Raw genomic sequence first — 56,359 nt, 5'->3', positions numbered from 1 at the left:
TCGAGCTGACGCTCGACGGGCAGGCCTTCCTGCCGCACGCGCGGAACATCGTCGCGAACGTCGACCGCGCCGTCACCGCGATCCGACGAGGCTCGCGGGCGCTGCGGATCGACGTCCTGGGCCTGCGGTCCGCGCAGGCCGTCGTCCTGCACGACTACTGGCGCTCCCATCCCGGAACCGCACTCGACGTGGTGACGCTCAAGGTCGACGACCCGCGTCTGGCGGTGGCCGCCGTACAGGCGGGCGACGTCGACGCCTCCTTCCGCTCGGTCACCGACCCGGCCGCGCTGCCGCCCGAGGTGCGGATGATCCACGCGTTCCACTCCCCGCTGGAACTCGTCGTCGGCCCGAGGCACCCGCTCGCCTCCGCGCGCACCGTGACACCGGCACGGCTGCGCGGGCACCGGATCTGGGTGCCCGGTATCGCGCCGGGCAGCGAATGGGCGGACTTCTACGCGCAGCTCACCACGGAGTTCGGACTCCGTGTGGACGCCGCGGGCCCGAACTTCGGCAACGAGGTACTCCTCGACGTCCTGGCCGACTCCGAGGACGTGGCCACCCTCGTGGGCTCGCGCGACCGGTACGTCTGGCCGACCGGCCACGATCTGCGCCGCATCCCGATCGCGGGTCCGACACTCGCCTACCCGCTCTCGCTGCTCCTCCCCCGGGAGAATCCGCATCCGGGACTCCGGGCGGTCGTCAACCACTTCGCGAACCTGGCCCCGCTGCCCGAGGACACCTGGCTGCCCTCCTGGGCGACGGGCCGGCCGGAGTAGGCCCGCCGGCCGGAAGCCCGCGGCACCGACGAGATCCGGCTGGGCCCCGTGCTACTGGTCCACGATCGCCTCGACGATGCGCATCAACCGCTCCCCCGCCCGGTCGATGCTTCCGTTCTGCGTGCTGACCTGCGCCCCTTCGAGGACGAAAGTGATCTGGGCGGCGACCTGTTCGGGGTCGGGCATTCCCGCCTCGGCACACAGGGCGACCAGCCTGCGGGTCTGGCGGGCCTTGTGCTCCTCGATCACCTGTCGCGCGGGGTGGGAGCGGTCGGGCAGCTCGGCGAGGGAGTTGATGAACGGGCAGCCCCGGTGCGAGAGCCCCGGCAGCCCGTCGGCGATGAAGCGGGCGAGGCCCAGGATCTGCTCCCGGGGCCGGCCGGGGTGTTCGGCCTCGACGCGGTCGAAGGCCGCCTGGTACTCGGCGGCCAGGATCCGCAGCCATTCGGCGACGAGTGCGTCCTTGGTCTCGAAGTGCCGGTAGATCGCCATCTTGGTGGTCTCGGCCCGCTCGGCGATCGCCTGGACTCCCACGCGCCGGATGCCCTCGCTCTGGAAGAGCTCCTCGGCCGCGTCGAGGATGCGCTCGCGGGGCGGCAGCTTCGCCACTCTGCCCGGCCTGGCGGCGGTCGATGTCATGCCTGCTACGGTACCAGCCCGTCCCGATCGATACCGTTCGGTATCGAGCAGGACTCATGGGTATCGTCCGATGTACCGATCCGATGTACCGATCCGATGTACCGATCCGATGTACCGAGGAGTGACAGTGAGAGTGTCCGAGTACGTGCGCCACGACGCGGTGGGGCTCGCGGAACTGGTGGCCGAGGGCGAGGTGACCCCCGCCGAGGTGGAGGCCGCCGCACGCGAGGCCGTGGGGAGGGTCAATCCGCGGATCAACGCGGTCGTGGAGACCTGGCCGGCCGACGACCGGCCCGCCCCGGGCAGCACGCCGCTGGCCGGCGCGCCCTTCCTGATCAAGGACTTCGGGGTCGCCATGGCGGGCCGGCGCACGGAGTTGGGCAGCCGTCTCGCGGCCGGGCACGTGGCCCGCTCCGACTCCTTCCTGATGCGCCGCTTCCGCCGCGCGGGCCTCGTGACCCTCGGGCGTACCGCGACGCCGGAGCTGGCCTACAGCATCACCACGGAGCCGGTGCTGTACGGCCCGACCCGCAATCCCTGGGACCCCCGGCGCGGCGCCGGAGGATCCAGCGGCGGCGCGGCCGCGGCCGTCGCGGCCGGAGCGGTCCCCCTCGCCCACGCGACCGACGCCGCCGGCTCGCTGCGCATCCCCGCCGCGTACAACGGCCTCTTCGGGCTGAAACCCACCCGCGGCCGGGTCTCCATGGGCCCCGCCCTCGACGAGGGATTCAACGGCCTGGCCGTCCAGGGCAGCGTCAGCCGCACCGTACGGGACAGCGCCGCCCTGCTCGACCTGATAAGCGGCCCGGAGCCGGGCGACCCCTACTTCGCCGAGCAGCCGTCCCGCCCCTACGCGGAGGAAGTCACGCGCCCGCCGGGCTCGCTGCGGATCGGGGTCCTCGCCCGGGCCTGGGGCGGGCGAGCCACCGCCGCCCCGGTGGCCGAGGCCCTGGCGCGCACCGTACGTCTGCTCGAATCCCTCGGGCACCGCACGGAGGAGGTCGTGGTCGGCCTCGGCGCCGACTGGGAGGAGTTCGTGCTGGCCAACGCCCGTCTGTCGACCGCCAATCTCGCGGCCTCGGTCGACGACCTGTCGGCGGCCCTCGGCCGACCCGTCGACTCCTCGTGTCTCGAACCGGCCACGCTGGCCGCTCACCACTACGGGCAACGGGTCAGCGGCCCCCAGTTCGTCACCGCCCTCGCGATCCGCAATCGCGTCGCCCGCGGCCTGGCGCGGTACTTCGGCACCTACGACCTGCTGCTCACCCCCACCCTGCCGGAGCTGCCCCCGCCGCTGGGCGCCTACGGCGAGGGCGCGGAGGCGCTCGATGGCCTCGGCTGGATCGAACGGCTCAACGACCACTCCCCGTTCACCATGGCGTTCAACGTGGCGGGCACACCGGCCATGTCCGTGCCGGTGACGGCCGACACCGGCACGGGACTCCCGATCGGCATGCAGTTCGCCGCCGGTTACGGACTCGAAGGGCTCCTCTTCCGCCTCGCCGGCCAGCTCGAACAGGCACAGCCGTGGTCGGGCCGCATCCCTGCCGTGTGGGCGGGAGACCCGCCCGTTCCGCGAGGCCGGACGGGCTCCGCCGCGTCCCGGTAGTTGCCCGGGAAGCGCGGTGCGCCGTGCTCGACGCGGTAGGGGCAGAGACCTGCCGCACGTCCGGACTCCCCGGTGTCCGGGGCGAAGGCGGCGTCGTGGGCCTCCAGGGCGAAGGCGACGGCGGACCCGGGCGCGGGCGCGGCGCGGCGTCGCCCTCCGAGGGCAGCTCGCTGCGCCGGACGACGGCGGCGAACTGGGACTCGGGCAGTGGCCGTTGCTCCCACGGAAGTCCTCGTCCAGTTCGGAGGAGCGCCGGGGGCCGCTCTTGCAGTCGGCCGGGGTCCCGGGCCGCCGGACGCGTGCCGGCTCCCGGATGTCTCGGGGCTCGCCGACGGCCCGCGGCGCCGTCGGTGTCGCCGGCTCCACGGCAGCCCGTCACGAGGACGGCCAGGGCGAGCGCGCCGCCGCCCGCCGTGACCGCACCGGTGTCCCACTCCCCCGGGCCATGCGTCCCCCGCGTCACGCGCTCCGGCAGCGAATGGGTCGTGCCGTCCCCTCGTGCCTGCCGTCCACCGCGCCGCCGACGGGGGCGGGGAGCCGTGAAGAAGCCGATGCAGGAGGGGAGAGCCGGGGCGTTACGACGGCGGCAGGAAGACCAACCGGTCCGCGACGGCGTCCAGATGCCGCGGTGGCAGGTCCATGGTGACGGACAGGTCCTCCACGGAGGCGAAGCCACCGACCGCCGCCCGCATGCGCACGGCCGCCGCGGCCCGTTCGTCGGACAGGGTCAGGTGGCGGGCCAGGTCGCCGGCGGGCACGTTGTTGACGTCGACGAGACCGCCGTCGGGAAACGCCCGGTCGGCCAGGTCGACGCGGCCGATGCGCAGTTCGAGCGCCTGACGGGGGTCGGTGGCGGCGATGCCCCGCGCGGTCTCCCGCGCCGCCCGCTCGTCGCGGTGCGCGGCGAGCAGGACACGCTGCCGGCTCTGCAGCGGGTACAGCAGCCCCCCGTCGGGGCGCTGCCACACCCGGGACCGGATCGCGAAGGCGTGCCCGGTCCCGACGAGGATGCTGAAGAACATGGCGGCGCCGAACACGACCTCGTACGTGGCGGACACGTCCGGGTCGAAGGTGACGAAGAGCGCGGCCGCCACGCCGTAGGGCACGGTGGCCAGTGCCTGCGCCGGGCTCTTGGTGCGCGCCGTCGCGTGGATCATCAGGGGCAGCGTCCCGAGTCCGAGCGTCAGGACGGGGATCAGCGCCCACAGCGAGGTGAGCAGCGTCCGGGTGAGATGCTCTCGTTTCCTGAAGGGATGGAAGTCGGCCATGCTGCTCCCCCGTATCCGTCGGCCCGCGCTGTCCCTGCCAAGGCAGGGACTCCCGGAGGGGGCGGCGCGGTTGCGGAATATCCGGGTGCTCGCACCCGCCCGGGGCGTTATCTTCGAGGCATGAACGTCATCGGCAGGATCATCTTCGCGACCGCGCGAGCGACCAGCTCGCCGGTTGCCGCCGCCTGACCTTCTCCCTTCCCACCGGCGACCGGAAACGGTTCGTCGGTGGTTCACGTGGCGCTCCGCCACCCTCGCCCTGGTGCGACGACCGCACGGTTCCGTTCTCCGGTGCCTCTCCCGCCTCGAAGCGAAGGAGTCACCCCATGGACACCGAGCGCGTCCTGAGCACGTTCGTCGAGTACTACGAGGACCAGGGCCATCGCCGGATCACCGGCTCGACGCTGCTGCCCGGGCCGGGCGATCCGGTCCTGTTCACCAGCGCCGGCATGCATCCGCTCACCCCGTACCTGGAGGGCCGCCCCCACCCGCTGGGCCGGCGGCTGGTCAACGTACAGCGCTGTCTGCGCACCACGGACCTGGACGAGGTCGGGGACAGCACCCATCTGACGGTGTTCCAGATGCTCGGCACCTGGTCGCTGGGCGACTACGAGGGCCCGCGGAGTCTCGACTGGGGCCACCGGCTGCTCACCGAGGGGCTGGGCGTCGACCCGGGCCTGCTGCACGCCACCGTGTACGGGGGCGGTGAGCAGGTCGGACCGGACACCGAGTCGCTGCGGCTGTGGCAGGAGCGCGGCGTTCCCGTGGAGCAGACGGTGGACGACAACTGGTGGTCCAACGGGCCGGTGGGCCCGTGCGGACCCGACTCGGAGATCTTCCTGTGGAGCGGTGACTCCCCGCCCCGGTCCACGCCCACCGGCGACGACCGCTGGGTGGAGGTGTGGAACCACGTGATGATGCGCCACCGCCGACTGGAGGACGGCCGCCTCGTGCCGCTCGGGCAGCGCAACGTCGACACCGGCCTGGGCCTGGAGCGCCTCGCCACGCTCCTGCAGGGCAAGTCGTCGGTGTTCGAGTGCGACGTCTTCGAGCCCTGGCGACGGCTGCTGCCCGCCCTGTGGCCGCTGGACGAACCGTCGTTCCGGGTGGTCTGCGACCACCTCCGGTCGGCCGTCGTGGTCGTCGGCGACGGTGTCCGCCCGTCCAACACCGGCCGGGGCTACGTGCTGCGGCGCCTGGTGCGGCGGCTGCTCACCGTGCTGTGGCGGGACGATCCCTCGCGCGGGCTCGGTGACCTGCCGGACGAGTTGGTCACGCACACCCTGGACCACTTCCGCCAGGACGGCGACCCCCACCTCCAAGGCCTCGTGCGGCGCCTGCTGGTGGAGGAGGAGCGCCGGTTCCGGCGGCTCCTGGAACGCGGCAGGAACGTGCTCGCCCGGCCCCGCTTCCGGGGCCCGCTGGGAGAGGAGGACTTCCACTACCTCCACGACACCCACGGTCTGCCGCGCGAGCTGGTGACGAGCCTGCGCGAGGGCGAGTACCCGGAAACGGGAGGAGTGGGGACCGTGCGGTCGTGACGCGCCGTCACCCGGTGCGGCGCGTGGGACGCCGGCGGCGCTGGACGGCTCCGTAGGTCTCTTCGAGGGCGGTGGTCGCCGCGTCGTAGGAGCGCTGGGCGACGCCGACGAAGAGGCAGTCGATGACGGCCAGTTGGGCGATGCGGCTGACCGTCGCGCCGGAGCGGAACGGCGTTTCCCGCGCGCAGGTCGTCAGCACCAGGTCCGCACCGGTGGCGAGCGTGGAGCCCGGGTCGTTGGTCAGGGCGATGGTGGTGGCTCCGCGTTCGGCCGCGGCCTGGAGGGGCTCGGTGGTGTCCTCGGTCTCCCCGGAGTGGGAGACGGCCAGGGCCACGTCGCCGGGCCCCAGCAGGGCCGTCGCGGTGAGCGCCGCGTGCCGGTCGCTCCAGATGAAGGCCATCCGGCCTATGCGGTGCAGCTTCTGGTGCAGGTCCTGGCCGACGAACGCGCTGGCCCCCACGCCGAAGATGTCGACCCTGCGGGCCTTGGCCACCGCGTCCACCGCCCGGCCCAGCGCGTCGACGTCGAGTGCGGCGCCCGAGTCCTCCAGGGCCCGCACCTCGTTGTAGATGATCTTGCTGACTATCCGGTCCAGCGAGTCCGTCGGACTGATGTCGGTGCCGCCCTGCGCCGCCCGCTCACCGCCCAGGGCGTGCTCCCGCGCGGCGGCGGCCGCCAGGGCAAGGCGCAACTGGGGGTAGTTGCCCGTGCCGATGGTGCGGCAGAACCGCATCACGGTGGCCGCCGAGGTGCTCGCCCGCTCCGCCAGCGCGTGGATGGACAGTTCCGCGACCTGTCCCGGGTCGGCGAGGACCGCGTCGGCCACCCGCCGTTCCGAGGGGGCCAGGGAGGACCGGGCGGCGCGGACGCGCGTGAGGATGCCGGCGAGCGGCGCGTCCTGGGCGGACGGCTGCGGCACGCGGGACGAGGACTGGCGGACCATGGCCCCTCCTGGATGTGGTGAGCACAGGGTAATGGGGTGACCCGGGCGGGTCAAAAAGTTACGCACTGAACAACATGACGTTACTTATTGACATCCGGAGGGCGGCGTTCCCATACTCGGACGGCGATCCGCACCGGTCACCGACGACCTGGTGGCTCTCGACGTGCCGGGTCACTCGGGCAAAGGGCAAGCCGTATGACTTCAGTAGTGGCGGTAGATCTCGGGAAGACCGGTTGCCGCGCCATGCTGTGGAACAGCGCCGACTCGTCACGGGCCGTCAGCTCCGTGGCCGGTGCCCCCGGTCTGGCGGCGCCCGACGGGGTGACCGCGGCGCGTGCCGCCGTGCGCGCCGCCGTCGAGCCGCTCCTTCGGGAACCGGGCCGTGCCCGGCCGGAGTCAGTCCTCGTGGGCGCCGCCGGAGCGGCTTCGGCCCCCGCGGCCGCCCGGTCCCTGGTGGGTGCCCTGCTGGAGGACCTGCCCGTCCAGGAGGCGGCTGTCACCAGCGACGCCGTCACCGCCCACGCCGGCGCGCTCGGCGGCCGGGCGGGGGTGGTGCTGGCGATCGGCACCGGTGCGGTCGCGGTCGGTATCGGCGCCGACGGGACGTACGCACGCGTCGACGGGTGGGGCCCGCTGCTCGGTGACGACGGCAGCGGCGCCCGGATCGGCACGGCCGGACTGCGAGCGGCCCTGCGCGCCCACGACGGGCGGGGCCCGGACACCATGCTGCTGCCCGCCGCCGTCGGTCTCTTCGGCGACCTCGAACGGCTGCCGGCGACCGTCGCACGGGACGGCAATCCGGCCCGTACGGCCGCCACGTTCGCCCCCGAGGTGGCCCGCGCCGCCGAGGCGGGGGACACCGTGGCCGCGGCGATCGTCCGGGACGCCGCCGCCGACCTGGCCGAGACCGCGCTCGCGGCGGCCCGCCGGATCGCCGCGGGCGGCGATCCGCTGCCGACGGCCGTCACCGGCGGTCTGACCGGCCTCGGCCCGGCCCTGATGGCGCCGCTGTCCGCCGCCCTCACCGGTTCCGGACTCCCCGTGCGGCTCACGTCCTCACTCGGCGACCCCCTGGACGGGGCCCGGCTGCTGGCGCTGGACCGCACGACCCCTCACACCTCCCTCGTCGTCCGCGTCCGCCGGACGACCGCCAACCCCCTCCCCACGCCGGCGACCCCACCGGCCAGTGTCTAGGAGCAAGCGTGCGCCAGCTCGACCTCGTGGTGATCGTGGTCTATCTGATCGGGATCGCCTGGATCGGCCTGCGGAAGGCAGGCCGGCAGAAGTCGGCGAAGGACTACTTCGTCGGTGAAGGCCACATGCCGTGGTGGACGGTCTCCTTCTCCGTCGTCGCCACGGAGACCAGTGTGCTGACGGTGATCAGCGTCCCCGGCGGCGCCTACAGCGGCCAGGGTTTCGGCAACGTCGAACTGGCCCTGGGCTACGTCGTCGGACGCGTCGTCGTGGCCACGGTGCTGATCCCGCTCTACAAGCGCGGCGGCTTCGTCAGCGCCTACCAGTACCTGGGCGACCGGTTCGGGCTGAAGCTGCAGGGGCTCGCCTCGGTGACCTTCGTGTTCACCCGGCTCCTGGCCGAGGGCGTGCGGCTGTTCGCCTCCGCCATCCCGATCAAGCTGCTGCTCGACGAGTTCGGTGTGCACGCGAGCTACCGCGTGATCATCATCGTGATCACGCTCATCACCGTGGTCTACACGTACCTGGGCGGCATCAAGGCGGTCATCTGGACCGACGCCATCCAGATGGTCCTCTACCTCGGCGGCGCGGTCCTCGCCGTGGCCGTGCTCTCCGCCCACGTCGGCGGTGACGGCTACGCACGTGCCCTGGACGCCGGAAAGTTCCAGCTCTTCGACACCGACTTCAACCTCGCCCACATCCTCACCAGTCCGTTCGCCCTGCCCACGGCGATCATCGGCGGCGCCATCTTCGCCATGGCCTCGCACGGCTCCGACCAGCTGATCGTCCAGCGGGTGCTGGCGACGCGGACGCTGCGCGAGGGCCAGAAGGCCATGATCGCCTCGGGTGTCTTCGTCACCGTCCAGTTCGCCGCGTTCTCCCTCGTCGGCGCGCTGCTGTGGTCGTACAACGAGGGCAGGTCCTTCGCGGAGCTGGGGCTGTCCAGCTCGGACAACCTCTACCCCGAGTTCATCCTGCACGGGCTGCCGGTGGTCGTCTCGGGCCTGCTCGTGGCCGGCATCCTGGGCGCCGCGATGGGGTCGCTGTCCTCGGCGCTGAACTCCATGTCGAACTCGACGGTCGCCGACATCATCCACAGCTTCTTCCGCAGTACACCGTCCGAGGAGGCGCTGCTCAGGCTCGCCCGCTGGATGACGCTGGTGTGGGCGACGCTCATGGCCGTCTTCGCCTGCGCGTTCAGCGCGAGCACGGGCAACGTGTACCTGACCGGTCTGACCATCGCCGGCTACACCTACGGCGCGCTGCTCGGCGCCTTCCTGCTGGGGCGGCTCGTCAAACGTGCCAACGAGGTCGACTCCATCGTGGCCTTCCTGGTCACCATCGGGGTGATGACGTACATCGTGCGCGGGGTGAAGATCGACGTCACCACCGGCGGGACCACGGTGTCCCAGGCGATCGCGGCCCAGTGGCTGGTGCCGATCGGCGTACTGATCACCCTGCTCGTCGGCGGTGTGCTGAGCCTGTTCCACCGGGCGCCGGAGTCCGCCGGGGGCACGGCGGTCGACGAGGAGCCGGGCGCCGGGCCCGACCGGCTGACCTCGACGGCCGGCCGGAAGTGATCCCGTCCTGACCCGCCCAACCCCTCGCAGGAGTACATCGTGCGTGTGATCGGCCTGATGTCAGGCACCTCCTACGACGCCATCGAGGCGGCCGCCGCGGATCTCGAACTGCGTGGCGAGGCCCTGGTGATGCGCCCGCTCGGCCATCTCTCCGCCCCCTACCCGGACGGGCTGCGCGACCTGATCGCGGGCAGCCTGCCCCCGGCGGCGGCGTCGGTCCGGACCGTCGCCCGGCTCGACACCGGCATCGGGCAGGCCTTCGCCGACGTGGCCGTGCGGGCGGTGCGCGAGCTGTGCGGGGGCGCCGCCGATCTGGTGGTCTCGCACGGGCAGACCGTGTACCACTGGGTGGAGGACGGCGCCGTGCGCGGCACCCTCCAGCTCGGCCAGCCCGCCTGGATCGCCGAGGCGACCGGTCTGCCCGTCGTCTCCGACCTGCGCGGCAGGGACGTCGCGGCCGGCGGTCAGGGGGCGCCGCTGGTGGCCATGACCGATGTCCTGGCCCTGGCCGCGCTGCCCGGCGTCCCCGCCGCCCTCAACCTGGGCGGGATCGCCAACGTCACCGTCGTCGCCCCCGGCGCCGAACCGCTGGCCTTCGACACGGGCCCTGCCAACGCCCTGATGGACGCCGCCGTACGGCACTTCACCGGCGGTGCGGCCGCGTACGACGAGGACGGGCGGCGGGCCGGGGCGGGCCGGGTGGCCCCGGGGCTGCTGCGGGTGCTGCTGGACGACCCGTACTACGGCAGGCCGGCTCCGAAGAGCACCGGCAAGGAGCAGTTCCACCTGCCGTACCTGCTGCGGGCGCTCGCGTCGGCGCCGGTCGCCGAACCCGACGACGTCCTGGCGACCCTGGCCCGGCTCACCGCCGTCACAGTCGCCGACGCCTGCCGCGCGCACGGTGTCACGCGGCTCGTCGTGTCCGGCGGTGGCGCGCACAACCCGGTGCTGATGGGCATGCTCGCCGAGGAGCTGCCCGGGGTGGCCCTCGGTTCCAGCGACGCGCTCGGGCTGCCTTCCGACGCCAAGGAGGCACTTGCCTTCGCCCTCCTGGGCTTCCTGACCGTCAACGGCCTGCCCGGCGCGATCCCCTCGGGGACGGGCGCCCGCCGGGCGTCACTGCTCGGCAGCATCACACCCGGGCGGGAGCCGCTGCGGCTGCCCGAACCGGCCGGCGAGCCGCCCCGGGCGCTGCGCATCGTCGGCGGGTCCTGAGCACCGCTGCGGACCGGGGACGCCTCAGCCGAGGTCGCCGGTGCGGGCCCGCCGCCACAGGTCGACGTCGCCGTCGACGACCGCGTGCTTGTCGATCTCGGCCAGTTCGTCGTCGCTGAAGGACGGGTTGGCCAGAGCAGCCACGTTCTCCTCCAGCTGCTCGGGGCGGGAGGCGCCGATCACCAGCGAGGTGACACGCGGGTCGCGCAGCGCCCAGGCGAGCGCCATCTGCGCCAGGCTCTGGCCCCGGCGGGCGGCGATGTCGTTCAGGGCGCGCAGCCGCCGGACGGTGTCCTCGGTGAGCCAGCCGGTCGCGAAGGACTTGCCCTGGGTGGCGCGGGACCCCTCGGGCACGCCGTCGAGGTAGCGGCCGGTGAGCAGCCCCTGGGCCAGCGCGGTGAACCCGATGACGCCGAAGCCCTCGTCGGCGGCCGCGTCGAGCAGGCCCTCGGTCTCGATCCACCGGTTGAGCATGTTGTACGACGGCTGGTGGATGAGCAGGGGGGTGCCCAGGTCGCGGAGGATCGCCGCGGCCTGCCGGGAGCGTTCGGCGTCGTAGGAGGAGATGCCGACGTACAGCGCCTTGCCCTGCCGCACCGCCGTGTCCAGCGCCGTCATGGTCTCCTCCAGCGGGGTGGAGGCGTCCAGGCGGTGGGAGTAGAAGATGTCGACGTAGTCGAGACCCGTCCGCTTCAGGGACTGGTCGAGGGAGGCGAGCACGTACTTGCGGGAGCCGCCGCCCTGGCCGTAGGGGCCGGGCCACATGTCCCACCCGGCCTTGGTGGACACCACCAGCTCGTCGCGGTACGGCGCCAGGTCCTGCCGCAGGATCCGGCCGAAGTTGATCTCGGCGGACCCGTAGGGCGGACCGTAGTTGTTGGCGAGGTCGTGGTGGGTGATGCCGAGGTCGAAGGCGCGCAGGGCGATCCGCCGCTGGGTCTCGAACGGCTTGTCGTCGCCGAAGTTGTGCCAGTAGCCGAGGGAGAGAGCGGGCAGATCGAGCCCGGAGCGTCCGGTGCGGCGGTACTGCATGGTGCCGTCGTAGCGGCTTGGGTCCGCGACGTGGTTCATGGGGGTTCTCCGGTGGGGAAGCGGTCGGACGGCCCGTGCCACGTGACCGTCCGGCCGCGGCGGCATCGCGGGCGCCGCCAGTTTCTCACCGTCGTCGGCGACGTGATCCACCCGGTCCGGTCAGGTGGAGATGGTGGTGACCGCGTCGACGCCGTAGGTGCGCGCGTAACCGTTCTCCGTGCCCACCAGGAGGTCGACGACCTCGAAGTACCGGTCCCAGAAGGGTGTCTCGCGCAGGGCGTCGACGAGGAGCTGGTAGGCGTGGTGGTCGTCGGCCTCCCAGACCCACACGTCGGTGACGCGGGCGGAGTAGAACTCCGTGTCGTAGAAGCGTGACCGGACGCCGGTGGTCCTGGCCTCGACGACGGGGACGACCTCCGTGGTGAAGGCGTGCACCCGCTCCTCGACGGTCATGGCGAGCCACTCGGGTGAGGTCTTGACGAGCATGAACGCGGTGACCGGGGTGTGGGCCGTCTCTTCGGGCATGGTTGCTCCCTGTTTCGGGGTGAGAGTGAGTGTGCGAGGTGGGTGAGGGTGGAGATTCAGGACAGGACCACGGGCCCGAGGGTCCGGGCGACCCAGTCCTCGAAGGTGGTCGGGGTGGCCGTGGACGGGGTGCGGGTGACACCCGCGTCGAGGCCGTCGTCCTTGGCCCGCTTCATGTCGACGACGCCGTCCACGAAGTCCTTGTCGAGGCCGTAGCCGACCAGGGTGGTGCGCAGGTCGTCGAACGTCTGGCGTTCGTAGCGGACGGGGCGGCCGAGCTGTTCGGTCATGATGCGGGCCAGGTCGTTGGGTGACAGGTCCCGCGGTCCGAGCACCGGGACGCTGCCGGTGCCGGTCCACGACCGGTCGAGCAGGAGACCGGCGGCCACGGCGGCGATGTCGGCGACGGCCACGAGCGGGGCCTTGCGCTCGGCGTCGACGACGTCGGTGAAGCAGCCGCGCTCCCGGATCGAGCCGGCCTCCTCCAGGAGGTTCTCGAAGAACGACGGGTTGGCCAGGGCCCGGTAGGCGACGCCGGTCTCCTCGATGAGGTCGTCCACGGCGAGTGAGGCGGTGACGAGCCCCGCCCGGGCCGCGACCGGGGTGCCGCGGCCGAGTGCGGAGACGCCGACGACATGGCCGACGCGGTGCGCGGCGAGCGCGTGCGCGGCGGGCCGGGTGAAGCCCCGGTAGGCGTCGTCCGGGGCGCGGGAGGAGTCCGGCGGGACGAGCCAGAAGACGGCGTCGGCGCCGTCGAAGGCCCGGTCGACGACGGCGGGGTCGCCGTGCGAGCCGGTGATCACCTCGACGCGCTCGCGCACCGGGGCGGCCAGGCGGGCGGGGTCGCGCACGATCACGCGCAGTTCCTCGCCCCGGGCGGGGGCGGACTCCAGGAGCAGGGGCAGCAGTCGGCGCCCGATGTTCCCGGTGGGGGCAGTGATGACGATCATGAAAACCTCGTGGGTCGTTCCGTTTCGGGTACGCCCACATCCTGCGTAGCCACGAGGTGTTGCCACAATGGGAACTTCAGCAAGGGATTGTTGCCCGGAACGGAATAACACTGGTGAACAGCACAGACCGGATCGCGCCGGCCATCGACGCCAACCTCGCCGTTGCGCTCGACGCCCTGCTGGCCGAGCAGAGCGTCACCCGCGCCGCCGCCCGTATGCGCACCTCCCCCGCGGCCATGAGCCGCACCCTCGGCCGCCTCCGGCGGATCCTCCAGGACCCCCTGCTGGTCCGGGCAGGGCAGACCATGGTGCCGACCCCGAGGGCGCTGGCCCTGCGCGACGAGGCCGCCACCGTCGTACACCGGCTCGGCGCGCTGCTGTCCCCGGCCACCGGCGTCGACCCGGCCGCGCTGCGCGGCACCCTCAGCCTCCAGGCCGCCGACCTGGTCGGCGCGGCCCTCGCCGCCGGTCTGCTGACGCTGGCCGGGCAGGAGGCGCCGGGGATCTCGCTGCGGTTCCGGGCCGAGGAACTGGAGGCCGGACCGGCCCTGCGCGACGGCCGGGTGGACCTGGAGGTCGGGGCGATCGACCACGTGGACCCCGAGACGCGGGTCGAGGAGCTGGTCACCCTGCGGATGACGGCCGCCGTCCGGCCCGGCCACCCGCTCACCGAAGGGCCCTTGACCGCGGCGCGGTTCGCCGCCGCCGAGCACGTCGCGGTCAGCCGCCGCGGCCGGTTCGACGGTCCGGTCGACGCCGCCCTCGCCGAGCACGGCCTCAGCCGACGGGTCGCCGTCGTCCTCCCGGGGCATCTGGCCGCACTGTCCCTCGCCGCCCGCACCGACGTCGTCGCGCTGGTGCCCGCCGCGCCGGACGGCGACTCCTCACCCGGCCCCCTCACCGAACAGGCCTCGGTCCTCGGACTGCGGCTCCTCGACATCCCGCTGCCCCTGCCGCCGGTGACCATCGGCATGGCCTGGCATCCCCGGCACACCTCCGACGGTGCGCACCACTGGCTGCGCACCGCCGTCCGCCGGGTGCTGGGTGCCGAGCCGTCCGGCCGGCCCGGGTAGCCGGGTGGTGGCGGGGTGGCGGGGCGGGGTGCCGGTCCGTCTCCGCCACACCGCACCCGCCACACCTGCCGCCCTCCACCCGCCGCACCCGCCGCCCGCTCCGCTTGCGGGGGCCGGGCGGCGGCGGAGACTGATACGGACGACGGCACTCCGGAAGGCCTGGACGGATGGGCGAGCACGCGGTGCGTCCCGGCGCCGGGACGCGGCACGGCCGACGAGCGGCCGGGCCGACGGGCTCCGCCCCCTCCTCCCTCCGGCCCGGCCGGTCCCGGCACCCGCGTCCGATTGGCGCGGCGGCTCCTGGGCACACGTGCCGCGGGAACCGCGCGGGCCGGGGGCCCGGGGACGGCCCGGGTGTCGGCGGATCCGCTCTGCCGGGCAGGGCGAAGAGGGTCCCGTGCCCCGGGTTCGAGTCGCGCGGCCCCTGGGCGTCAGCCACTCCCCGACGAAAGGCAGTCTCATGACGGACACCCCGCCTGCCACCACCACGGACTCCGGCGCACCGGCGGAGAGCGACGAACACTCGCTCACCGCGGGCCCGGCGGGTCCGGTCCTCCTCCAGGACGCCTACCTCATCGAGCAGATGGCGCAGTTCAACCGGGAGCGCATCCCCGAACGCCAGCCGCACGCCAAGGGCAGCGGCGCCTTCGGCCACTTCGAGGTGACGCACGACGTGAGCGCCTACACCAAGGCGGCCGTCTTCCAGCCGGGCACGCGGACCGAACTGGTCACCCGCTTCTCGACCGTCGCGGGCGAGCGCGGCAGCCCGGACACCTGGCGCGACCCGCGCGGCTTCGCGGTGAAGTTCTACACCAGCCAGGGCAACTACGACATGGTCGGCAACAACACGCCGGTGTTCTTCGTCAAGGACCCGATGAAGTTCCAGCACTTCATCCGGTCGCAGAAGCGCCGGGCGGACAGCAACCTGCGCGACCACGACATGCAGTGGGACTTCTGGACGCTCTCGCCGGAATCCGCGCACCAGGTCACCTGGCTCATGGGAGACCGCGGCATCCCGCGCACCTGGCGCCACATGAACGGCTACACCTCCCACACCTACATGTGGATCAACGCCTCGGGCGAGCGCTTCTGGGTGAAGTACCACTTCAAGACGGACCAGGGCATCGAGTTCTTCACCCAGCACGAGGCCGACCAGATGGCGGCGGCCGACACCGACTACCACATGCGGGACCTCTTCGAGCACATCCGCGACGGCGACTTCCCGAGCTGGACGCTGCACGTGCAGGTCATGCCGTACGAGGAAGCCGCGGGCTACCGGTTCAACCCCTTCGACCTGACGAAGGTGTGGCCGCACGGCGACTACCCCCTGATCCCGGTCGGCCGTATGACGCTGGACCGGAACCCGACGGACAACCACGCCGAGATCGAGCAGGCGGCCTTCCAGCCCAACAACCTGGTCCCGGGCATCGGCCCGAGCCCGGACCGCATGCTGCTGGCCCGGCTCTTCTCGTACGCCGACGCCCACCGCTACCGCATCGGCGCGAACTACCAGCAGCTTCCCGTGAACGCCCCGGTGGTCGACGTCCGCACCTACTCCAAGGACGGTGCGATGGCCTACCGGAAGACGACCGACCCGGTCTACGCGCCGAACTCCAAGGGGGGTCCGGCCGCCGACACCGAGCACTTCGGCACGCCGCCCAGCTGGGAGACGGACGGGGCCATCACGCGCACGGCCTACGTCAGCCACGCCGAGGACGACGACTGGGGTCAGCCGGGCACCCTGGTGCGCGAGGTGATGGACGACGCGGCCCGGGACCGGCTGGTCGACAACGTGGTGGACCACCTCCTCAACGAGGTGACCGAGCCGGTGCTGCAACGGGCCTTCGAGTACTGGTCGAACATCGACAGGACCATCGGCGAGCGCATCGCCAAGGGGGTGCGGGCGAAGGCGGGCGAGAAGGACTTCAAGGCCACCGAACAGCGCAATCCGGCCCGGCAGTCCATGCAGGACAAGGCCTGAGCCTCCCGCGGTTCTCCGCTCCGACGGGGCGTGCGCCGACCGGCGCACGCCCCGTTCCGCGTCACCGGCGAACTCTCCCTCGCTGGTGATTCCGCCGAGGTGGTGGCACCGGCTCGTCGCGACGCGGGCTGCTAGCATCCGGGCGTGCGTTGACCTGTGGTGCGGTGGCCCCGGCCGCCGCGGACGGAGTGACCGCCCTCTCGTCGACCGGACTTCGAGGGCGGCTTGGCATGTCTCCCGTCAAGCAGTCCGGAGGTCCGCACGTGTCCGCACCGCATCCGACGACCTATGAGGCGTTCCTCGCGCACGCCACCGCCGACCCCGATGTCGTCGGTCTGGTCCTCAAGGGTTCCCACGCCCACGACGGCATGGCCACCCGGTACTCCGACCACGACGTGTACGTCGTGGTCACCGACGAGGCCCGGACCGGTCTGGCCGGGCTCGACGGCTACCGCTCCGCCCGGCTGGACCTGGTCGTCGTGACGGTGGCGGAGTTCGGCCGGCTCGGCGGTTGGGAGCGTTACGCGATCGCGCGGGCCCGGGTCCTGCTCGACCGGCTCGGCGGGCGCATCGCGCGGATGGTGGCCGCCAAGGGACGGCTCGGTGCCGCGGAGGCCGAGCAGGTCGCGGCCGCCCGGCTGGACGCCTACGCCAACTCGCACTATCGGTCGCTCAAGAACGCCCGGGACGGGCATCCACTCGCCGCTCGGCTCGACGCGGCGGACAGTCTCGGCTTCCTGCTGGAGTTGCTGTTCGCCCTCGACCGTCGTCCGCGCCCCTACAACAAGTACCTGGAGTGGGAACTGGACCGGTTCCCACTGCCGGGGTGGGACGCGCGCGAGCTCCTGGCCGCGCTCGGACGGATCACCGGGGCCGGTGACGCGGACGTGCAGCGAGAGCTGTTCGGCAGGGTCGAGGCCGTGGCGCGCGAGGCGGGACACGCGGCGACGCTGGACGCCTGGGGCGACGACCTCGGGCTGATGCGTCCCGCGACACCGCGGCGCGTTCCTTGACAGCCATCGATGACAGTCACTGACATCGCGTGTTACCTTCGATGACAGCGGCTGTCATCGAAGGTCCTGGTGTCGGCGCTCGTCGCTCGTACCCGCGCCCATTTCCGGACGGGCAGTCGCCGCATACCGACATACCTGGAGGAATCTCATGCGTGTTTTCGTCACCGGCGCCTCCGGCTGGATCGGCTCAGCCGTCGTTCCCGAGCTCATCGGGGCCGGTCATCAGGTCGTGGGGCTCGCCCGTTCGGACGCCTCGGCCGAGGCGCTCACCGCGGCCGGGGCCGGCGTGGTCCGGGGCACCCTGGACGACCTCGACGTCCTGCGGCGGGCCGCCGCCGACTCGGACGGAGTCGTCCACCTGGCCTTCAAGCACGACATCGCGTTCTCGGGCGACTTCAAGGGCGCCGGCGAGGCCGACCGGCGAGCCGTCGAGGTGATCGGCGAGGCGCTCGCCGGGTCCGACCGGCCGTTCACGATCGCGTCCGGGACGCCCGCGATTCCCGGACACGTGGCGACCGAACACGACGGTCACGAGGCGGACCGGGCCGCGGCCGCCCGGGGCGACGCCCAGCACATCCGCGCCGTCACCGCCGAACTGACCCTCTCCCTGTCGGCCCGCGGTGTCCGCTCCTCCGTGGTGCGGCTGGCGCCGACCAATCACGGCGAGGGGGACAACGGGTTCGTACCGGCGCTCATCGGGATCGCCCGCGACAAGGGCGTCTCCGGGTACATCGCGGACGGCGCCAACCGCTGGTCGGCCGCGCACCGCCTCGACTCCGCGCACCTGTTCCGCCTCGCGCTGGAGAAGGCCCCCGCGGGCTCGACGCTGCACGCCGTCGCGGAGGAGGGCCTGCCGGTGCGGGACCTCGCCGAGGTGGTCGGCCGGCAGCTGGGCCTGCCGGTGGTCTCGGTCCCGGCCGCGGACGCGGACGCCCACTTCGGCTGGCTGGCGGGCTCCCTCGCCGCCAACCGCGCGGCCTCCAGCGTCCTGACCCGCGAGCTGCTGGGGTGGGAGCCCGTCCAGCCCGGGCTCGTCGAGGACCTGGAGCAGGGCCACTACTTCAAGTAGCCCGGTGGCCTCCCGCGGCCCCGGCTGCCGCGAGGGGCTCCGGTCCTGGCCTCAGACCAGCTCGGGCTGCGGTTCCGCGGGGCGCGGCGGTTCCGGCTGCCGCGCCGGCACGGCCTTCGCCTCCCACCGCCGGGTGGTCCGGACGTATCCGAGGATCACGGAGGCCATCGCGAGAAGAAGCAGCGGCCCGGCGGCCCACGGGTACCCGGCCATCTCCACCGGCAGGTACCGGTAGGACACCAGCAGCACGGCGAACACCGTCGTGCCGTACACGACCAGCCGGACGGCCGCACCGTCCCAGCCCCGCGCGGACGCGCGCATCGCGGCCTCGACCGTGAGCGCGAAGACCACGCCGGCGAGGAGGTCGGCGCCGTAGTGGTAGCCGAAGCCCAGGGTCGCGGTGAGGGTGGCGACCAGCCAGAACGCGCCCGCGAAGCGCATGGCTCGGGAGCCCCTGCGGGAGTGGACGAACAGCGTCGTGGCCCACGCCGTGTGCAGGCTGGGCATGCAGTTGCGCGGGGTGATGTCGTCGAACGGGATCGGGTGCGGCGCACCGGCCGGTGGCGGGGTGCCCGGCCACAGGTTGGCCACCGCCCACTGACCGCCGTCGGCGCCGTAGGCGAAGACCGGTCCGACGACCGGGAAGACCATGTAGACGGCGGGCCCGAGCAGGCCGATGACGAGGAAGGTGCGCACGAGGTGGTGGCTCGGGAACCGGCGCTCGGCCGCCACATGGCGCAGCTGGTACAGCCCGACGAGGGCGGCGGCCAGGGGCAGCTGGCCGTAGACGAGGTGGAGTACGTGGCCGCCGACCGGCTCGGTGGCCTCGACGAACCGGCCGACCAGCCACGAGGGGTTGCCCAGTGCCTGGTCGGCGGTGGCCACGTACGGGTCGAGCACCGTCTTGCGGGTCTCCGAGGTGATGAGCAGCCAGGTGTCGCCCGTCTTGTGCCCGGCCACAAGGAGCAGGCCCAGCCCGGCGCCTTTGAGCAGCAGGGCCCGTTCGCTGCCCGTGCGGCGCGTCACGGCGACGACCGCGCAGCCGAGGACCACCCACAGCGCGCCGTTGCCGAAGTTCGGGTCAGCGCCGACCGCCCAGCGCACCAGCAGGAAGACGACGTCGATGCCGATCGCCGCGCCGGCCGCGACGAGGCGCTGGCGCCAGGTGAGCACCACCATCGTCAGGGCGAGACCGGCGTACAGCAGGGGCCCGGAGCGCGGGGAGAAGACCACCTCCCGCGCCTGGTTGGTGATCGGGCCCCGCACGCCGTAGTGGCGCGCGACGATCTCCAGCGCGATGAGGAAACCGAGGGTCACCACACCGGCCGCGGTCCACAGCACGGCCCGCGGCCGGCGCCACGCGGCGAACAGGGTGCCGAGGTCTCTTCGCGCGAGTATTCGTGTCGGTGTGGTCTTCACTTGTTGGCCCGTTTGCTAGGGGTCGGACAAATCGGTAGCTCGTACGGATCGTCACGAGCTCGAACATGCTAACGGCACCGCTTCGCCGACCCCCGGGCCCGCCGTCAGGCCGTGTGCTGGTATGACGGGTAGGTCAGGTAGCCCGCGTCACCGCCCTGGTAGTACGTGGACTCGTCCACCGGCGCCACCGGCAGGCCCGTGCGCAGTCGCTCGACCAGGTCCGGGTTGGCGATGAAGCCGCGGCCGAAGCTGATGAGGTCCGCTCCGAGCCCGAGCCAGTGGTCGGCCTCGTCGCGACCGGTCTGCTTGGGCCCCATCGGCAGCACCGGGTTCATGACGAGCGTGCCCGGCCACACCCGGCGCAGGGCGACCAGCAGGTCCTCCTCGGCGGTGGCCTCGATGTGGACGTAGGCGATCCCGAGGCGCGACAGCTCGGTCAGCAGCTCGGTGTAGAGGTCGAGCACCTCGGTCTCCTCGACACCCCAGAACGTGCCCGCCGGGGAGAGGCGGATACCGGTCCGGTCGGCGCCGACGGCCTCGACGGTCGCGGACACGGCCTCGACGGCGAAGCGGATCCGGTGGGCCACCGGACCGCCGTAGCGGTCGGTGCGCAGGTTCGCGTTCGAGGAGAGGAACTGGGAGATGAGGTAGCCGTTGGCGCCGTGCAGCTCGACGCCGTCGAAGCCGGCATCGACGGCGCGGCGGGCCGCTTCGGCGTAGGACCGGGCCTGTTCCGGCACTTCGGCGGTCTCCAGGGCGCGCGGCGTCGGCACGGGCTGCGGCCCGGTCGGGGTGAACACCTCCCCGACGGCCGGGACGGCCGAGGGACCGACCGGCAGCAGGCCCGTGGTGTCGGGGTGCGAGACGCGGCCGCCGTGCATGATCTGGGCGAAGATCCGGCCGCCGTTGGCGTGCACGGCGGCGGTGACGGGGCGCCACGCGGCGACCTGTTCGTCGGTGTGCAGCCCGGGGGTCCCCGGGTTGGACTGGCCGACCTCGTTCGGCTGCACTCCCTCGGAGACGATCAGTCCGGCGGTGGCGCGCTGGGCGTAGTACATGGCCATCGACGGCGTGGCCAGGCCGCCCTCGGCGGCCCGCACCCGCGACATCGGGGCCATGACCATCCGGTTGGGCAGCGTCAGGCCGCCGAGCCGGTAACTGTCGAAGAGGGACGTCATCTCAGGACTCCTTCGTCGTCCGCGGGCCCGGATCTCGGGCACGACGGCTACGCTAGAACCTGACACTGACGTCAGAGGCAAGTAAGTGTGCCGCGGATCACAGCGGGGAGCAGATCATGCGTATCGGGGAAGTGGCGTCTCGGGCCGGGGTCAGCGTCCGGTCGGTGCGCTACTACGAGGACCAGGGGCTGCTGGCCAGCACGCGCAGCGCCGGGGGTCAGCGCCAGTACACGGAACACGAGGTCGAGCGGGTCATGTTCCTCCAGCGGCTGTACGCGGCGGGCCTGTCCAGCCGGACCATCGCCGAACTGCTGCCCTGCGTGGACGCGCCCAGCGAGGCCCATTCCGACGCGGCGCTGGAGCGCATGGCGCAGGAGCGGGACCGGCTGAGCGAGCACATCACCGACCTCGTCCGCACCAGGGACGCGCTCAACGCCCTGATGACGGCGGCCCGCGAATACCGGGACGCCCAGTTTGCCTAATCATGTTAGGCAAGCTCATAATCTTCCCCGGTTGCCGGGTGAGCGATGCGGAGGACGGGTGTGGCTCGGGTAGGGCTGACGACCGAGGGCCTGATCAGGGCCGGGGCCGAGACGGCCGACGAGATCGGCTTCGAGCGCACCACGCCGACGGAGCTGGCCCGGCGGTTCGGCGTCCGCACGGCGAGCCTGTACTCGCACGTGAGGAACGCCCACGAGCTCAAGACCGGGATCGCGCTGTTCGCGTTGGAGGAGTTGGCCGACCTGGCCTCCGAGGCGGTGGCCGGACGGGCCGGCAAGGACGCGCTGACCGCGTTCGCGAACGTCTACCGCGACTACGCCCATGAACACCCGGGCCGCTTCGCCGCCACGCAGTTCCCCCTCGACGCGGAGGCGGCGGCCTCCAGTGCCGGGGTCCGGCACTCCCAGATGTCACGGGCGATCCTGCGCGGATACCGCCTGGCGGAGCCGCACCAGACCCATGCCGTGCGGCTGTTGGGCAGCGTCTTCAGCGGCTTCGTCGGTCTGGAGGCCTCGGGAGGTTTCAGCCACAGCGCCCCCGAGCCGCAGGAGAGCTGGACGGAGATCCTCGACGCGCTGGACGTCCTGCTGCGGACCTGGCCGACCACGTCCTGACCCGGCCCCGGGCGGTGTCCCCCTTCGTGTCAGGACCGCGCGGCGGAGAGGGAGAGTGCGTACAGGGCCGTCGAGGTGAAGTCGTCGGCCGGTTCCACCGTCTGCCAGGCCCGCACGTCGTCGACGTAGCCGGCGCCGTGACCGTCGTACCGCGACCACGGGCCGCCCTGGGGGGCGAAGGAGCAGGGACGGCTCCCGTCGAAGGCGTCCGGCTCCTTCAGCAGGTCCGCGTCGTTGGGCCCGTTGACGACGGCGCCGCGCAGGATGTCACCGCGGCCGGTGCGGCTCATCGCCAGGTTGGCGACCTGGTGCTGGAGGCAGTGCGGGTAGAGGTCGCCCGCGCCGACGACGAAGCTGGTGCCCCAGGCGTTGGCCCCGAAGACCCAGGCCCGCTGCTGCGCGGCGAAGTCGTCGTACCGGTGGTCGCCGGTGACGCGCGCGTACAGCTCGGCGGTCGCGAGCAGCCCGAAGGTGTTCGGCACCGCGTCGAAGTCGGTGGGTATGACGCCCGACCGGAAGGGGTCCTCGGCCGCGCGCTTTCTCCCCGTCTCCACCTGCCGCCTCAGGTCCGCCTCCAGAGCGCTCGCGAGGTCGGCGTCGGGATCCGCCGAGGTGAGCACGTCGGCGTGGGCGAGGGCGCTGACGTCGGCGGGGCCCAGGGTGCCGCCGTGCTCCTCGCGCAGGACCGCACGGGCCCAGCCGGCCGCCTCGCCGCGCCACCGCGGGGCGCGCGCGTCGCCCAGGGCGTCGCCGCCGCGGAAGAGTTCGACGGCCGCCCACTCCATGTCGTCGCGCCAGGAGTGCTCCTGGTAGTAGTCGGCGGGCACGGTGGTGACCAGGTGCCCCACGTCCGGCCGGGTGTCCGCCTGCGCGTAGACGGCGGCCGCCTTGTCCAGCCACTCGCGGGCCCGGGCCGGATCGTCCTCGGCCCCGGTCTGCGCGGCGAGGGCGAAGGCCGCGGCCACCCGGCCCGCGAGATTGGGGCTGAGGGGCTCCCCGGGTTCGTTGGCGCGGAAGACGGGCCGGTACTTGAGGAGGTAGTCCGGGTCCCCCGGCCGCACGGTGAGCCGGTCGTCCTGCTCGGGCAGCCGCCACACGTCGTGGTCGCCGTGGACCTCCCGGCCGCCCGACCCGAGCCCCACCTGTGCGTAGAGCGTGCCCGTCTCCCCGTCCCACATCCTGTCCAGCCAGGCCAGACCGTGCCGTGCCTCCTCCCGCAGTCCGGGCACCGGCGGTGTGTCGCGGACGGCGCTCAGCATCTGCGCGACCACGTAGGACGTCGTGTGCGTGAACTTCAGGAAGTCGCCCGCGTCGAACCACCCGCCCGACACGTCCACGGGACCGCCCACCTCGGCCGGCGGACCGCTGCCCGCCGGCTCGTAGACGCGCGCCCGCTCGTCGGTCAGGTGCGAGGGCTCCCGCCCGGTCGCGTCCGCCAGTACGTCCTCGCCGTCCCGCTGGGTGCCGAAGAAGCGCACGCCGTCCGCCCGCAGCGGGCCCAGCAACCGCCCCGCCGGCGCCACCCGGAAGCGGACCTCGGGGTCGCCGCCCGCACCGACCAGGCGCAGCCGGTAGGTGCCGGTGCGGCGCAGCGAGGAGAGGTCGATGCTGCGCACGGCGGTGTACGTGTCGTTCCAGCCACCGAGGGAGGGCCCGAGGGTGCCCTGCCCGGCTGTGTCGCCGTGCTCGTCCAGGACCTCGAACCCGGCGTCCGCCAAGGTGTCCCGGTCGCCCATGACATAGGCGAACTTCTTCTCGCCGGCCGCGTAACCGACCTGGTTGACGCGGATGGCCGCCGGCGCCTCGCCGCCGTCCCCTGAGCACGCGGTGAGACAGCAGGCCGCCAGAACGGAAGCGGTCACGGCCGACACGGAGCGGGCCGACGGCGAGAAGAAGTGGTTCATGGCGGACAGTCTGGTCGATGGCACCACCGCCGCGCGGGCCGAGGTACCGACCGGGTGCAGGGCGGGGAAGTGGACGTTTGTGCGGGATAGGCTCTGATCCGCCAGCCCACCCGGACCGCCACAGGAGGAGTCGGCCATGGGCCAGATGGACCCGCAGGAGGCACCGGCCGCCCAGGACACGGCCGAGCGTCTCCGGGCGATCGGCGACGAGTTGTCGGACCGCTTCTACGAACGGGCCGACGTCGTACGGACGCTGCTGGTGACGCTGCTGGCCGGTCGGCACTCGCTGATACTCGGTCCGCCGGGAACCGCGAAGTCCGAGCTGGCCAGGGAACTGACGGGCCGGATCGTGGGGGCGTCCTACTGGGAGATCCTGCTGTCCAAGTTCACGGCGCCGACGAGGATGTTCGGGCCCGTCGACGTCGCCGCGCTGGCGCGCGGGGAGTACCGCCAGGTCTACGAGGGGCGCGCCACCACCGCACACGTCGCGTTCATCGACGAGATCTTCAAGTGCTCCACGGCGGCGCTGAACGAGACGCTGGGCTACCTCAACGAGCGGATCTACCACCCCGAGAGCGGTGGCGAGCCCGTCCGCTGCCCGCTCATCGGCGCCATCACGGCGAGCAACGAGCTGCCCGAAGGCGAGGACTCGGCCGCGATCTACGACCGGCTTCTGGTGCGGATCGAGGTCGCGTACCTGGAGGATCCCTCGAACTTCGCCGCTCTGGTCCGCTCCGCCGTCAGCCGCCCGGCCACGCCGAGACGGACCACCGTGGACCTGGCCGCGTTGCGGTACGCCGTGGCCGAGGCCGTCCCCGCCGTGGAGGTGCCCGACGGGATCGTGGACGCCGTGTGCACGCTGCGGGCCGCCCTGCGCCGCAAGGAGCTGATCGCCTCCGACCGCCGCTGGCGACAGGCGGTGGGCCTGCTCCAGGCGTCCGCGTACTTCGACGGGCGTTCCTCGGTCGCTCAGAGCGATCTGTCGGTGCTGACCCACGTGCTGTGGAACTCCCCCGCCGAACGCCCGACGGTCGAGCGCGAAGTACTGCACCTGGTCAATCCCGACGCCAAGGAGGCGCTCGACCTGGCCGACACCATCGAGGAGCTGGAGGCCCAGCTCGACGCGATGGCCGGGCAGTCCCGCGAGGCCCTGAGCGAGTGGGTCATCAAGAAGGCACACAACCAACTGGCCATGGCGGGCAAGCGGCTGGAGACGCTGCGCGCGGAGGCGGTGGGCGCGGGCCGCTCCACCACCGCCATCGACCGGGTCACCGGCCGCCAGCGCGCCGTCCGCGCCCGGGTGCTCACCGAGGCCCTCGGCGTGGACGCGAGCACGGTCCAGGCCCAGCTCTGAGCACCGCGGCGGACGGCATGGACGAGGGCACCTACGCGCACGGGGGCGGGACGGCGAGCCGGCTCGACGTGCTGGCGGACCGCGCCGGGACGTGGCTGGCCCGGTCGGGTGCCGCCCGCGCACGGCACACCGGGGCCGTGGCCGCGGACCGTTTCGACCGCATGGCCTGGCGCGACACCTACGAGCAGTCGCCCGCGCTGCGCGAGCTGGCCGGCGAGCTGGGCGAGCACCACGCGCACACGGCGGACCTCCTCACCGATGTCTTCCTGGCCGCCTACAAGACCGCCCCGCGCCTGCGCGAGCCCGCCGAGCTGGAGCCCTCCCGGCTGGTCAACCACCGTCTCCTCGCGGCGCTGCTGGAGTCACCGGACTTCGCCGAGCTGCACCAGGAGACGGCCGGCGACCCGTACGCCGCGGCCATGGCCGTGCTCGCCCAGGGCACCGCGCTGCGCCGGATGCTGGAGGACTCCCGGCCCGCCCGGGACCGGGACGAGCGGGCGCAGCGGGCCCGGGGGGAGGCCGAGGACGCGGCGGACGCCGTCGCCGAGGCGCTCCGGCAGGCCGCCGACGAGGCCGACGAGGACGGCACCGTGCCGGGACCGGCCGCCGACGCCGTACGACGGGCGGTCCAGCAGGCGGACGCCGCCGGGAGGCGGGCCGCTTCCGACGCGGCCCGGTCGCTCGCCGTGGCGGTTCCCGGCGTCCGTGCCGCCGCCCGCGGTGCGGTGGCGAGGTCGGCGGCGGCCGCGCGGGAGGAGACCGCGCTCATGCGGGCCTGGGGTGTCGGTTCCGCCGAGCTGGAGCGGATGCCGTTCGACGAGCGCGCCCGGCTGGCCGAGCGGCTGCGCACCGGCCGTCTCGCCCAGTGGGCCGAACTGATCGGCCGTTTCCGGCAGATGGCCGAGGGCGAACGCGCCCGCAAGGTGGAGAACGCCACCGGAGAGCTGATCGGGGTCACGCTCGGCGACGACCTCTCCCGGGTCATCCCGTCCGAGCTGGCCAATCTCGGACTGCCCGAACTGCGGGCGGTGTTCGCCGCACGCTACGCCGCCGGGGAGCTGATGCTCTACGACAGCCAGGGGGAACAGGCCACCGGCCGGGGCGCCGTCATCGCCTGCGTGGACACCTCGCACTCCATGTACGAGGCGGGGCCCGGCGGCATCACCCGGGAGGCCTGGGCGAAGGCGTGCGCGCTGGCCCTGCTGGACCAGGCCCGTCACGCGGGGCGGGACTTCGTCGGCATCGTGTTCTCCGCCGCCGACCGGCTCCGGGTCTTCCGCTTCCCGGCCGGCCGGCCCGCCGATCTCGCCCGTACCCTCGACTTCGCGGAGACCTTCCTCGGCGGCGGCACCAGTTACGAGCGGCCCCTGTCGGCGGCGGGCGAACTGCTCGAGGCGGAGTTCGCCGACGCCGCCCGCACGCGCGGCGACATCGTGATGCTCACCGACGACGACTGCGGTGTCACCGAGGCGTGGATGCGGGGCTGGAACGAGGCCAAGCGGCGGCTGGGCTTCCGGGTCTTCGGCGTGGGCGTCGGCTCGCCGCGCGTCGCGGCGGCCGGCTCGGTCCTCGAGGCCCTGTGCGACAACCTCCGTTCCGTCGAGGACTTCACCGACGTGCACGCCGCCGCCGACCTGTTCCGCGTCATCTGAGCAGGCGGGCCGCCCGGCCCGGCCCGCACGGCCGTCACGGCCCGCGCGGCCGTCACGGCTTGCGGGCCGTCACGGCTTGCGGGCCGTCACGGCTTGCGGGCCACCGCCCCGTACATCGCGATGTCCTCGTCCCGGATGCCCTGCTCTCCGGTGCCGTCCGGATGCCACTTGTGGACCTGGACGATGCCCGGTGCGACCAGCTCCAGACCCTCGAAGAACTCGTGCGCCTCGTCGATGGTCCGCAGCCGCATCGGCATGTCGCGCGCCGCGTACTCGCGCGCGACCCGGCCCACCTCCTCGGGGGCGAACTCGGCGGTGCCGATGGTCATGGCCAGGTAGCTTCCCGCGGGCAGCGGCTCCAGGAGGCGGCGGACGATGCCGACCGCGTCGTCCTCGTCCAGGACGAAGTGGACGATCGCGATCACGGTGAGCGCGACGGGCTCGCCCAGGTCCAGTGTCTTGCGGAACTCGTCGGATTCGAGAACGGCTTCGGGACGCTGGAAGTCCGCCTCGATGTACGTCGTCCGGCCCTCGGGCGTGCTCGACAGCAGCCCCTGGGACAGGGTGAGGACGATGGGGTCGTTGTCCACGTAGACCACGCGTGACCCGGGGGCCACCGACTGCGCTATCTCGTGCAGGTTGGGCGAGGTGGGGATGCCGGTGCCGATGTCGAGGAACTGACGGATCCCCGCCTCCTCCGCCAGCCAGCGCACCGCTCGGTTCATCCAGTCCCGGTTGGCGCGCATGTGCACGGGCATCGCGGGCCATTCCTGGACCATCGCGTCACCCGCCTCCCGGTCGGCGGGGTAGTAGTCCTTCCCTCCCAGGATGTAGTCGTAGATCCGCGCCGAGTGCGCGTGTTCGGTGTCGATCCGGTCGGCCGGCCATCCGCTGTCGGACATCGTTCGCCTTTCTCCGTGGGGTTGTGCGGTACGGGTGGAAGTCCTCACAGCTCCTTGCGCAGCGCGCCCAGGAGTTCCTCGGTGCCTCGGGCCGGCACCGCCTGGGCGCCCAGGCGGTCCAGGGCCTCGCGGTAGACCACCACGTCGTCGCCCTTGTCCAGGTAGACGGCGCCCACGAGTCCGCCGAGGTAGACGATGTCGGGAAGCTCGGGGGCCCGGAACCGGAAGAGGTCGAACGCGCCGGCCCGCATGGCGGGGTGCGGCCCCGCGGCGAACGGCATGATCTGGAGCGTCACGTGGGGCAGCCTGCCCACCTCGATCAGATGGTCCACCTGCTGCCGCATCACCTCGGTGCCTCCGACGGGCCAGCGCAGGACCGTTTCGTCCATCACGACCCACAGGCGGGGCGGACTGGGGCGGGTGAGGATCTCCTGGCGCCGCATGCGCAGGGCCACCCGCCGCTCGGTGTCGACCGAGGAGGCGTGCGGGTTGCCGGCGCTCAGCAGGGCCCGCGCGTAGGCCGGGGTCTGCAGCAGGCCGTGCACGAATCCGGCCTCGTAGGCGCGGATGTGCAGGGCCGCCTGTTCCAGGCTCAGGTACGCCGCGAACCAGTCCGGCATGACGTCGCGGTAGGTGTGCCACCAGCCGCGCTTGTTCGCCTCCCGCGCCGACTTCAGGAAGGTGTCGATCTCCTGCTGGTCGCGGACACCGTAGATCTGGAGCAGCTTCTCGACGTCCGGGAGGCGCAGCCGGGCCACCTTCGCCGCCTCGAGCCGGCGGATCGTGGAGTGGCTCACCCCGATCGCCTCGCCGGCCTGCTCGAAGGTGAGACCGGCGCGGGTGCGCAGCTCCTCCAGCTGTCTGCCGAGGATCATCCGCAGCACGGAGGGTGCTCCGCCCCAGTCGGTCTCCGCGGTCACACCGTCTCCCCTTCGCCGTCCCGCGCCCGGGCCCGGACACGCCAGTCTGTCACGGGCTCAGCCCCGCCGCAGGAGCATGCATCCTGTCCGCTGCAAATTTCAACTTGCTGGTTGCGCAGGGTTGTTGACGGATGACACAGTGACTTCACCGCCCTCTGCGATTTCCGACCCCGCACACCACGACCGTCCTGCCGGAGACCCGTCCCCACCCATGGGGCGATCTCGCCTGACAACGTTCTCCTGCCGTCCGTCGCGGCCAAAGGACCACCCCCCATGGACCTGCAGCACACCCGTGATCCACGTCCGTCCGCAGCCACCGTCCGTGACCGCCCGTGCTCGTCCGGCGCCGCCGCCCGCCCGCCCCGCAGACGGCGTCCGGGCCCGGCCCCGCTCAGCCTTCCCGCCGGACTCCGCGCCGACCTGGGGCACGACGCCGTGGGCACCTCCGCGTCCCACGGCGAACGCATCCTGGCCCGTCTCCCCCGTGCGGGCTGCGTGTTCGCCGACGAGGGGCGCTGGTGGTGGATCGTGCCCTCCGGATCCGACATCGGGATCGCGTGGCCGTCCGGCACCCACTACGTCGTCGGCGACCCGTCCTGGACCCGGCCGCGGCCGGGCGGCCGGCCGGCCGGGCCGCGCCTGGTCCACGGCCCCGACGGCGACTCGCCCTACACCGCGCCCCTCCCGCTGTACTTCCTGGTCTGCGGGCTGGCCGGAGTGGCGCCGCGCTGGTCCCTGGCGCCCTGAGCGGATCGCACCGCGGTCCGGCACTACGTCCCTACTCGAAGAACTTGAGGCTCCAGCCGGTGTCGCTGGTGGGGCCCGGAACGCCGGCCCGGCTGTAGGTGGTCCCGCCCCACCAGCAGAAGGTGCCGGTGTACCAGTGCCGGTTCTCCCACGAGTACGGCGTCCCCTTCGCGACCGCGTGGAACATCAGGGGGAACCTGGGGCCGGCGGGCGGGCTCGTGGCGATGTCGCCGTCGAGCAGGACGAAACTGTGGTGACCGGGTCCGTCGACGTGGAGCGTGGGGTCCCAGCCCGCCATCATCGTGGCGCGGTGGGACCCGAAGAGGCAGCCGTTGGACTTGTACCAGTCCCACACGTACGTCGGGTCGCCGCCTGCCCGCAGCCGGAGGTCGGCCAGGCAGTACTGGTCGCTCCAGCTGCCGTTGGCGGAGTAGGCGATGTGCAACTGCCCGTTCGGGTCCTTGACGGGCTCGGGGCCCTCGTTGATGAACGGGTTGCCCACCACCCGCTCCCAGCTCTCCCTCGGTTGCGAGATGACGTACCGCGCCCCGGTCGGTGTGGTCGGGCCGCTCATCCGCGCGATGTAGAGGTTCTGTTCGACGTTGGTGTCGCCGGCCCAGCCGGACCAGACGAACCACCGCTGCCCCTCGTAGGTGAACAGGGTGCCGTCGATGGCCCACTTGTCGTCCGGCAGGGCCAGCTCGGTCTCGGCCGTGTAGCCGCTGTCGGCGGCGGCGGAGCTGATCACGTACATCCGGTGGTCCGCGCCGCGACCGGCCGAGAAGTAGATGTAGTAGCGGCCGCCGTCCCGGACGATCTCGGGCGCCCACACCTCGCCGCGACCACGCGTGTCCGACCAGACCTGCCGGGCGGGCGCCGCCGCCAGCGCGGCCGTGGACGCGGCCTGGCGTACGGCGATGCCGCCCCCGGCGGACTGCACCGAGACATAGGTGCCACCGACCCGGATCACGCTCGGATCGGCGGCCCGCAAGGCGGTCTGGTCCGCCTGCGCGGACCCGGCGGAGGTCACCAGGAGCAGGAGGGCGACGAGGACACCGGCCACCAGGGCGGCGAGGGTGCCGCGAACGCGGCGGGAGAGCTTTCCGGTCCCGTTCGGCGGGCTTCCGGTCAGGGGCGGCATGTCCCTCCGCTTCCACGGGCCGTGATGTACATCGATGGAAGTTGGCAGCGGCTCCAGGATCGTAATTGACGGCGGACATGTCAATGAGGACGCCCCACTTCACCTTCCGAACCTGGAGTGCCTTCTTCCGATTGATCTCGTTCAACTAGTTGACATGCACAGGGAAGGACTACAACGCTGCAAGTCCCCCCACACCAAGGAGGACCGTGTGCTTTCCCCACGCAAGCTGACGGCGTCCCTGGCCGTCGCGGCGTCGATCGGCGCCGTGGCCGTCGTCGTCGGACCGGCCGAACCGGCGTCGGCGGTGCCGGACACCATCCCGCTCACCCTGAAGAACGACTCCGGCAGTGCCGAACAGGTCTACGTCTACGTGATCGGCACCGAACTCGCCTCGGGGCAACAGGGATACGCCGACGAGAGCGGCGCCTTCCACGCCTGGCCGGCCGGTGGCGCCCCGCCGGTCCCCGCCCCCGACGCCTCGTTCGAGGGGCCCGCAAACGGCGGGTCAAAGACCGTTCAGCTTCCGAAGTTCTCGGGCCGGGTCTACTTCTCGTACGGCAAGAAGCTCGACTTCCGGCTCGCCGACGGCGGTCTCGTGCAGCCCGCCGTCCAGAACGCCGCCGACCCCAACCACGACACGCTGTTCAACTGGACCGAGTACACGCTCAACGACTCCGGGCTGTGGATCAACTCCACCCAGGTGGACATGTTCTCGGCCCCCTACTCCGTCGGCCTGACGGCGGGCGACGGCTCCACCAAGCAGACCGGTTCGCTGAAGCCCGGCGGGTACAAGGCGGTCGCCGACGGTCTCGCCCAGCAGGGCGGCGGCTGGGAGGGGCTGGTCCAGACGCGGAGCGACGGCTCGCCGCTGCGCGTCCTGGCCCCCGGGCACGGCATCGGCTCCGGCGACCTGCCCGCCGGCGTGATGGACGACTACATCGACCGGGTCTGGAGCAAGTACGCCTCCGAGACGCTGACGGTGACGCCGTTCAAGGAGCAGCCGGACACGAAGTTCTTCGGCAAGGTGAACGGCGGCAGGATGGACTTCACCGACGGCAGCGGCGCGGTGGTGACCTCCTTCGAGAAGCCGGACTCCGACTCGGTCTTCGGCTGCTACAACAAGCTCGACGCCCCCAACGACCAGGTGCGCGGCCCCATTTCGCGGACGCTGTGTGCCGCGTACAACCGCTCCACGCTGCTCACCAACTCCCAGCAGCCCGATGCCGACGCCTCCGGCTTCTACCAGGACGGCGTCACCAACCACTACGCCCGCCTCGTCCACGCCCAGATGCGCGACGGCCAGGCGTACGCCTTCGCCTTCGACGACGTCGGCAACCACGAGTCGCTCGTGCACGACGGCGATCCCAAGGACGCGGCGATCACGCTGGAGTCCTTCGACTGACCGGGCCGGCCCCACCCGCGCCCGAACCGACGCACCACCTTCCCCCCACCCCCCGTGCCCGCTCCCCTCTCGTGGGAGCGGGCCCACGAAAGGGAGAGACATGGCCTCCCCACGACTGCTCCGCAGTTGCCTGCTCGCCACTCTGTCCGCCACCCTCGTCGCGACGGCCGCGGTGACACCCGCCCAGGCGGAGCGCGGTCCGCAGACCGCCGCGGCGGTGACGTTCTCCGACACCTTCGACGGGCCCGCCGGTTCCGGCGTCGACACCTCCAAGTGGCAGCTCGAGACCGGCGACAACGTCAACAACCACGAGCGGCAGTACTACACGCCCGGCACGGACAACGCGAAGCTCGACGGCCAGGGCAACCTGGTCATCGAGGCCCGTCGCGAGAACCCGGGCAACTACCAGTGCTGGTACGGCACGTGCGAGTACACCTCCGCACGGCTGAACACCTCCGGCAAATTCACCGCCACCTACGGCCACGTCGAGGCCCGGATGAAGATCCCGCGCGGGCAGGGCATCTGGCCCGCCTTCTGGATGCTGGGCCAGGACATCGGCGAGGTCGGCTGGCCGAACTCGGGCGAGATCGACGTCATGGAGAACGTCGGCTTCGAGCCGTCCACGGTCCACGGAACCATCCACGGCCCCGGCTACTCCGGCTCGGGCGGCATCGGCGCGGCCTACACGCTGCCGAACGGCGAGGCGTTCGCCGACGCCTTCCACACCTTCGCCGTGGACTGGGCCCCGGACAGGATCACCTGGTCGGTCGACGGAAACGTCTACCAGACCCGTACGCCGGCCGACCTGGGCGGCAAGGACTGGGTCTTCGACAAGCCGTTCTTCCTCATCCTGAACCTCGCGGTCGGCGGCTACTGGCCCGGCGACCCCGACGGCTCGACCTCCTTCCCGCAGCAACTGGTGGTCGACGAGGTGAAGGTGACCACGAGCGACGGCTGAGACCCCGCCGTCCCGGGCCGTGCCCGAGACCCGAGGCGGGCCGCGGCCTCCCCCGAGGCCGCGGCCCGCCTCCCGTTCAGCCGCGGGTCAGGTTCTGGAGACCCACCACGCGCAGCAGTTCCAGCCGCTCGTGGGACTCGCTGCCGGGGCGGGCGGTGTAGACGACGAGCCGCTGGTCGTGCTCGGGGCTCAGCAGCACCTCGCAGTCCAGCTCCAGCAGGCCCACGACCGGGTGCAGGAAGCGCTTGACGTCGCCACGGCGCACGGCGACCTCGTGGCTGTCCCAGAGCGCGGCGAACTCCTCGCTGCGGGCGCGCAGCCGGCGTACGAGTGCCGCCAGCCGCGCGTCGTCCGGGCGCTTGGCGAGGGTGGCGCGCAGATCCGCCACCGCCGCGCGGGCGGCCCGGTCGTGGTCCTCGGCCGGGAAGCGTCCCCGCGCGGCCGGGTCCGTGAAGAAGCGCCAGACGACGTTGTGCTCCGCCTCGGGACGGGCGGACGCGTCGCCGTGGAGCGCCTTGGCCATCGCGTTCTGCGCGAGGACGTCGCCGCGGTCGCTCACCACCTGGGCGGGGACGTCGGTCAGCCGGTCCAGGAGGAGGAGCAGGGCGGGGCGGACGTGGTCCGTGGGCGTGCGGTCGCGCGAGGGCTCCTCGCCGGCCAGGTGGAACAGGTGGTCCCGTTCGTCGTCGGTCAGCCGCAGCGCGCGGGCGACGGCCGCGAGCATCTGCCGGGACGGACGCGATCCCCTGGCCTGTTCGAGCCGTGTGTAGTGGTCGGTGGACATGCCCGCCAGCTGCGCCACCTCCTCGCGGCGCAGCCCCGGGGTGCGGCGCCGCGCACCCTGCGGGAGGCCCACGTCGGCAGGGGCGAGTCGGGTACGGCAGTGGCGCAGGAAGTCGGCCAGCTCGGTTCTGTCCACCCACCCACCATGCCCCGCCTCGCCGTCCGCAGCCAGGGACGGCCGGTCCCTGGACGAGGACGTCTCTCCCGCCGCGGGCGGCGCCGCCACACCCTGGAGGCCGGCGGGTTGCGCCGGCCCGGTTCGCCGGTGCCGCGCGCTGCCCGGGTCCCTTCGCAAGGAAAGGCGTGACTGCCATGCAGTACCGCACGCTCGGCCGCACGGGCATCCAGGTCAGCCCCTACGCACTCGGCGCCCTGATGTTCGCCACCTCGGTCGGAAATCCGGACCCCGACGACTCCGCCCGCATCATCCACAAGGCGCTGGACGCCGGGATCAACCTGATCGACACCGCGGACGCCTACCTCGACTCCGAGGAGGTCGTCGGCAAGGCGCTCCGGGGGCGGCGCGACCGTGTCGTCCTCGCGACCAAGGTGAGCCGCCCGGTGGGGGACGACCCCAACCAGCGGGGCGCCTCCCGGCGTTGGATCATGACGGCCGTGGAGGACTCGCTGCGCCGCCTCGGAACCGACCACATCGATCTCTACCAGATCCACCGGCCGGACCCCGACACGGACGTCGAGGAGACACTCTCGGCGCTCTCCGACCTGATCCGCAGCGGCAAGGTCCGTGCGATCGGCACGTCCACGACCCCGGCGTCCGACCTCGTGGAGGCTCAGTGGGTCGCCGAGCGGCGCGGTCTTGCCCGGTTCCACACCGAGCAGCCGCCGTACTCGCTGCTCGACCGGGGCATCGAACGCGAGGTGCTGCCGGTCGCGCAGCGCCACGGGCTGGGCACGCTGGTGTGGGGCCCGCTCGGGCAGGGGCTGCTCACGGGGCGGGTGCGCAAGGGCGGGCCGAACGAGCTGCGCCGCGCCGGGCTCGTCCGGCACCTCGGCGACGAGCGCCGTCTCGACGCGGTCGAACGGCTCGTCCCGCTCGCCGCCGAGGCGGGCCTGCCGCTGACCCATCTCGCGATGGCGTTCACCATCGCCCACCCGGGCGTGACCAGCGCCATCGTCGGGCCGCGCACGATGGATCACCTCGACGACCTGCTCGCCGGCCTGGACGTCGCCCTCGGTGACGACCTGCTCGACCGTATCGACGAGATCGTCCCGCCGGGCAGCGACGTCGGCGCGCTCGACCAGGTCTTCGTGCCCCCGGCGCTCCAGCGGGCGCGCCTGCGGCGCCGCCCCCTGGACGAGCGCCGCGCGGCCTGACTCCGGTCAGGGGGACGTCGTCCGGGCGATGTCCGCGGCCGGGGCGTCCTCCTCCGGGGCCGCCGGGGGCGGAAAGATCAGATCCTCGAGCGCGTCCGCGGCGAAGAGGAAGGCCATCATCACGACTGGGAGAAGCAGCGCGAGCAGAATCACAGGACCTCCCGGTGGGTCGGTCTGTGGGCTTCGTGGCCCGGCTTCAAGGATGGGCCCGAATGGCCGAACCCGCACGGCGGGGGCCGACGGAGCCCCTATGCCGCGGGCAGCACCCCCGGTGATCCTTTGGCCAGTCGTTCACGCATATGCAGAACGAATGTGCGGCACCACCTCTGCCCACGGCATGCCGTTGAGTGCGTATGGAACCTCCCATCGAGATCAACCACAGCGCCGTCGGGGACTGGACCATCGTGGAGATCCGCGGAGAGGTGGACGTGTACACCGTGCCCACGATCAAGCAGCACATGATCGAGCGACTCGCGGACGGTCACCGGCGGTTCGTCGTCGACCTGCGCGCGGTGGCGTTCATCGACTCCATGGGCCTGGGCGTGCTGGTCGGCGCCCTCAAACGGGTCCAGTCGGTGCACGGCGAGCTGAAGCTCGTCATCACGGATGCCAACACCAAGCAGCTCTTCGCGCTGACCGGCCTGCGGCACGTCTTCCCGATCTACGACTCGGTGTACCAGGCACGCCGCACGTCCTAGGTACCGGCCGCCCGCCTCGGTCCGGCCGGCCGGTCCGGCCGGGTCGCCCGGTCCAGCTCGACGAGGACCGAGTGGTACGCACGGCCGGTCGCGCGGTCCATGCCGATCTCGCACATGCGGTTGGCGGACAGGTGGGCGTCGTAGGCGCGCGAGGTCACCTCCGCGGCCTCCTTGGCCGTCGCCGACGCCGTCAGCTCCTTGTGCAGCATCCCCCGGTCCCCGGCGAAGGCGCAGCACCCGGCGTCGTCCGGGACGACGACCTCGTCGGCGACCGCCTCGGCGACCGCGCGGAGCTGGTCGACGTCGCCCAGGTGCTGCATCGAGCAGGTCGGGTGCAGCACGGCCGAACCGGTCGTACGGAGGACCGTCAGCCGCGGCAGGAGTTCCTCGGCGGCCCACACGACGGAGTCGATCACCTTCAGGCGCCCGTGCAGTTCCCGGTTGGCCGGGGTGAGGTGGGGGACGACCTCGTGCCGGATGCCGAGCGTGCAGGAGGAGGCGTCGACGACGAGCGGGAGCCGTCCGCCGTCGGTCCAGGCCCAGGCGGCCTCGACGATGCGGTTGGCCATCACGGTGTTGCCGTCCGCGTAGCCCTTGGAGTGCCAGATCGTCGAGCAGCAGGTGCCCGCCACGTCGTCCGGGATCCACACCGGCCGGCCGGCGCGGGCCGAGACGTCGACCACGGCCTGCTGGAGCGAGGGGGTGCCGTCGCCGTCCGGGCCGGCGAAGATCCGGTTCACGCAGGCCGGGTAGTAGACGGCGCTCGCGCCCGCCCGGGAGGTGGGCGGCGCGGTGCGGGCGGCGGCGCCCGGGATCTCCGGCAGCCACTCGGGCACCAGATCGGGGCGTACGGCTTTGCGGGCGAGGCCGGTGGCGGCCTCCAGCAGGCGGTCGCTGATCCTCTCGGCCGCGCCGACCGCGAGGCGGGCCGACGCCTCGACGGTCTTGAACCGCCTGGCGGTGAGTGCGGCGATCCGCTCCTCGCGCGGCGAGTGCCTGCGGTGGCGGAAGTCCTTCATCATGGCGCCGGTGTCGATGCCGACCGGGCAGGCGATCGCGCAGGTGGAGTCGCCGGCGCAGGTGTCGACGGCGTCGTAGCCGTAGGAGGCGAGGAGTTGTTCCTCCACCGGAGAACCGTCCGGCTGCCGCAGCATCTCCCTGCGCAGCACGATGCGTTGGCGCGGAGTCGTCGTCAGGTCGTGGCTGGGGCAGGTGGGTTCGCAGAAACCGCATTCGATGCAGGGGTCCGCGAGCGGTTCGATCCCGGGGATCGTCTTCAGTCCGCGCAGATGGGCCCTCGGGTCCCGGTCGAGGACGACCCGGGGCGCCAGCACGGCCCCGGGGTCGATCAGCCGCTTGAGCCGCCACATCAACTCGGTGGCCCGGGGCCCCCATTCGAGCTCCAGGAAGGGCGCGATGTTGCGTCCGGTGGCGTGCTCGGCCTTCAGCGACCCGTCGAACCGTTCCACGGTCATCCGGCAGAAGTCGTCCATGAAAGCGGCGTACCGGTCGACGTCGGAGGCCTTCGACGCGTCGAAGGCGAGCAGGAAGTGCAGGTTGCCGTGGGCGGCGTGACCGGCGACGGCGGCGTCGAAGCCGTGCTCCGCCTGGAGGCAGAGCAGGTCCTCGCAGGCGTCGGCCAGCCGGGACGGCGGGACCGCGAAGTCCTCCGTGATCAGGGTGGTGCCCGCCGGGCGGGAGCCGCCGACCGCCGTGACGAAGGCCTTGCGGGCCTTCCAGTAGCCGGAGATCGTCTTGGCGTCGCGGGTGAACTCGTTGGTCACCGAGGCGACCGGCGCGACCAGTTCGAGGCGTTCCACGACCCGGGCGGCCGCCCGCTCGAAGGCCGCCTGCCCCGCCTCGTCGGGCGCCCGGAACTCCACCAGCAGCGCCGCCGTCTCCCGCGGCAGACCTGCCCAGTCGGCCGGTACGCCCTGCACGCTCACCGACGCGCGCAGCGTGTTGCCGTCCATCAGCTCGACGGCGAGGGCCCCTGCCTCGTTGAACAGGGGTACGGCCGCCGCGGCGGCGGTCAGCGAGGGGAAGAAGAGCAGGCCGCTGGAGACCCTGCGGTCCAGTGGCAGGGTGTCGAAGACGACGTCGGAGATGAAGCCGAAGGTGCCCTCGGAGCCGACCATGAGCCCGCGCAGGATCTGCACCGGCGTCGCGCCGTCCAGGAAGGCGTCCAGCCGGTAGCCGTTGGTGTTCTTGATCTGGTACTTGGCCCGGATGCGGGCGGTGAGCTCCGGGTCCGCCTCGATCTCCGCCTTCAGCGCCAGCAGCCCCTCGCACAGCTCCGGCTCGGTCCGCGCCAGCGTCTCGTCCGCGTGCGGGTCGGCCGTGTCGACGACGGTGCCGCCGGGCAGCACGAAGGTCAGTGAGGCCAGGGTGCGGTACGAGTTGCGGGTGGTGCCCGCGGTCATGCCGGAGGCGTTGTTGGCGACCACCCCGCCGACGGTGCAGGCGATGGCGCTGGCCGGGTCGGGCCCCAGGATCCTGCCGTACCGGGCGAGGGTCGCGTTGGCCCGCATGACCGTGGTGCCGGGCCGGATGCGGGCCCGTGCGCCGCCGTCCAGGACCTCGATGCCCGTGAAGTGCCGCCGCACGTCGACCAGGATGTCCTCGCCCTGCGCCTGGCCGTTGAGGCTGGTGCCGGCGGCGCGGAAGACGACCTGGCGGCCGTGGTCGCGCGCGTACGCCAGCACCGCGGCCACGTCGTCGACGGTCTCGGGGAGCACGACGACCTGCGGCACGAACCGGTAGGGGCTGGCGTCGGAGGCGTACTTCACCAGGTCGGAGACCTTCCACAGGACCTTGTCGGGGCCCAGCAGAGCGGTCAGGCCGGCCCGCAGCGGCTCGGGGGTACCCGTGGCCCCGGCGTCGGGCACCCGGTCGGCGGACGCGGCACGGTGCGTGCCGGGACGGAGGGTTTCCGGCTTGGGCTCCAGCAGGGGCATGACGTTCGACTCCCACACGATGTCGGTCGGTGCTGATCAGCGTACGACTGCGGTGCCCGCCGGCCCCGGCGGGACCGGCGAGCACCGATGGATCACCCGGGCAGGACCGGGTCCGGGCCCGGCAGCAGGCCCACCACGTCGATCTCCACGAGGATGTCCATCAGGTCGGACCCGACCGTGGTGCGCACCGGGCAGGGTTCCTCGAAGAACTCGCGGTAGGCCGCGTCGTACGCGGCGAAGTCCCGCCTCAGGTGCTGGAGGTGCGCCGTGACCTTCACGACGTCCCGCAGGGACAGGCCCCGCGCGGCCAGGACCGCGCCGACGTTGCGCAGCACCTGCGCGGTCTGCGCTCCGACGCCCTCCGGTACGGCGCCCGTGACCGGGTCCTGGGGGCCGAAACCGGCCGTGAACAGGAACCCGCCCGCCACCACCCCCTGGGAGTAGGCGCCCGCGGGTCGGGGCGCCCCGTCCGTGTGCACCGCCCGCTTGCCGTTCGGCTCGCTCATCCGGTCAGGTCACCGTCCCGTTCGTTGACGCCCGCGTAGTGGCGGAGCTTGTCCTCGTCCACGCTCACGCCCAGGCCCGGTCCCGAGGGCACCCGCAGCCGGCCGTTGTCCAGGTGCAGCGGCTCGATGATGTCGTCCGCGTGCAGGTAGTACATGCTGTCGATGGCCCGCGACAGGACGGGTGTGCTCGACACGACGGCCAGGTGCGCGGCCGTGGCGATGCCGAGTTCGCCGCCGCTGTGCAGGTTCATGCCCAGACCGAAGGTCTCGCAGTGCGCGGCGAGCGCCTTGGTCGCCGCGATGCCGCCCCACTTGTAGACGTCACCGTGGATGACGTCGACCGCGTTCAGGCGCATCGCCGGGGCGAAGTCCTCGAAGCGGACGACGCACATGTTGGTGCACAGCGGAATGCGTACCTTGGCCTTCACCTGGGCCATGCCCTCGATGCCGACGCAGGGGTCCTCCAGGTACTCCAGGTCCAGTTCCTCCAGGGCGATACCGGCCCGGACCGAGTCGGGGACCGACCAGGCCGCGTTGGGGTCGACCCGCAGGTTCACGCCGGGCAGCGCCTCGCGGACCGCGCGCAGGATGGCGACGTCGCCCGCGCAGTCCTTGGTGCCCTTGAGCTTGACGGCGTCGAATCCGCCCTCCTCGACGACGCGCACGGCGTGCTCCGCCATGGCCCCGGGCAGGTCGGCCGGGCCCGCCCCCGGCGCGTCGGCACGGGTGATCAGCGCGGTGATCGGTACCTCGTCGCGGACGGCGCCGCCCAGCAGGTCGGTCACGGACTGGCCGGTGGCCTTGCCCATCGCGTCCCAGCAGGCGACGTCGACGGCGGCGATCGCCGCGTAGCCGAGGTAGCCGTAGAAGAAGGGCACCATGTGCTGCTTGCGGTGGAAGCCCTCCAGCGCGAACGGGCTGGTCCCGATCAGGTCCGGCACCAGCCGGCGCACGATCGCGGCGACCGGCGCGCCCCACATCGTCTCGCCCCAGCCCTCGACGCCCGCATCCGTGCGCACCCGCACGACGGTGCGGGTCTCCCCGGTCTTGGTCTCGAAGGAACTGGTGAAGGGGTTGACGAGTGGGAGGTTGACGACCCACACGTCGACGTCGGTGATCTTCATTTCTTCTCCTCGCATCATGGGGGTCACCGGCTCGCCGCGTCGAAGGCCCGGATCGCGCGGGCCAGTCCCCGCGCCCGGTCGTCCAGGAGCCGGCCGCCCCGGCCGGCGTCGGCGCCGGAGGCGTCGTCGGTGGAGCCGTCCACCCGCTCCCACTCGCCGTGCCGCTCGACGGTCAGGCCGGGGTGGGGCGGGTGGTCGAACAGCGGTGGCGGTTCGACGGGGGTACGAGCGGGCACGGGGGTGCGCACCAGGCCGGGGTGGGCGGCGAGCATGAGGGACGTCTCGAACCATCCGGCGTGCCCCGGGGTGACGTCCGGCCGTCCGGCCTCCTCCTCGCCCGCGGTGAGGGTCCAGTACGAGCAGGCGGCGACCGTGACCCGGGCGCGCAGCGCGAACCGCTTCACCGCGAGCCGCATGATCTCGTCGTTGCCGCCGTGGCCGTTGACGACCATGATCCGGCGGTAGCCGCTGGTCACGAGCGAGTCGAGGACGTCGTCGAGCACGGCGCCCAGGGTCGCCGCGGAGAGCGAGACGGCCGCCGCGAACAGGTGGTGCGGACTGTGCCCGAAGGGCAGCGCGGGCAGCCGCACGACCTCGCAAGCGGGGGGTTCGGGGGACGCGGGGGTCTCGTGGTCGAGGAGGGCCAGCGCCCGGTCCACGACCTCCTCCACCAGGAGGGTGTCGGTCCCCATCGGCAGGTGCGCGGCGTGCTGCTCCTGGGAGCCGATGGGCAGCAGGGCGATGCCCCGCTCGCCGGCCCGGCGCACCTGTCGCCAGGTGAGTTCGGTCAGTCTCGATTGGCTCACGGTGCTACCTCTCCGAAACGGGGCCATGGCAGAGTCGGCGCATGGTCCACGAAAGTTCTCCGTTGCGACTGGTCCCCGAGGCCGCGCGGCAACCGGCCACTCCCCCGGCACCGCGCCGGCTGGGGGCCGTCGAGCTGGTGCCCGGCCGGGTCACGGCGGCCGTGCTGTCCATGGGCGGCCGGGTGCTCGACCGCGCCGAGGCGTCGTACGACGCGGCCACCGCGACCCCCGCGGACATCGACGGGGTGCTGGCCGGGGTGGCCGGTGTCTTCGCCGCCCACGAGGTCCAGGGGATCGGCGTGGCCGCCGCGGGGCTGGTGGATCCCCTCACGGGACTGATCCTGGAGGTCAACGACGTGCCGGCGCTGCACGGCTTTCCGGTGACGGAGCGGCTGGGCGCCCTCACCGGCGTCGGGGTCCGCCTGGAGCACCGGGCGCGGCTCCAGGTGCTCGGCGACCGCTGGTTCGGCGCGGGCCGCGGGCGGCGCACCTTCGCCTCGGTCTCGACCGGCGAGGTCCTCGGGGTGGGTGTCCTCTACGACGGTGAGGTGATGGCTCCGCCCGGCGGGCGCAGCGGCGCGCACATGACCGTGTCGGCCAGCGGCGAGCGCTGCACCTGCGGGAACCGGGGCTGCTGGAAGACCCTGGCCACGACCGGCTGGCTGCGGGCCGGGGCGCGTGCCGCGGGGCTCGGGGCGGCGGTGTCGCTGGCCGAGCTGGCCGGCAGCGGGGACCCGGTCGCCGGGCGGGTGGTGGAGGAGTACGCGCACAACCTCGCCCTGGGGCTGGTGAACGTGCAGCAGCTCTTCGCGCCGGGCCTGTTCATCCTGCACGGTGAGGCCCGTGAGGGCGGTGAGCGCTTCCGTACCGTGGTGGAGGAGCGGCTGCGGGACGCGGTCGCCTTCGCGGGGGCCGAGCAGCCGCGGGTGCTGGTCGGCACCGCCGCGGTCGACGACGTGGCGCTTCTCGGCGGGGCGGGTCTGGTGTTGTCGCACCTCTAGGGTGGGGCGGTTCATCGGCTGGCTTCGTCCGTCGGTACGTCCGTCGGTACGTCCGTCGGTGCGTCCGTCGGTTCGTCGGTGGGTTCGTCGGTGGGTTCCTCCGGTGGGGCCGACGCGCGTGCCGCGGCCCTTCGGCCCCGGCGCGGGTCGAGGACCGGTACGGCGTCGAGGAGTTGCCGCGTGTAGGGGTGGCGCGGGGTGCGCAGCACCGCCGTCGCCTCGCCGACCTCGACCAGGCTCCCCCGGCTCATCACCGCGACCCGGTCGGCCACCTGCGCCACCACGGCGAGGTTGTGCGAGACGAAGACGTAGGTGAGGCCCAGCCGTCGTTGCAGGTCCGCCAGGAGGTCGAGGACGGTCGCCTGCACGGAGACGTCCAGGGCGCTGGTCGGCTCGTCGAGCACCAGCAGCCGGGGGTGCAGTGCCAGGGCCCGCGCGATCGAGACGCGCTGGCGCTGGCCCCCGGAGAACTCGTGCGGGTAGCGGTCCTGGATGCCGGCGTCCAGGCCGACGGCCTCCAGGAGTTCCCCGACCCGTTCCCGGTTGCGGGCCCGTGCGCGCCGTCCGCGTGCCTCGGGGTCGTGGGTGACCAGCGGTTCGGCGACGATGTCGGTGATGCGCATGCGCGGGTTCATGCTGGAGTGGGGGTCCTGGAGGACGACCTGCATCTGCCGTCGTACGCCGCGCAGTTGGGAGGCGGAGAGGGCGGCGAGGTCCTGGCCGTCGAAGCGGACGCTTCCGGCGGTGGGTTCGAGGAGACCGAGCAGCAGCCGGGTGAGGGTGGTCTTGCCGCAGCCGGACTCGCCGACCAGGGCCACGGTCTCGCCCTCGCGGACTTCGAGCGACACGTCGTCGACGGCGACGTTCGGGCGCCGACCGCCGAACTCCTTGCGCAGGCCGTCCAGTTCGAGGAGGGGCCCGGCGGACGTGCGCGCCTGGGCGGGGGCCGGGGCGGGGGTGTCGGTCGCGTCGGTGCTCATGCCGCCTCCAGTCGCGGGGTGGCCGCCAGGAGCCTGCGGGTGTAGTCGTCGGCCGGGCGGTCGAACACGTCGAGGACGTCGCCGGTCTCGACGACCTCGCCCCGGTTCATGACCACGACCCGGTCGGCGGTCTCCGCGACGACCGCGAGGTCGTGGGTGATCAGCACGACGGCCATGTCGTGCTTGTGCTGGAGCGTGACCAGGAGGTCGAGGATCTGGCGCTGCACGGTGACGTCCAGGGCGGTGGTCGGCTCGTCGGCGATGAGGACGCGGGGGCGGGCCACCAGCGCCGTCGCGATCATCACGCGCTGGCGCAGGCCGCCGGAGAGTTCGTGCGGGTACTGGCGGTAGCGCAGGGCCGGGTCGGGGATGCCGACCTCGTCGAGGGCCGCCAGCGCGGCCTCCTTGGCCTCGGCGCGGGACATGCCGGTGTGGTGCCTGAGCACCTCGGCCACCTGGGCGCCGACCCGCTGGAGCGGGTCGAGGCAGGTCATCGGGTCCTGGAAGACCATGGCGATGTCGCGGCCCCGGACCCGGCCGAGTTCCTTCTCGGACAGGCGCAGCAGGTCGCGTCCGTCGAAGCGGATCTCGCCGCTCGCGTAGACGCACGGCGGGCTCGGGTTGAGACGCAGGACGGAGAGCGCGGTGGCGCTCTTGCCGCTGCCGGACTCCCCCACCACGGCGAGGGTCTCGCCGGCGCGGACGTGGAGGGAGACGTCCCGGACGGCGTGGACGACGGAGCCCTCCAGGCGGAAGTCGACGCTGAGGCCGTCGATCTCGAGGAGCGGTTGCCGCTCGGCGGGCCGCCGGGGCGCGTCGCCCGTGGGCCGGCCGGGGCCGGTTGTCGGTCGGTCGTTGGTCATCGGCGGTAGGCCTTCGGGTCCGCGACGTCCCGCAGGGCGTCGCCGGTGATGTTGATTGCGAGGGAGGTCAGCATCAGCGCGATGCCGGGGAAGACGGCGACCCACCAGGAGGTGCCCAGGTAGAGCTGGCCGTCGGCGAGCATGCCGCCCCAGGTGACCGTCTCCTTGGGGACGCCCAGGCCGAGGTAGCTGAGGGAGGCCTCGGCGACGATGGCGGCGGCGACGTGCAGGGTGCCGATGGTGGCCAGGGGCGCCATCACGTTGGGCAGCAGATGCCTGCGCATGATGGTGATGTCGGTGACGCCGATCGCGCGGGCCTCGGTGACGAAGTCGCGGGTGCGCAGCGACATCACCTCGGAGCGCACGACGCGGGCGTAGGAGACCCAGCCGGTGAAGCCGAGCACCACGATCACGACCCACAGGCCGGAGCCGAGGAAGCCGACGACGGCGAGGGCCAGCAGCAGGGAGGGGAAGGCGAGCTGGACGTCGGCGAGCCGCATGAGGGTGCGGTCGGCCCAGCCGCCGAAGTATCCGGAGGCGAGGCCCACGACCGTACCGATGACGCCGGCGAGGAGTGCGGCGCCGGCGCCCACGAGCAGGGAGACCCGGGCGCCGTGGATGACGCGGGAGAGCATGTCGCGGCCGAGCTGGTCGGTGCCGAGGAGGTGGGCGCCGCTGCCGCCGTCCTGCCAGGCGGGGGGTCGCAGCCGCAGCAGGAGGTTCTGCGCGTTGGGGTCGTAGGGGGCGATCAGGGGGGCGAACAGGGCGGCGAACAGCAGCAGTACGAGCACGGCGAGGGCCAGTACGGCGAGCTTGTTGCGCAGCAGGCCGCGCAGGACGACGGATCCGGAGCCGCCGGACGGCTTCTTGTCCGGGGTCACGTCGGTCGCGGCCGGTGACATGACGGTCATCGGGACGTCCTCACCCTCGGGTCGAGGAAGCTGTAGGAGAGGTCGACGAGCAGGTTCACCACGACGAAGGTGGCGGCGAAGAACAGGACGGTGGCCTGGACGAGCGGGAAGTCGCGGTTGGAGATCGCCTCGATGGTCAGCTGGCCCACCCCCGGCCAGGAGAAGACCCGTTCGGTGAGGATCGCCCCGCCGAGCAGGTTGCCGACCTCCAGGCCGACGACGGTGACCACCGGCAGCGAGGCGTTGCGCAGTCCGTGCCTGAGCACCACCTTCAGCGGCCCGAATCCCTTGGCCCGGGCGCTGCGGATGTGGTCGGAGGACAGGACGTCGATCAGCGAGGAGCGCAGCAGACGGGCGACGACGGCGACGGAGTACACGGCGAGGGTGACGGCGGGCAGGACCAGGTTGGCGAGGGTGCCGTAGCCGGAGGCGGGCAGGGCGCGCAGCCAGACGGCGAAGACGAGGATGAGCAGGATGCCGACCCAGAACGGCGGGGTGGACTGGCCGAGCAGGACGCCGGTCATCACGGTGTTGTCGGTGCCCCGGCCGCGCCGCATGGCCGCGACGATGCCCGCCGGGATCGCGATGACGAGGGTCACCGCGAGCGCGGCGGCGGCCAGTTCGATCGTGGCGGGCAGCCGGTCGGCGAGGATCTCGCTCACGGGCTGGCCGTAGACGAGGGAGTCGCCGAAGTCGAGGTGGAGCAGTCCCCAGAGGTAGTCGAGGTACTGGGCGAACAGGGACTGGTCCAGGCCCAGGGAGTGGCGCAGCACCTGCTCCTGTTCGGCCGTGGCGTCCGGCGGCAGCAGGATCTTCACCGGGTCGCCGGACAGGCGGACGAGGAAGAAGGCGACGGTCGCCGTGCACAGCAGCACGAACAGGGCGGTGAGCAGACGCTTGGCCACCCCGAGGAGCAGCCCCGTCCGGTCCGTGCGGCGGGTCGGCGTGTCCGCCCGGGTGGGCGGCTTGTCGAGGGTGAGGGCGCTCATCGGGACACCTCCGCGCTCTCCATCGAGAGGACGCCCGCCGCTCCCGGCGTCCAGCGGGGCCGGTCGTTGCGGGCGATGATGTTGTCGATCTGGTAGAGGAAGACGAAGGGTGCTTCCCGGCGCATCAGGCGTTGCAGGTCCGAGAAGGCCTCTTCGCGCCTGCGGGGATCCTCGGAGAGTTCCTCGGCGTCGATGAGGCGGTCGGCCTCGGCGGAGTGCCAGCGGCTCTGGCGGCGGTCGCTGCGCACGTTGGACTGGACGATGCTCGCGCCGTCCATCGTCCAGACGGTGCTGGCCGCGAGGTAGATCGGGCCGAGCGCACCGCGGTTGTCGGAGGTGAGGCGGGCGGAGTAGGTGCCGGGGTCGAGCAGGTTGACGCGGGCGTCCACCCCGGCCCTGGCGAGGAGTCCGGACAGGGCCTCGGCGACGTTGGCGTCGACGTTGGAGGCGGTGAGCGTGGTGGAGAAGCCGTGCGGGTGACCGGCCTCGGCGAGCAGCCGCCGTGCGGTGTCGACGGAGCGGGTGAAGGGCTTGACGGTGGGGTCGAAGCCGAAGGAGCCGCGGGGGACGAGTGCGGGCGTCTCGGTGGCCTTGCCGCCGAGCACGGCCTTGATGAGCAGCGGGACGTCGATCGCGTGGTTGAGCGCCTGGCGTACCCGGCGGTCCTGGAGCGGGCCGTTCTCCAGGGTGTTCAGGGACAGGTAGGCGGTGCGGATCCCCGTGTAGCCGTCGATGGTGATGCCGCCGTAGCCGTCGAGTTGCTGGGCGGCGTCCGGGGTGAGTCCGGCGACGAGGTCGACGCCGCCGCTCTGCAGGGCGGCCAGGGAGGACGAGGCGTTGGGGGCGGGGCTGAAGACGAGCCCGTCGACGGCCGGGCGTCCGTTCCAGTGGTCGTCGTAGGCCCGCATCCGCAGTTCGTGGTCGCGCTGCCAGCTGGTGAAGGTGAAGGGGCCGGTGCCGACGGGGTGGTCGGCGAAGGCCGCGTCGCCCACGTCGGCGAGGTGGCGGGGCGGTACGACGACGCCGCCGAACAGGGAGAGTTTGGCGGGCAGGATGGGGTCGTGCACGGTGGTGTGGATGTCGACGGTGAGCCGGTCGACGACGGTGACGCCCTCGACGAAGCGCAGCTCGACGATCGGTGACTTGGTCGCCGGGTCGAGCAGCCGCTCGATGCTGAAGGCCACGGCGCGCGCGTCGCACACCTCGCCGTTGTGGAAGGTCACCCCGGGCCGCAGGACGAAGCGCCAGGTGCGCGCGTCGGTGGCCTTCCAGGTCAGGGCGAGCCTCGGGTGCAGCCGGTTGTCCCGGCCGCGGGTGGTGAGGGTGTCGAACATGTTGATCAGGACGTTCATGGACACCATGTCGCCCTGCTTCTGCGGGTCCAGCGTCTTCGGGTCGCCCGTCTGGGAGACCCGCAGGACGTTGCCGGCCCGGTCCGCGGCGGCGGTCGTGCCGCACGCGCTCAGGAGCGCGGGAGCGCTGAGCGCTCCGAGCAGCAGACCGCCGGTCCGCAGGACCTGGCGTCGGCTGGGACGGCTGCGGTCCACCGTGCGCCCCTGAAGAATTCGTTCCATTGAACAACACCTCCGTTCCGTCAGATGGAATGCGGTTGGGTTAAGCTAAGCGACATGGTGAAAGCGGTCAACACCCGGTCGGTCGACCAGGAACTCGTGAAGGGCCCCGTCGACAAGGCGATGGAGGTGCTCGATGCGCTCGTCCAGCCCGGTGGCCCCCACCGGCTGGGAGAGATCGCGCGCCGCACAGGACTGACCAAGCCGACCGTCCACCGGCACCTGCGGACCATGGCGGAGTACGGCTTCGCCGAGCCCGCCGAGGGCGGCAGCTACCGTCCGGGGCCCCGGCTGCTGGGTCTGGCGGCGGCGGCCCTGGGCGACAGCCGGGTGCTGGAACTGACCAGGCCCGTCCTCGCCGACCTGCGCCGGCGCACCGGCCACGTCGCGTTCTACGCGGTGCGCCACGCCTCGGACGCCGTGTACCTGGAGCAGTCGGAGCCGGCCCGCGAGTACCGCATGGGCACCCGGCCCGGCCACCGGTCGCCGCTCCACACCTGCGGCGTGGGGCTCGCCATCCTCTCCGCGCTGCCCGCCGAGGAGACCGAGGCGGTCCTGGACGCGCCGGACCTGGAGGCGCGCACGCCGAGCACCCCCACCGACCCCGCCGCGCTGCGGGCGGTGCTCGCGCGGGCGGCGCTGTGCGGCTACGCCGTGGACGACGAGTACGACGAGCCGGACGTGCGGTCGGTGGCGGCTCCCGTGCTGGACGCGGAGGGCCGGACCGTGGGTGCCCTCGGCATCGCCGGGCTGACCTTCACCCTCGACCCCGGCAGCCTGGAGGTGTTCGGACCGATGGTGCGGGCCGCCGCGCGCACGGTGTCCGCCGGGCTCGGCGCGCGCACCCCCGTACTCGGCGTGGTGGACGCGACCGGTGGCGGTGAGGAGGCATGAGCGCCCTGGGCGAACTCCTCGCCGAGGGGCGGGAGCAGCGCGTCTACTCCGGCGCCGCCTGGTCCGTCGGAGGTCCGGAGGGACCACTGGACCGGGGCTGGACCGGCACCTGCAGCTGGGGCGGACCGCCGCTGGACGGCGACGACGTGTGGGACCTCGCCTCGGTCACCAAGCCGATCGCCGGGCTCGTGGTCCTGGCGCTCGTCGAACGCGGCGCGCTCGGCCTCGACGACACCGTGGGCGCGTACCTCCCGGACTACCGGGGCGGCGACAAGGCGGAGCTGACCGTACGTCAACTGCTCACGCACACCTCGGGGATACCGGGGCAGGTACCGCTGTACCGCGACCACTCCACCCGCGTGGCGCTGCTGGAGGCGGTGCGTCTGCTGCCGTTGACCGCGGCGCCGGGTACCCGCGTCCAGTACTCCTCGCAGGGCTTCATCGTCCTCGGCCTGATCGCCGAGGCGGCGGCCGGGGAGCCCCTGGCCGCGCTGGTGGAGCGGCTGGTGTGCGCGCCGCTCGGCCTGCGCGACACCGTCTTCCGGCCGGACGCGGGACGCCGGGCGCGGGCGGTGGCCACCGAGGACTGCCCCTGGCGCGGCCGCCGGGTGGTGGGCGAGGTCCACGACGAGAACGCGGTGGTGCTCGGCGGGGCCGGCGGGCACGCGGGCCTGTTCTCCACCCTCGCGGACATGGAACGGCTGGGCGCCGCCCTCGCCGCCGGCGGCCGGGACCTGCTGCGGCCCGGCACCTTCGCCCTGATGACGGCCGCCCACACGGACCATTTGGCGCTGCGGCGCGCTCTGGCCTGGCAGGGCCGCGACCCGGTCGGCTCCCCCGCGGGGGAGGTGTTCGGCCCGGACTCGTACGGCCACACGGGCTTCACCGGCACCAGCCTCTGGATCGACCCGGCCACGCGACGGTACGCCGTGCTGCTCACCAACCGGGTGCACCCGACGAGGACGGGCGACGGCATCGTCGCCCTGCGCCGCGCGTTCCACGACGCGGCCGCCGTGCTGCCCCCGGTGGCCGCCGGGAGCCGGCACGGTGTGGAATGAGCCGGTGAACGCTTCCGCCCCGGGCGCCGAGCGCCCCGAACGCGCCCGCCCCGCCGCCCAGAGCCTCACCGGTGTCGGCCTCGCCGTCCTCGATCCCGCCGGACGGGTGCTGCTGGGACTCGGTCACGACGGACGCTGGGAACTGCCCGGCGGCAAGGTCGACGCGGGCGAGGACTTCGAGACGGCCGCCGCCCGGGAGCTGGCGGAGGAGACCGGGCTCGTCGCGGCCCCCGCGGAGGTGCGGGTGCTGGCCGTGCTCGTCGACGGTGCGGGCGGGCTGACCCGGGTGACGGCGGCGGCCGTCACCGAACGGGCGGCCGGTGCGCCCCGGGTCACCGAGCCCGACAAGATCGAGCGCTGGGAGTGGTTCGCCCGCGAGTCGGTGCCGTCGGCGCTCTTCCCGCCGTCCGCCTCGGTCCTGGACTGCCTGTGGCCCGAAGCGGAGCGGCGGGGAGCGGCAGGAGTCCGGCACTATGCGGTGGCCAGTCCCGTCGTGCAGGGCGGCACGAGCCCGGACGGGTGCGGCGCGCCGCGATAGGTGCCGCCGCGGAGGCGGAAGCGGCCCCGCGTTCCGACTCGCGTACTTCCACCGCGCGCATTGACATGAACGCGCCCCGGCGCAACGCTGAGAGCGCTCTCAGAATCGGTACGGACCAATTCCCCCACACCCGCACGGAGGTGGAGAGTGCTCTCCCGACTCAGACACCGTCTGCTCGCCGTGGCCGCGGCCGCAGGCCTGACCGGCGCCCTGCTCTCGTTCGGCGCCGCACCGCCCGCGGACGCCGCGGTGCCCGCCACCATCCCCCTGAAGATCACCAACAACTCCGCCCGTGGCGACGCCGTCCACATCTACAACCTGGGCACCTCGCTGACGACCGGTCAGCAGGGCTGGGCGGACGAGAACGGCACCTTCCACGCCTGGCCCGCCGGCGGCAATCCCCCCACTCCCGCACCGGACGCGTCCATCCCCGGACCGGCCGCGGGACAGACCAAGACCATCCGGATCCCGAAGCTGTCCGGACGCATCTACTTCTCCTACGGCCAGAAGCTGGACTTCCGGCTCACCACGGGCGGCCTGGTCCAGCCCGCCGTCCAGAACCCCAGCGACCCCAACCGCAACATCCTCTTCAACTGGTCCGAGTACACGCTCAACGACGGCGGGCTGTGGCTGAACAGCACCCAGGTCGACATGTTCTCCGCGCCCTACTCCGTCGGCGTGCAGCGCGCCGACGGCGGCGTGAGCAGCGCCGGGCAGCTCAAGTCCGGTGGCTACCGCGGGGTGTTCGACGCGCTGCGGGCCCAGCCTGGCTGGGGCGGCCTGATCCAGACCCGGCCCGACGGCACCGTGCTGCGGGCGCTGGCGCCGCTGTACGGCGTGGAGACCGGGGCGCTGCCCGCGTCGGTCATGGACGACTACATCAACCGCGTGTGGCAGAAGTACGCGACGGCCACGCTCACCGTCACGCCCTTCGGCGACCGTCCGGACACCAAGTACTTCGGGCGCGTCTCGGGCAACGTCATGAACTTCACCAACACCTCCGGCGCGGTCGTCACCAGCTTCCAGAAGCCGGACGCCTCCAGCGTCTTCGGCTGCCACCGGCTCCTGGACGCGCCCAACGACCAGGTGCGCGGGCCGATCTCGCGCACGCTGTGCGCCGGCTTCAACCGCTCGACGCTGCTGAGCAACCCCAACCAGCCCGACCCCTCGGCGGCGGACTTCTACCGGGACTCGGTGACCAACCACTACGCCCGGATCATCCACGAGCGCATGGCCGACGGGAAGGCGTACGCGTTCGCCTTCGACGACGTCGGCAACCACGAGTCACTGGTGCACGACGGCAACCCGGCCGAGGCCAGGCTCACGCTCGCCCCGCTCGACTGAGCCGGCGGCGGGCACGTGTCCGCCCCCGTCCTCGGCCGGTGCGGTGGAGGACGGGGGCGGACCAGTGGTGCGGCACCCGGCGGGGCGGGCGGTCGGGTACCGCACCGGCCCGGTCAGGCGCCGGGCAGTACGCCGGTGCGGGCGACCTCGGAGTACCAGCGGGCGCTCGCCTTGGGGATGCGGGTGCCGGTCGGGTAGTCGACGTAGACGGCACCGAAGCGCTTGCTGTAGCCGTGGGCCCACTCGAAGTTGTCCAGCAGGGACCACAGGAAGTAGCCGCGCACGTCCGCGCCGTCCAGGATGGCCTGGTGGACGGCGGCCAGGTGACCGCGGACGTAGGCGATCCGGGCGGGGTCGTTGACCTGCCCCTCGGGGTCGGCGTAGTCGTCGAAGGCGGCACCGTTCTCGGTGATGACCAGCGGCAGCCTCGGGAAGTCGACGGACAGCCGGCCCAGCAGGTCGTACAGGCCGGTGGGGTCGACGGCCCAGCCCATGGCGGTGGTCTCGCCGGGCGGCTGGTGGAAGGCGACCCGGTCGGCTCCCGGCCAGGGGCTGTGGGAGCTGTTGCCGTGCCCGTCGGAGGTGTGGGCGCCGCTGCCGTCGGTCTCCGAGACGACGGTGGGCGTGTAGTAGTTGACGCCGAGGAAGTCCAGCGGCTGGTGGGCCTGGCGCAGGTCGCCGTCCTGCACGAAGGCCCAGTCGGTCAGCTCGGCGGTGTCCTTCAGCAGGTCCTCCGGGTAGGCCCCGTTCAGCATCGGGCCGGTGAAGACCCGGTTGGCCAGGGCGTCGATCCGGCGGGCCGCGTCCGCGTCGCCCTCACTGCCGGTGAGCGGGCGGACGTGGTGGATGTTGAGGGTGACGGAGACCTGGGCGTCGGCACGGACCCGCTCGCGCAGCGCCTGGACGGCCAGGCCGTGCGCCAGGTTGAGATGGTGGGCGGCGCGCAGCGCGGCGACCGGGTCGGTGCGGCCGGGGGCGTGCACGCCGGAGCCGTAGCCGAGGAAGGAGCTGCACCAGGGCTCGTTGAGGGTGGTCCAGGTCTTCACCCGGTCGCCGAGGGCGTCTGCGGCCAGGGCCGCGTACTCGGCGAACCGCTCGGCCGTGGCGCGCTCGGGCCAGCCGCCGGCGTCCTCCAGTTCCTGGGGCAGGTCCCAGTGGTAGAGGGTGGCGACGGGCTGGATGCCCTTCTCCAGCAGTTCGTCCACCAGGCGCCGGTAGAAGTCCAGGCCCTTCTGCACGGCGGGGCCGCGGCCGGTGGGCTGGATCCGGGGCCAGGCGAGGGAGAAGCGGTAGGCGTCCAGGCCGAGTTCGGCCATGAGGGCGACGTCCTCGCTCCGCCGGTGGTAGTGGTCGGTGGCGATGTCACCGGTGTCGCCGTTGCGGACCCGGCCGGGGGTCCGGGCGTAGGTGTCCCAGATGGACGGCGTGCGGCCGTCCTCCGCGGCGGCCCCCTCGATCTGGTAGGAGGCGGTCGCCGAGCCCCAGAGGAAGCCCTTGGGGAAGGTGCGGGCGGCGTCCGGGGCGGAGGCGGTCTGGTGTGCTGCGGTGACCACGTAAATCCTTTCAGGTGGGGGTGCTTGGGGGGGCGGGGCGGGTCAGCCCTTGACGGCGCCCGCCATGATGCCGCTGACGATCTGGCGGCCGAAGACGATGAACATCGCCAGCAGCGGCAGCGTGCCGAGCAGCGCGCCGGCCATGATGAGCGACTGGTCGCGGACGTAGCCCGCGCTGAGCTGGGTGAGCGCGACGGGCACCGTCGGGTTGGTCATGTCGAGGACCACGAACGGCCAGAAGAAGTCGTTCCAGGCGTGCACGAACGTGATCATGAACAGGACGGCCATCGCGGGCCGCGCGATGGGCAGCACGATGCTGAAGAAGATCCGCAGCGAGTGCGCCCCGTCCACGCGCCCGGCCTCGACGAGCTCGTCCGGCAGCGCCTCCGTCAGGTACTGCCGCATGAAGAACACGCCGACCGCGCTCACCAGCGTCGGGAAGATGACGGCGGGCAGCTGCTGCGACCAGCCGAGGTCGGCCATCATCATGAACAGCGGTACGACGGCGAGCTGCGGCGGCACCATCATGGTGCCGATCACCAGCATGAGCAGGGCGTTGCGCCCCTTGAAGCGCAGCTTGGCGAAGGCGAACCCGGCGAGGGTGGCGAACAGCACCGTGGACAGGGCGATCACCCCGGCCACGATGAGGCTGTTGACCATGGCCTTGCCCATCGCCGCCTCGTCCCAGGCCCGGGCGAGGTTGCTGAACAGGTTCGGGCCCGGCAGGAACGGGGGCGGCGTCTGGCTGACCCGGGTGTTGTCGGTGGACGCGGCCACCATCGTCCAGTACAGCGGGAAGATCGACAGGATCGCCATGATGGCGAGCAGTACGTAGGCGAGGGGGCCGGCGTGGTGCTGGCGGCCGGCGCGCTGACGCAGCAGCCGGCGGCCGCCGCGGCCCTTCTCCTTCACGGCGGGGGTCCGGGCCGGGGCGTCGGTCCGGGCCGGGAGACTTTGGGTGGTCATGACGACTCCAGGTCAGGACGTTCGGGAGCGCAGGCGCTTGATGACGCGCTGCACGACGAAGACGAGGACCAGCAGCATGAACATCGCCCAGGCGACGGTCGCCGAGCGGCCCATCTGGTAGTTCTTCCAGCCCTCCTCGTACAGCAGCAGGCCCAGCGTCTGGTACTGGTTGTCCGCGCCGCCGGTGACACCGTTGGGCCCCTGGCCGAAGATCAGCGGCTCGCCGAAGAGCTGGGTGGCGCCGATCGTGGAGAGCACGATGGTGAAGACGATGGTGGAGCGGATCCCGGGAATGGTGACGTGGATGAACTGCTTCCACCGCGAGGCGCCGTCGAGGGAGGCCGCCTCGTAGCGGTCGGCGGGGATGGCCTGCATCGCGGCCAGGTAGAGCAGCGCGTTGTAGCCGGTCCAGCGCCAGATGACGATGGTGGAGATCGCGACCTGGGCGGGCCACTTGTCGGCCTCCCAGTCCACCGGGTCGATCCCGACCGAGCCGAGCGCCCAGTTGATCATGCCGAAGTCGCGCTCGAAGATCATGGTGAAGACGAGGGCGGCCGCGGCGACCGAGGTGGCGTACGGCACCAGGGAGGCGACCCGGAAGAACAGCGAGGCGCGCATCCGGTAGTTGAGCAGGTGCGCCATGCCGAGCGCCATCATCAACTGCGGCACCGTGGAGATGACGCCGATGGTGATCGTGTTCTGCACCGCGTTCCAGAACCGCGAGTCGCCCCACAGCTCGACGTAGTTGTCGAACGCCACCCACTCCATGACATCGAGGGTGGCCAGCTCCACGTCGTGCAGGGAGATCCACGAGGTGTAGATCAGCGGGTAGAAGCTGAACGCGGCGAAGATGATGAAGAACGGCGCGACGAACGCGTACGGGGCGCCCTTGATGTCGAGCCGGTGCCAGAGCGCGCCGCGCCGCCGGGCGGTGCCCTCGCCGCCCGGGCGGGGAGAGGGCCGCGGAGGCTCGTCCCCGGCCAGGGCCTTGGTGGTGGAGGTGGCCACCGGACTTCCTTCCTGAGTGCGGTTGGGTGAGCCGGGCGCCGGGCCCGCCGGCCAGGACCTGGTCCTGGACGCGGGCGGGCCCGGTCGGCCTCGGGAGCGGAGAGTCAGCCGACCGCCTTCTCGATGCGCTCCCCGGTGGTCGTCCACGCCTCGTCACGCTTGGCGTCGCCCTGCTCGATCAGGGCCAGGCCCTGGGAGAAGGTGTCCTTGATCGTGCCGTCCTTGCGGCCGAGGACCTGCTTGTCCGGGATCTCCTGGGCGGCGGCGCCGAAGATCTGGCCGATCGGGGCGCCGCTGAAGTACTCGGACTTGGCGTTCTTCACCTCGGGGCTGTCCAGCGCCGTGCGGGAGGAGGGGATGTTGCCGATCTCCTTGAAGATGTGCGCCTGCTGCTCGGGCGCGGTCAGCCAGGCGACGAGCTTCTTGGCCTCCTCCTTCACCGGGCTCTGCTCGACCACACCGAGGAAGGAGCCGCCCCAGTTCGCGCCCTTGGGGGCCTTGGCGACGTCCCACTTGCCCTTGTTCGCGTCGCCGGCCTTCTCACTGATGTGGCTGAGCATCCACGCCGGGCACACCGCGGTGGCGAAGGTGCCGTTGGCCAGGCCCGGGTCCCAACCCGGCTGGAACTGACGGAGCTTGGCGGTCAGACCGTCCTCCGCGGCGTCGGCGGAGAGGTTCCACGCCTCCTTGACGGCCGGGTTCTTGTCGTAGATCAGCTCGCCCTGGTCGTCGTAGTACTGCTCGGGGTAGCCGTAGACCATGGCGTTGAACAGGCCGCTGGCCGCGTCCATGTAGGCCACGTCCCCGCCCTTGAAGTCCTTCTTGAAGGTGCGGCCGACCTCGACGTACTTGTTCCAGTCGCCCGCCCACAGCTTGGCGACCTCTTCGCGGTCGGTGGGCAGGCCCGCCTTCTCGAAGTAGTCCTTGCGATAGCAGACGGCCATCGGGCCGATGTCGGTGCCCAGCCCCAGCACCTTGCCGTCCTTGGTGCTGATCTGGGACTCCTTCCACGGCAGGAAGTGGTCGGTGCCCGGCACGTCGGAGAAGTCCGCGAACTTGTCCGCCTGGGTCTCGGTGATCTCCTTGGCCCGGCCGATCTCGATGCCCTGGATGTCCTTCAGGCCCTTGCCCGCGGCGAGCCTGGTCTGCAGGGCGGTGTAGTAGGTCTGCTCGTCACCGGCTATCTCGGCCTTGATGTCGACATTGGGGTTCTCCTTCTCGTACTGCTCGAGAAGGCCGGTCTCCTTGATGCCCATCACCCCGTACATGCCCATGGTGATGGTGACCTTGCCGTCCTTCTTGCCACCACCGGTGGCCGAGTCGTCGCCGCTGCTGCAGCCGACGACGAGCGCGAGCGCGCCGACGGCCGCGGCC

General features: G+C 72.5%; 51 protein-coding genes (2 of these 51 only partly in view). 24 read left to right on the top strand and 27 right to left on the bottom strand.

Annotated features, from left to right (window positions below; genetic code table 11):
• Positions 1–776, top strand: the 3' portion of a protein-coding gene (locus ACFYZ3_RS21540; protein ID WP_388520020.1) for a LysR family transcriptional regulator. 163 nt of this gene lie to the left of the window's left edge; the window shows 776 of its 939 coding nt (coding positions 164–939); its start codon lies beyond the left edge, outside the window; its stop codon occupies positions 774–776.
• Positions 777–827: 51 nt separating this feature from the next.
• Here ACFYZ3_RS21540 and ACFYZ3_RS21535 read toward each other — a convergent pair whose 3' ends face one another.
• Entirely contained in the window at positions 828–1,415 is a 588-nt protein-coding gene (locus tag ACFYZ3_RS21535) for a TetR/AcrR family transcriptional regulator (protein WP_388520017.1), read from the bottom strand.
• A gap of 127 nt (positions 1,416–1,542) precedes the next feature.
• Here ACFYZ3_RS21535 and ACFYZ3_RS21530 point away from each other — a divergent pair, with 127 nt between their 5' ends.
• Positions 1,543–3,024, top strand: coding sequence for an amidase (locus tag ACFYZ3_RS21530; RefSeq protein ID WP_388520014.1), 1,482 nt, complete (start codon positions 1,543–1,545; stop codon positions 3,022–3,024).
• A gap of 575 nt (positions 3,025–3,599) precedes the next feature.
• On the opposite strand, the gene ACFYZ3_RS21525 is transcribed toward ACFYZ3_RS21530, so the two are convergent.
• Complete coding sequence (locus tag ACFYZ3_RS21525) at positions 3,600–4,292, bottom strand: helix-hairpin-helix domain-containing protein (RefSeq protein ID WP_388520011.1); 693 nt, start codon at positions 4,290–4,292, stop codon at positions 3,600–3,602.
• 326 nt (positions 4,293–4,618) lie between these two features.
• Here ACFYZ3_RS21525 and ACFYZ3_RS21520 point away from each other — a divergent pair, with 326 nt between their 5' ends.
• On the top strand, positions 4,619–5,833 hold the full coding sequence (locus ACFYZ3_RS21520; RefSeq protein ID WP_388520008.1) for an alanine--tRNA ligase-related protein: 1,215 nt from the start codon (positions 4,619–4,621) through the stop codon (positions 5,831–5,833).
• A 7-nt stretch (positions 5,834–5,840) separates the two neighbouring features.
• On the opposite strand, the gene ACFYZ3_RS21515 is transcribed toward ACFYZ3_RS21520, so the two are convergent.
• A complete protein-coding gene (locus ACFYZ3_RS21515) occupies positions 5,841–6,776 on the bottom strand; it encodes a MurR/RpiR family transcriptional regulator (RefSeq protein ID WP_388520005.1) in 936 nt (311 codons plus the stop codon).
• 207 nt (positions 6,777–6,983) lie between these two features.
• On the opposite strand from ACFYZ3_RS21515, the gene ACFYZ3_RS21510 reads away from it, so the two are divergent.
• From ACFYZ3_RS21510 to ACFYZ3_RS21500, 3 genes are read left to right on the top strand one after another with little or no spacing between them, the layout of a single operon-like run.
• A complete protein-coding gene (locus ACFYZ3_RS21510; RefSeq protein ID WP_388520002.1) occupies positions 6,984–7,970 on the top strand; it encodes an N-acetylglucosamine kinase in 987 nt (328 codons plus the stop codon).
• 8 nt (positions 7,971–7,978) lie between these two features.
• The gene (locus ACFYZ3_RS21505; protein ID WP_388519999.1) at positions 7,979–9,550 is read left to right on the top strand and encodes a sodium:solute symporter; all 1,572 of its coding nucleotides are present in this window, start codon (positions 7,979–7,981) and stop codon (positions 9,548–9,550) included.
• 39 nt (positions 9,551–9,589) lie between these two features.
• Positions 9,590–10,765, top strand: a complete 1,176-nt coding sequence (locus ACFYZ3_RS21500; RefSeq protein WP_388519996.1) for an anhydro-N-acetylmuramic acid kinase — start codon at positions 9,590–9,592, stop codon at positions 10,763–10,765.
• Between the two features lie 24 nt (positions 10,766–10,789).
• Here the strand turns inward: ACFYZ3_RS21500 and mgrA are convergent, their stop codons facing one another.
• The 3 genes from mgrA to ACFYZ3_RS21485 all read right to left on the bottom strand — a co-directional run bounded on the left by mgrA (position 10,790) and on the right by ACFYZ3_RS21485 (position 13,272).
• Entirely contained in the window at positions 10,790–11,836 is a 1,047-nt protein-coding gene (mgrA, locus tag ACFYZ3_RS21495; RefSeq protein ID WP_388519993.1) for an L-glyceraldehyde 3-phosphate reductase, read from the bottom strand.
• Between the two features lie 120 nt (positions 11,837–11,956).
• Positions 11,957–12,322, bottom strand: coding sequence for a darcynin family protein (locus tag ACFYZ3_RS21490; RefSeq protein ID WP_388519991.1), 366 nt, complete (start codon positions 12,320–12,322; stop codon positions 11,957–11,959).
• A gap of 56 nt (positions 12,323–12,378) precedes the next feature.
• On the bottom strand, positions 12,379–13,272 hold the full coding sequence (locus tag ACFYZ3_RS21485) for an NAD(P)H-binding protein (protein WP_388519988.1): 894 nt from the start codon (positions 13,270–13,272) through the stop codon (positions 12,379–12,381).
• 113 nt (positions 13,273–13,385) lie between these two features.
• Between ACFYZ3_RS21485 and ACFYZ3_RS21480 the strand changes: the two genes are divergently transcribed.
• The 4 genes from ACFYZ3_RS21480 (at position 13,386) to ACFYZ3_RS21465 (ending at position 18,408) form a co-directional block, all read left to right on the top strand.
• Positions 13,386–14,345, top strand: a complete 960-nt coding sequence (locus ACFYZ3_RS21480; RefSeq protein WP_388519985.1) for a LysR family transcriptional regulator — start codon at positions 13,386–13,388, stop codon at positions 14,343–14,345.
• Between the two features lie 460 nt (positions 14,346–14,805).
• Entirely contained in the window at positions 14,806–16,326 is a 1,521-nt protein-coding gene (locus ACFYZ3_RS21475) for a catalase (protein WP_388519982.1), read from the top strand.
• Between the two features lie 263 nt (positions 16,327–16,589).
• On the top strand, positions 16,590–17,339 hold the full coding sequence (locus ACFYZ3_RS21470) for a hypothetical protein (RefSeq protein ID WP_388519979.1): 750 nt from the start codon (positions 16,590–16,592) through the stop codon (positions 17,337–17,339).
• Positions 17,340–17,487: 148 nt separating this feature from the next.
• Complete coding sequence (locus tag ACFYZ3_RS21465; protein ID WP_388519976.1) at positions 17,488–18,408, top strand: SDR family oxidoreductase; 921 nt, start codon at positions 17,488–17,490, stop codon at positions 18,406–18,408.
• A gap of 51 nt (positions 18,409–18,459) precedes the next feature.
• Here the strand turns inward: ACFYZ3_RS21465 and ACFYZ3_RS21460 are convergent, their stop codons facing one another.
• Together ACFYZ3_RS21460 and ACFYZ3_RS21455 are read right to left on the bottom strand one after the other, a co-directional pair.
• Positions 18,460–19,827, bottom strand: coding sequence for a phosphatase PAP2 family protein (locus ACFYZ3_RS21460; RefSeq protein ID WP_388519973.1), 1,368 nt, complete (start codon positions 19,825–19,827; stop codon positions 18,460–18,462).
• A 104-nt stretch (positions 19,828–19,931) separates the two neighbouring features.
• Positions 19,932–21,005 (bottom strand): alkene reductase, encoded by a 1,074-nt coding sequence (locus ACFYZ3_RS21455; RefSeq protein WP_388519970.1) that lies wholly within the window; start codon positions 21,003–21,005, stop codon positions 19,932–19,934.
• A 116-nt stretch (positions 21,006–21,121) separates the two neighbouring features.
• On the opposite strand from ACFYZ3_RS21455, the gene ACFYZ3_RS21450 reads away from it, so the two are divergent.
• Complete coding sequence (locus ACFYZ3_RS21450) at positions 21,122–21,487, top strand: MerR family transcriptional regulator (protein WP_388519967.1); 366 nt, start codon at positions 21,122–21,124, stop codon at positions 21,485–21,487.
• 60 nt (positions 21,488–21,547) lie between these two features.
• Positions 21,548–22,120 carry a TetR/AcrR family transcriptional regulator gene (locus tag ACFYZ3_RS21445; protein WP_361009086.1) on the top strand — a complete coding sequence of 191 codons (573 nt, stop codon included), beginning with the start codon at positions 21,548–21,550 and terminating at the stop codon, positions 22,118–22,120.
• 29 nt (positions 22,121–22,149) lie between these two features.
• On the opposite strand, the gene ACFYZ3_RS21440 is transcribed toward ACFYZ3_RS21445, so the two are convergent.
• Positions 22,150–24,024: a glycoside hydrolase family 9 protein gene (locus ACFYZ3_RS21440; RefSeq protein WP_388519964.1), complete on the bottom strand. Its 1,875-nt coding sequence runs from the start codon at positions 24,022–24,024 to the stop codon at positions 22,150–22,152.
• Positions 24,025–24,160: 136 nt separating this feature from the next.
• Here ACFYZ3_RS21440 and ACFYZ3_RS21435 point away from each other — a divergent pair, with 136 nt between their 5' ends.
• Both ACFYZ3_RS21435 and ACFYZ3_RS21430 read left to right on the top strand, forming a co-directional pair.
• Positions 24,161–25,378 carry an AAA family ATPase gene (locus tag ACFYZ3_RS21435; RefSeq protein ID WP_388519961.1) on the top strand — a complete coding sequence of 406 codons (1,218 nt, stop codon included), beginning with the start codon at positions 24,161–24,163 and terminating at the stop codon, positions 25,376–25,378.
• A 17-nt stretch (positions 25,379–25,395) separates the two neighbouring features.
• Entirely contained in the window at positions 25,396–27,030 is a 1,635-nt protein-coding gene (locus tag ACFYZ3_RS21430) for a VWA domain-containing protein (RefSeq protein WP_388519958.1), read from the top strand.
• 86 nt (positions 27,031–27,116) lie between these two features.
• On the opposite strand, the gene ACFYZ3_RS21425 is transcribed toward ACFYZ3_RS21430, so the two are convergent.
• Together ACFYZ3_RS21425 and ACFYZ3_RS21420 are read right to left on the bottom strand one after the other, a co-directional pair.
• Positions 27,117–27,932, bottom strand: a complete 816-nt coding sequence (locus ACFYZ3_RS21425; protein WP_388519955.1) for an SAM-dependent methyltransferase — start codon at positions 27,930–27,932, stop codon at positions 27,117–27,119.
• 44 nt (positions 27,933–27,976) lie between these two features.
• Positions 27,977–28,852: a helix-turn-helix domain-containing protein gene (locus tag ACFYZ3_RS21420; protein ID WP_388519952.1), complete on the bottom strand. Its 876-nt coding sequence runs from the start codon at positions 28,850–28,852 to the stop codon at positions 27,977–27,979.
• A gap of 273 nt (positions 28,853–29,125) precedes the next feature.
• Here ACFYZ3_RS21420 and ACFYZ3_RS21415 point away from each other — a divergent pair, with 273 nt between their 5' ends.
• Positions 29,126–29,599, top strand: a complete 474-nt coding sequence (locus ACFYZ3_RS21415) for a hypothetical protein (RefSeq protein ID WP_388519949.1) — start codon at positions 29,126–29,128, stop codon at positions 29,597–29,599.
• A 31-nt stretch (positions 29,600–29,630) separates the two neighbouring features.
• Here the strand turns inward: ACFYZ3_RS21415 and ACFYZ3_RS21410 are convergent, their stop codons facing one another.
• Complete coding sequence (locus ACFYZ3_RS21410) at positions 29,631–30,740, bottom strand: glycoside hydrolase family 43 protein (RefSeq protein ID WP_388519946.1); 1,110 nt, start codon at positions 30,738–30,740, stop codon at positions 29,631–29,633.
• A gap of 208 nt (positions 30,741–30,948) precedes the next feature.
• Between ACFYZ3_RS21410 and ACFYZ3_RS21405 the strand changes: the two genes are divergently transcribed.
• On the top strand, positions 30,949–32,142 hold the full coding sequence (locus ACFYZ3_RS21405; RefSeq protein WP_388519943.1) for a glycoside hydrolase family 64 protein: 1,194 nt from the start codon (positions 30,949–30,951) through the stop codon (positions 32,140–32,142).
• 100 nt (positions 32,143–32,242) lie between these two features.
• Positions 32,243–33,100: a family 16 glycosylhydrolase gene (locus ACFYZ3_RS21400; protein ID WP_388519940.1), complete on the top strand. Its 858-nt coding sequence runs from the start codon at positions 32,243–32,245 to the stop codon at positions 33,098–33,100.
• Positions 33,101–33,176: 76 nt separating this feature from the next.
• On the opposite strand, the gene ACFYZ3_RS21395 is transcribed toward ACFYZ3_RS21400, so the two are convergent.
• Positions 33,177–34,019, bottom strand: a complete 843-nt coding sequence (locus tag ACFYZ3_RS21395; RefSeq protein WP_388519937.1) for a helix-turn-helix transcriptional regulator — start codon at positions 34,017–34,019, stop codon at positions 33,177–33,179.
• 176 nt (positions 34,020–34,195) lie between these two features.
• Here ACFYZ3_RS21395 and ACFYZ3_RS21390 point away from each other — a divergent pair, with 176 nt between their 5' ends.
• Entirely contained in the window at positions 34,196–35,218 is a 1,023-nt protein-coding gene (locus tag ACFYZ3_RS21390; protein WP_388520569.1) for an aldo/keto reductase, read from the top strand.
• A gap of 6 nt (positions 35,219–35,224) precedes the next feature.
• On the opposite strand, the gene ACFYZ3_RS21385 is transcribed toward ACFYZ3_RS21390, so the two are convergent.
• Positions 35,225–35,371, bottom strand: a complete 147-nt coding sequence (locus ACFYZ3_RS21385; RefSeq protein ID WP_388519935.1) for a hypothetical protein — start codon at positions 35,369–35,371, stop codon at positions 35,225–35,227.
• A 200-nt stretch (positions 35,372–35,571) separates the two neighbouring features.
• Here ACFYZ3_RS21385 and ACFYZ3_RS21380 point away from each other — a divergent pair, with 200 nt between their 5' ends.
• A complete protein-coding gene (locus ACFYZ3_RS21380) occupies positions 35,572–35,916 on the top strand; it encodes an STAS domain-containing protein (RefSeq protein ID WP_388519932.1) in 345 nt (114 codons plus the stop codon).
• Here ACFYZ3_RS21380 and ACFYZ3_RS21375 read toward each other — a convergent pair.
• From ACFYZ3_RS21375 to ACFYZ3_RS21360, 4 genes are all read right to left on the bottom strand, one after another.
• The gene (locus tag ACFYZ3_RS21375; RefSeq protein WP_388519929.1) at positions 35,913–38,873 is read right to left on the bottom strand and encodes an FAD-binding and (Fe-S)-binding domain-containing protein; all 2,961 of its coding nucleotides are present in this window, start codon (positions 38,871–38,873) and stop codon (positions 35,913–35,915) included. The two genes, ACFYZ3_RS21380 and ACFYZ3_RS21375, sit on opposite strands and share 4 nt — an antisense overlap.
• 92 nt (positions 38,874–38,965) lie before the next feature.
• Complete coding sequence (locus ACFYZ3_RS21370; RefSeq protein WP_388519926.1) at positions 38,966–39,379, bottom strand: RidA family protein; 414 nt, start codon at positions 39,377–39,379, stop codon at positions 38,966–38,968.
• Positions 39,376–40,503: a mandelate racemase/muconate lactonizing enzyme family protein gene (locus ACFYZ3_RS21365; protein WP_388519923.1), complete on the bottom strand. Its 1,128-nt coding sequence runs from the start codon at positions 40,501–40,503 to the stop codon at positions 39,376–39,378. Before ACFYZ3_RS21365 ends, ACFYZ3_RS21370 begins: the two co-directional genes overlap by 4 nt.
• A gap of 23 nt (positions 40,504–40,526) precedes the next feature.
• Positions 40,527–41,309 carry a creatininase family protein gene (locus ACFYZ3_RS21360; RefSeq protein ID WP_388519920.1) on the bottom strand — a complete coding sequence of 261 codons (783 nt, stop codon included), beginning with the start codon at positions 41,307–41,309 and terminating at the stop codon, positions 40,527–40,529.
• Positions 41,310–41,371: 62 nt separating this feature from the next.
• Between ACFYZ3_RS21360 and ACFYZ3_RS21355 the strand changes: the two genes are divergently transcribed.
• On the top strand, positions 41,372–42,310 hold the full coding sequence (locus tag ACFYZ3_RS21355; RefSeq protein WP_388520566.1) for an ROK family protein: 939 nt from the start codon (positions 41,372–41,374) through the stop codon (positions 42,308–42,310).
• An 11-nt stretch (positions 42,311–42,321) separates the two neighbouring features.
• Here ACFYZ3_RS21355 and ACFYZ3_RS21350 read toward each other — a convergent pair whose 3' ends face one another.
• The 5 genes from ACFYZ3_RS21350 to ACFYZ3_RS21330 are packed head-to-tail and all read right to left on the bottom strand — an operon-like array spanning position 42,322 to position 47,627.
• Positions 42,322–43,290: an ATP-binding cassette domain-containing protein gene (locus ACFYZ3_RS21350; protein ID WP_388519918.1), complete on the bottom strand. Its 969-nt coding sequence runs from the start codon at positions 43,288–43,290 to the stop codon at positions 42,322–42,324.
• Positions 43,287–44,153, bottom strand: coding sequence for an ATP-binding cassette domain-containing protein (locus ACFYZ3_RS21345; RefSeq protein ID WP_388519915.1), 867 nt, complete (start codon positions 44,151–44,153; stop codon positions 43,287–43,289). The genes ACFYZ3_RS21350 and ACFYZ3_RS21345 overlap by 4 nt, the downstream gene beginning before the upstream one ends.
• Positions 44,150–45,064 carry an ABC transporter permease gene (locus tag ACFYZ3_RS21340; RefSeq protein ID WP_388519912.1) on the bottom strand — a complete coding sequence of 305 codons (915 nt, stop codon included), beginning with the start codon at positions 45,062–45,064 and terminating at the stop codon, positions 44,150–44,152. The genes ACFYZ3_RS21345 and ACFYZ3_RS21340 overlap by 4 nt, the downstream gene beginning before the upstream one ends.
• On the bottom strand, positions 45,061–46,053 hold the full coding sequence (locus ACFYZ3_RS21335; protein ID WP_388519909.1) for an ABC transporter permease: 993 nt from the start codon (positions 46,051–46,053) through the stop codon (positions 45,061–45,063). Before ACFYZ3_RS21335 ends, ACFYZ3_RS21340 begins: the two co-directional genes overlap by 4 nt.
• Positions 46,050–47,627, bottom strand: a complete 1,578-nt coding sequence (locus ACFYZ3_RS21330; RefSeq protein ID WP_388519906.1) for an ABC transporter substrate-binding protein — start codon at positions 47,625–47,627, stop codon at positions 46,050–46,052. Before ACFYZ3_RS21330 ends, ACFYZ3_RS21335 begins: the two co-directional genes overlap by 4 nt.
• Positions 47,628–47,681: 54 nt before the next feature.
• Here ACFYZ3_RS21330 and ACFYZ3_RS21325 point away from each other — a divergent pair, with 54 nt between their 5' ends.
• From ACFYZ3_RS21325 to ACFYZ3_RS21310, 4 genes are all read left to right on the top strand, one after another.
• A complete protein-coding gene (locus tag ACFYZ3_RS21325; protein ID WP_388519903.1) occupies positions 47,682–48,518 on the top strand; it encodes an IclR family transcriptional regulator in 837 nt (278 codons plus the stop codon).
• Positions 48,515–49,576: a serine hydrolase domain-containing protein gene (locus ACFYZ3_RS21320; RefSeq protein WP_388519900.1), complete on the top strand. Its 1,062-nt coding sequence runs from the start codon at positions 48,515–48,517 to the stop codon at positions 49,574–49,576. Before ACFYZ3_RS21325 ends, ACFYZ3_RS21320 begins: the two co-directional genes overlap by 4 nt.
• A 4-nt stretch (positions 49,577–49,580) precedes the next feature.
• Positions 49,581–50,114: an NUDIX hydrolase gene (locus ACFYZ3_RS21315; protein WP_388519897.1), complete on the top strand. Its 534-nt coding sequence runs from the start codon at positions 49,581–49,583 to the stop codon at positions 50,112–50,114.
• Positions 50,115–50,261: 147 nt separating this feature from the next.
• The gene (locus ACFYZ3_RS21310) at positions 50,262–51,458 is read left to right on the top strand and encodes a glycoside hydrolase family 64 protein (RefSeq protein ID WP_388519894.1); all 1,197 of its coding nucleotides are present in this window, start codon (positions 50,262–50,264) and stop codon (positions 51,456–51,458) included.
• A gap of 113 nt (positions 51,459–51,571) precedes the next feature.
• Here ACFYZ3_RS21310 and ACFYZ3_RS21305 read toward each other — a convergent pair whose 3' ends face one another.
• The 4 genes from ACFYZ3_RS21305 to ACFYZ3_RS21290 form a co-directional block, all read right to left on the bottom strand.
• Positions 51,572–53,011 (bottom strand): GH1 family beta-glucosidase, encoded by a 1,440-nt coding sequence (locus ACFYZ3_RS21305; protein ID WP_388519891.1) that lies wholly within the window; start codon positions 53,009–53,011, stop codon positions 51,572–51,574.
• A 42-nt stretch (positions 53,012–53,053) separates the two neighbouring features.
• On the bottom strand, positions 53,054–53,977 hold the full coding sequence (locus ACFYZ3_RS21300) for a carbohydrate ABC transporter permease (RefSeq protein ID WP_115745857.1): 924 nt from the start codon (positions 53,975–53,977) through the stop codon (positions 53,054–53,056).
• Between the two features lie 12 nt (positions 53,978–53,989).
• Positions 53,990–54,985, bottom strand: coding sequence for a sugar ABC transporter permease (locus tag ACFYZ3_RS21295; protein ID WP_361009039.1), 996 nt, complete (start codon positions 54,983–54,985; stop codon positions 53,990–53,992).
• A 104-nt stretch (positions 54,986–55,089) separates the two neighbouring features.
• Positions 55,090–56,359 carry the 3' portion of an ABC transporter substrate-binding protein gene (locus tag ACFYZ3_RS21290; RefSeq protein ID WP_388519886.1) on the bottom strand. 41 nt of this gene lie beyond the right edge of the window, so 1,270 of the gene's 1,311 nt are visible here — the last part of the coding sequence; the start codon falls outside the window, past its right edge; it ends in the stop codon at positions 55,090–55,092.

It is taken from the genome of Streptomyces sp. NPDC001599 (genome assembly GCF_042893535.1).
GTDB lineage: Bacteria > Actinomycetota > Actinomycetes > Streptomycetales > Streptomycetaceae > Streptomyces.
The sequence above is the reverse complement of the archived record's forward strand: the minus strand, read 5'-3'. Positions and strand labels throughout refer to the sequence as shown.

Coding starts and splice junctions, on each gene's coding strand:
- ACFYZ3_RS21535 (WP_388520017.1), bottom strand. CDS start 1,415: ATGACATCGACCGCCGCCAGGCCGGGCAGAGTGGCGAAGCTGCCGCCC.
- ACFYZ3_RS21525 (WP_388520011.1), bottom strand. CDS start 4,292: ATGGCCGACTTCCATCCCTTCAGGAAACGAGAGCATCTCACCCGGACG.
- ACFYZ3_RS21520 (WP_388520008.1), top strand. CDS start 4,619: ATGGACACCGAGCGCGTCCTGAGCACGTTCGTCGAGTACTACGAGGAC.
- ACFYZ3_RS21515 (WP_388520005.1), bottom strand. CDS start 6,776: ATGGTCCGCCAGTCCTCGTCCCGCGTGCCGCAGCCGTCCGCCCAGGAC.
- mgrA (WP_388519993.1), bottom strand. CDS start 11,836: ATGAACCACGTCGCGGACCCAAGCCGCTACGACGGCACCATGCAGTAC.
- ACFYZ3_RS21490 (WP_388519991.1), bottom strand. CDS start 12,322: ATGCCCGAAGAGACGGCCCACACCCCGGTCACCGCGTTCATGCTCGTC.
- ACFYZ3_RS21485 (WP_388519988.1), bottom strand. CDS start 13,272: ATGATCGTCATCACTGCCCCCACCGGGAACATCGGGCGCCGACTGCTG.
- ACFYZ3_RS21475 (WP_388519982.1), top strand. CDS start 14,806: ATGACGGACACCCCGCCTGCCACCACCACGGACTCCGGCGCACCGGCG.
- ACFYZ3_RS21465 (WP_388519976.1), top strand. CDS start 17,488: ATGCGTGTTTTCGTCACCGGCGCCTCCGGCTGGATCGGCTCAGCCGTC.
- ACFYZ3_RS21455 (WP_388519970.1), bottom strand. CDS start 21,005: ATGACGTCCCTCTTCGACAGTTACCGGCTCGGCGGCCTGACGCTGCCC.
- ACFYZ3_RS21450 (WP_388519967.1), top strand. CDS start 21,122: ATGCGTATCGGGGAAGTGGCGTCTCGGGCCGGGGTCAGCGTCCGGTCG.
- ACFYZ3_RS21440 (WP_388519964.1), bottom strand. CDS start 24,024: ATGAACCACTTCTTCTCGCCGTCGGCCCGCTCCGTGTCGGCCGTGACC.
- ACFYZ3_RS21435 (WP_388519961.1), top strand. CDS start 24,161: ATGGGCCAGATGGACCCGCAGGAGGCACCGGCCGCCCAGGACACGGCC.
- ACFYZ3_RS21430 (WP_388519958.1), top strand. CDS start 25,396: ATGGACGAGGGCACCTACGCGCACGGGGGCGGGACGGCGAGCCGGCTC.
- ACFYZ3_RS21425 (WP_388519955.1), bottom strand. CDS start 27,932: ATGTCCGACAGCGGATGGCCGGCCGACCGGATCGACACCGAACACGCG.
- ACFYZ3_RS21415 (WP_388519949.1), top strand. CDS start 29,126: ATGGACCTGCAGCACACCCGTGATCCACGTCCGTCCGCAGCCACCGTC.
- ACFYZ3_RS21410 (WP_388519946.1), bottom strand. CDS start 30,740: ATGCCGCCCCTGACCGGAAGCCCGCCGAACGGGACCGGAAAGCTCTCC.
- ACFYZ3_RS21400 (WP_388519940.1), top strand. CDS start 32,243: ATGGCCTCCCCACGACTGCTCCGCAGTTGCCTGCTCGCCACTCTGTCC.
- ACFYZ3_RS21390 (WP_388520569.1), top strand. CDS start 34,196: ATGCAGTACCGCACGCTCGGCCGCACGGGCATCCAGGTCAGCCCCTAC.
- ACFYZ3_RS21380 (WP_388519932.1), top strand. CDS start 35,572: ATGGAACCTCCCATCGAGATCAACCACAGCGCCGTCGGGGACTGGACC.
- ACFYZ3_RS21375 (WP_388519929.1), bottom strand. CDS start 38,873: ATGCCCCTGCTGGAGCCCAAGCCGGAAACCCTCCGTCCCGGCACGCAC.
- ACFYZ3_RS21370 (WP_388519926.1), bottom strand. CDS start 39,379: ATGAGCGAGCCGAACGGCAAGCGGGCGGTGCACACGGACGGGGCGCCC.
- ACFYZ3_RS21365 (WP_388519923.1), bottom strand. CDS start 40,503: ATGAAGATCACCGACGTCGACGTGTGGGTCGTCAACCTCCCACTCGTC.
- ACFYZ3_RS21350 (WP_388519918.1), bottom strand. CDS start 43,290: ATGAGCACCGACGCGACCGACACCCCCGCCCCGGCCCCCGCCCAGGCG.
- ACFYZ3_RS21345 (WP_388519915.1), bottom strand. CDS start 44,153: ATGACCAACGACCGACCGACAACCGGCCCCGGCCGGCCCACGGGCGAC.
- ACFYZ3_RS21340 (WP_388519912.1), bottom strand. CDS start 45,064: ATGACCGTCATGTCACCGGCCGCGACCGACGTGACCCCGGACAAGAAG.
- ACFYZ3_RS21335 (WP_388519909.1), bottom strand. CDS start 46,053: ATGAGCGCCCTCACCCTCGACAAGCCGCCCACCCGGGCGGACACGCCG.
- ACFYZ3_RS21330 (WP_388519906.1), bottom strand. CDS start 47,627: ATGGAACGAATTCTTCAGGGGCGCACGGTGGACCGCAGCCGTCCCAGC.
- ACFYZ3_RS21325 (WP_388519903.1), top strand. CDS start 47,682: ATGGTGAAAGCGGTCAACACCCGGTCGGTCGACCAGGAACTCGTGAAG.
- ACFYZ3_RS21320 (WP_388519900.1), top strand. CDS start 48,515: ATGAGCGCCCTGGGCGAACTCCTCGCCGAGGGGCGGGAGCAGCGCGTC.
- ACFYZ3_RS21300 (WP_115745857.1), bottom strand. CDS start 53,977: ATGACCACCCAAAGTCTCCCGGCCCGGACCGACGCCCCGGCCCGGACC.